This window comes from Agarivorans sp. OAG1, from assembly GCF_037076485.1.
GTDB classification, from domain to species: domain Bacteria; phylum Pseudomonadota; class Gammaproteobacteria; order Enterobacterales; family Celerinatantimonadaceae; genus Agarivorans; species Agarivorans albus.
Genome location: NZ_AP028990.1, coordinates 4,402,385 through 4,460,055, shown reverse-complemented (window position 1 = coordinate 4,460,055; position 57,671 = coordinate 4,402,385). Strand labels below are relative to the sequence as shown.

The 57,671-nt window shown below is 45.8% G+C and carries 53 protein-coding genes and 1 riboswitch (1 of these 54 cut by a window edge); of the genes, 25 read left to right on the top strand and 28 right to left on the bottom strand.

The annotated features are described in order from the left end of the window. The 3 genes in view from urtC to urtE are tightly spaced (at most 11 nt apart) and all read left to right on the top strand, a layout consistent with a single transcriptional unit that may run on beyond the window. On the top strand, nucleotides 1-627 hold the 3' portion of the coding sequence (gene urtC, locus OAG1_RS20235; RefSeq protein WP_338622512.1) for an urea ABC transporter permease subunit UrtC. 579 nt of this gene lie to the left of the window's left edge; the window shows 627 of its 1,206 coding nt (coding positions 580-1,206); the start codon falls outside the window, past its left edge; it ends in the stop codon at nucleotides 625-627. After that, nucleotides 620-1,378: an urea ABC transporter ATP-binding protein UrtD gene (gene urtD / locus OAG1_RS20230; RefSeq protein ID WP_016403126.1), complete on the top strand. Its 759-nt coding sequence runs from the start codon at nucleotides 620-622 to the stop codon at nucleotides 1,376-1,378. The genes urtC and urtD overlap by 8 nt, the downstream gene beginning before the upstream one ends. An 11-nt stretch (nucleotides 1,379-1,389) precedes the next feature. Then, nucleotides 1,390-2,085 carry an urea ABC transporter ATP-binding subunit UrtE gene (gene urtE, locus OAG1_RS20225; RefSeq protein WP_338622511.1) on the top strand — a complete coding sequence of 232 codons (696 nt, stop codon included), beginning with the start codon at nucleotides 1,390-1,392 and terminating at the stop codon, nucleotides 2,083-2,085. 69 nt (nucleotides 2,086-2,154) lie between these two features. On the opposite strand, the gene OAG1_RS20220 is transcribed toward urtE, so the two are convergent. After that, nucleotides 2,155-3,225: a linear amide C-N hydrolase gene (locus OAG1_RS20220; RefSeq protein WP_338622510.1), complete on the bottom strand. Its 1,071-nt coding sequence runs from the start codon at nucleotides 3,223-3,225 to the stop codon at nucleotides 2,155-2,157. 198 nt (nucleotides 3,226-3,423) lie between these two features. Here OAG1_RS20220 and OAG1_RS20215 point away from each other — a divergent pair, with 198 nt between their 5' ends. Continuing rightward, nucleotides 3,424-4,311, top strand: a complete 888-nt coding sequence (locus tag OAG1_RS20215) for a LysR family transcriptional regulator (protein WP_338622509.1) — start codon at nucleotides 3,424-3,426, stop codon at nucleotides 4,309-4,311. A gap of 128 nt (nucleotides 4,312-4,439) precedes the next feature. Here the strand turns inward: OAG1_RS20215 and OAG1_RS20210 are convergent, their stop codons facing one another. The 5 genes from OAG1_RS20210 to OAG1_RS20190 form a co-directional block, all read right to left on the bottom strand. Continuing rightward, nucleotides 4,440-4,673, bottom strand: a complete 234-nt coding sequence (locus OAG1_RS20210) for a hypothetical protein (protein WP_338622508.1) — start codon at nucleotides 4,671-4,673, stop codon at nucleotides 4,440-4,442. A 146-nt stretch (nucleotides 4,674-4,819) separates the two neighbouring features. Then, nucleotides 4,820-5,632 (bottom strand): ion transporter, encoded by an 813-nt coding sequence (locus OAG1_RS20205; RefSeq protein ID WP_152782989.1) that lies wholly within the window; start codon nucleotides 5,630-5,632, stop codon nucleotides 4,820-4,822. A 192-nt stretch (nucleotides 5,633-5,824) separates the two neighbouring features. After that, nucleotides 5,825-7,795, bottom strand: a complete 1,971-nt coding sequence (locus tag OAG1_RS20200; protein ID WP_338622507.1) for a hypothetical protein — start codon at nucleotides 7,793-7,795, stop codon at nucleotides 5,825-5,827. A gap of 26 nt (nucleotides 7,796-7,821) precedes the next feature. Continuing rightward, nucleotides 7,822-8,589, bottom strand: coding sequence for a hypothetical protein (locus OAG1_RS20195; protein ID WP_338622506.1), 768 nt, complete (start codon nucleotides 8,587-8,589; stop codon nucleotides 7,822-7,824). 223 nt (nucleotides 8,590-8,812) lie between these two features. Further along, on the bottom strand, nucleotides 8,813-9,961 hold the full coding sequence (locus OAG1_RS20190; protein ID WP_338622505.1) for a hypothetical protein: 1,149 nt from the start codon (nucleotides 9,959-9,961) through the stop codon (nucleotides 8,813-8,815). A 323-nt stretch (nucleotides 9,962-10,284) separates the two neighbouring features. Between OAG1_RS20190 and OAG1_RS20185 the strand changes: the two genes are divergently transcribed. Continuing rightward, nucleotides 10,285-10,914, top strand: coding sequence for a hemolysin III family protein (locus tag OAG1_RS20185; RefSeq protein ID WP_016403136.1), 630 nt, complete (start codon nucleotides 10,285-10,287; stop codon nucleotides 10,912-10,914). Nucleotides 10,915-10,937: 23 nt separating this feature from the next. On the opposite strand, the gene OAG1_RS20180 is transcribed toward OAG1_RS20185, so the two are convergent. The 4 genes from OAG1_RS20180 to OAG1_RS20165 all read right to left on the bottom strand — a co-directional run bounded on the left by OAG1_RS20180 (nucleotide 10,938) and on the right by OAG1_RS20165 (nucleotide 16,453). Then, nucleotides 10,938-11,348, bottom strand: coding sequence for a hypothetical protein (locus OAG1_RS20180; RefSeq protein ID WP_338622504.1), 411 nt, complete (start codon nucleotides 11,346-11,348; stop codon nucleotides 10,938-10,940). Nucleotides 11,349-11,421: 73 nt separating this feature from the next. Continuing rightward, on the bottom strand, nucleotides 11,422-12,861 hold the full coding sequence (locus OAG1_RS20175; RefSeq protein WP_338622503.1) for an MBL fold metallo-hydrolase: 1,440 nt from the start codon (nucleotides 12,859-12,861) through the stop codon (nucleotides 11,422-11,424). Nucleotides 12,862-13,048: 187 nt separating this feature from the next. Further along, nucleotides 13,049-14,296: a methyl-accepting chemotaxis protein gene (locus OAG1_RS20170; protein WP_051147653.1), complete on the bottom strand. Its 1,248-nt coding sequence runs from the start codon at nucleotides 14,294-14,296 to the stop codon at nucleotides 13,049-13,051. 192 nt (nucleotides 14,297-14,488) lie between these two features. Next, a complete protein-coding gene (locus tag OAG1_RS20165; RefSeq protein ID WP_338622502.1) occupies nucleotides 14,489-16,453 on the bottom strand; it encodes a bifunctional 2',3'-cyclic-nucleotide 2'-phosphodiesterase/3'-nucleotidase in 1,965 nt (654 codons plus the stop codon). 147 nt (nucleotides 16,454-16,600) lie between these two features. Between OAG1_RS20165 and OAG1_RS20160 the strand changes: the two genes are divergently transcribed. Then, on the top strand, nucleotides 16,601-17,794 hold the full coding sequence (locus OAG1_RS20160) for a potassium/proton antiporter (RefSeq protein WP_338622501.1): 1,194 nt from the start codon (nucleotides 16,601-16,603) through the stop codon (nucleotides 17,792-17,794). Between the two features lie 27 nt (nucleotides 17,795-17,821). On the opposite strand, the gene OAG1_RS20155 is transcribed toward OAG1_RS20160, so the two are convergent. After that, nucleotides 17,822-18,760 (bottom strand): LysR family transcriptional regulator, encoded by a 939-nt coding sequence (locus OAG1_RS20155; protein ID WP_152783006.1) that lies wholly within the window; start codon nucleotides 18,758-18,760, stop codon nucleotides 17,822-17,824. Between the two features lie 94 nt (nucleotides 18,761-18,854). Between OAG1_RS20155 and OAG1_RS20150 the strand changes: the two genes are divergently transcribed. The 4 genes from OAG1_RS20150 to OAG1_RS20135 all read left to right on the top strand — a co-directional run bounded on the left by OAG1_RS20150 (nucleotide 18,855) and on the right by OAG1_RS20135 (nucleotide 24,246). Continuing rightward, nucleotides 18,855-20,024: a multidrug effflux MFS transporter gene (locus OAG1_RS20150; RefSeq protein ID WP_338622500.1), complete on the top strand. Its 1,170-nt coding sequence runs from the start codon at nucleotides 18,855-18,857 to the stop codon at nucleotides 20,022-20,024. 132 nt (nucleotides 20,025-20,156) lie between these two features. Then, nucleotides 20,157-21,212: an ABC transporter substrate-binding protein gene (locus OAG1_RS20145; protein ID WP_338622499.1), complete on the top strand. Its 1,056-nt coding sequence runs from the start codon at nucleotides 20,157-20,159 to the stop codon at nucleotides 21,210-21,212. 6 nt (nucleotides 21,213-21,218) lie between these two features. Continuing rightward, entirely contained in the window at nucleotides 21,219-23,042 is a 1,824-nt protein-coding gene (locus OAG1_RS20140; RefSeq protein ID WP_338622498.1) for a sensor domain-containing diguanylate cyclase, read from the top strand. A gap of 694 nt (nucleotides 23,043-23,736) precedes the next feature. Continuing rightward, entirely contained in the window at nucleotides 23,737-24,246 is a 510-nt protein-coding gene (locus OAG1_RS20135; RefSeq protein WP_338622497.1) for a hypothetical protein, read from the top strand. 29 nt (nucleotides 24,247-24,275) lie between these two features. Here the strand turns inward: OAG1_RS20135 and OAG1_RS20130 are convergent, their stop codons facing one another. The 6 genes from OAG1_RS20130 to OAG1_RS20105 are packed head-to-tail and all read right to left on the bottom strand — an operon-like array spanning nucleotide 24,276 to nucleotide 29,296. Further along, nucleotides 24,276-24,668, bottom strand: a complete 393-nt coding sequence (locus tag OAG1_RS20130; protein WP_338622496.1) for a hypothetical protein — start codon at nucleotides 24,666-24,668, stop codon at nucleotides 24,276-24,278. Continuing rightward, nucleotides 24,661-25,095 carry a YHS domain-containing (seleno)protein gene (locus OAG1_RS20125; protein WP_016403150.1) on the bottom strand — a complete coding sequence of 145 codons (435 nt, stop codon included), beginning with the start codon at nucleotides 25,093-25,095 and terminating at the stop codon, nucleotides 24,661-24,663. The genes OAG1_RS20130 and OAG1_RS20125 overlap by 8 nt, the downstream gene beginning before the upstream one ends. Further along, on the bottom strand, nucleotides 25,092-25,880 hold the full coding sequence (locus OAG1_RS20120) for an NRDE family protein (RefSeq protein ID WP_338622494.1): 789 nt from the start codon (nucleotides 25,878-25,880) through the stop codon (nucleotides 25,092-25,094). Before OAG1_RS20120 ends, OAG1_RS20125 begins: the two co-directional genes overlap by 4 nt. Beyond that, on the bottom strand, nucleotides 25,881-26,393 hold the full coding sequence (locus tag OAG1_RS20115) for a DinB family protein (protein WP_016403152.1): 513 nt from the start codon (nucleotides 26,391-26,393) through the stop codon (nucleotides 25,881-25,883). Next, nucleotides 26,377-28,158: a GNAT family N-acyltransferase gene (locus OAG1_RS20110; protein WP_338622493.1), complete on the bottom strand. Its 1,782-nt coding sequence runs from the start codon at nucleotides 28,156-28,158 to the stop codon at nucleotides 26,377-26,379. The genes OAG1_RS20115 and OAG1_RS20110 overlap by 17 nt, the downstream gene beginning before the upstream one ends. A gap of 10 nt (nucleotides 28,159-28,168) precedes the next feature. Further along, on the bottom strand, nucleotides 28,169-29,296 hold the full coding sequence (locus OAG1_RS20105; RefSeq protein WP_338622492.1) for a D-alanine--D-alanine ligase: 1,128 nt from the start codon (nucleotides 29,294-29,296) through the stop codon (nucleotides 28,169-28,171). 184 nt (nucleotides 29,297-29,480) lie between these two features. Between OAG1_RS20105 and OAG1_RS20100 the strand changes: the two genes are divergently transcribed. From OAG1_RS20100 to OAG1_RS20080, 5 genes are all read left to right on the top strand, one after another. Beyond that, on the top strand, nucleotides 29,481-30,908 hold the full coding sequence (locus OAG1_RS20100; RefSeq protein ID WP_338622491.1) for an ATP-binding cassette domain-containing protein: 1,428 nt from the start codon (nucleotides 29,481-29,483) through the stop codon (nucleotides 30,906-30,908). Nucleotides 30,909-30,956: 48 nt separating this feature from the next. Next, nucleotides 30,957-31,328 (top strand): DUF805 domain-containing protein, encoded by a 372-nt coding sequence (locus tag OAG1_RS20095; protein ID WP_338622490.1) that lies wholly within the window; start codon nucleotides 30,957-30,959, stop codon nucleotides 31,326-31,328. A 27-nt stretch (nucleotides 31,329-31,355) separates the two neighbouring features. Continuing rightward, the gene (locus OAG1_RS20090) at nucleotides 31,356-32,159 is read left to right on the top strand and encodes a CLCA_X family protein (protein WP_338622489.1); all 804 of its coding nucleotides are present in this window, start codon (nucleotides 31,356-31,358) and stop codon (nucleotides 32,157-32,159) included. 155 nt (nucleotides 32,160-32,314) lie between these two features. Further along, nucleotides 32,315-33,355 (top strand): extracellular solute-binding protein, encoded by a 1,041-nt coding sequence (locus OAG1_RS20085; RefSeq protein WP_338622488.1) that lies wholly within the window; start codon nucleotides 32,315-32,317, stop codon nucleotides 33,353-33,355. Then, nucleotides 33,352-35,082, top strand: coding sequence for a diguanylate cyclase (locus OAG1_RS20080; RefSeq protein ID WP_338622487.1), 1,731 nt, complete (start codon nucleotides 33,352-33,354; stop codon nucleotides 35,080-35,082). Before OAG1_RS20085 ends, OAG1_RS20080 begins: the two co-directional genes overlap by 4 nt. Here OAG1_RS20080 and OAG1_RS20075 read toward each other — a convergent pair. The 9 genes from OAG1_RS20075 to OAG1_RS20035 form a co-directional block, all read right to left on the bottom strand. Continuing rightward, nucleotides 35,079-35,540, bottom strand: a complete 462-nt coding sequence (locus OAG1_RS20075; RefSeq protein ID WP_338622486.1) for a hypothetical protein — start codon at nucleotides 35,538-35,540, stop codon at nucleotides 35,079-35,081. The genes OAG1_RS20080 and OAG1_RS20075 overlap by 4 nt on opposite strands. A 106-nt stretch (nucleotides 35,541-35,646) precedes the next feature. Next, nucleotides 35,647-36,825: a sugar ABC transporter permease gene (locus tag OAG1_RS20070; protein WP_016403161.1), complete on the bottom strand. Its 1,179-nt coding sequence runs from the start codon at nucleotides 36,823-36,825 to the stop codon at nucleotides 35,647-35,649. A 5-nt stretch (nucleotides 36,826-36,830) separates the two neighbouring features. Continuing rightward, nucleotides 36,831-38,354, bottom strand: coding sequence for a xylose ABC transporter ATP-binding protein (locus tag OAG1_RS20065; RefSeq protein WP_152783031.1), 1,524 nt, complete (start codon nucleotides 38,352-38,354; stop codon nucleotides 36,831-36,833). A gap of 72 nt (nucleotides 38,355-38,426) precedes the next feature. Beyond that, nucleotides 38,427-39,419 (bottom strand): D-xylose ABC transporter substrate-binding protein, encoded by a 993-nt coding sequence (gene xylF, locus OAG1_RS20060; protein ID WP_016402013.1) that lies wholly within the window; start codon nucleotides 39,417-39,419, stop codon nucleotides 38,427-38,429. Nucleotides 39,420-39,834: 415 nt separating this feature from the next. Beyond that, the gene (gene menC, locus OAG1_RS20055; protein ID WP_338622485.1) at nucleotides 39,835-40,755 is read right to left on the bottom strand and encodes an o-succinylbenzoate synthase; all 921 of its coding nucleotides are present in this window, start codon (nucleotides 40,753-40,755) and stop codon (nucleotides 39,835-39,837) included. A gap of 239 nt (nucleotides 40,756-40,994) precedes the next feature. Continuing rightward, nucleotides 40,995-41,840 (bottom strand): 1,4-dihydroxy-2-naphthoyl-CoA synthase, encoded by an 846-nt coding sequence (menB, locus tag OAG1_RS20050; protein WP_016402011.1) that lies wholly within the window; start codon nucleotides 41,838-41,840, stop codon nucleotides 40,995-40,997. Further along, nucleotides 41,827-42,627, bottom strand: a complete 801-nt coding sequence (gene menH / locus OAG1_RS20045; protein WP_338622484.1) for a 2-succinyl-6-hydroxy-2,4-cyclohexadiene-1-carboxylate synthase — start codon at nucleotides 42,625-42,627, stop codon at nucleotides 41,827-41,829. The genes menB and menH overlap by 14 nt, the downstream gene beginning before the upstream one ends. Beyond that, nucleotides 42,617-44,347 carry a 2-succinyl-5-enolpyruvyl-6-hydroxy-3-cyclohexene-1-carboxylic-acid synthase gene (gene menD, locus OAG1_RS20040; protein WP_338622483.1) on the bottom strand — a complete coding sequence of 577 codons (1,731 nt, stop codon included), beginning with the start codon at nucleotides 44,345-44,347 and terminating at the stop codon, nucleotides 42,617-42,619. Before menD ends, menH begins: the two co-directional genes overlap by 11 nt. Beyond that, entirely contained in the window at nucleotides 44,340-45,662 is a 1,323-nt protein-coding gene (locus OAG1_RS20035) for an isochorismate synthase (protein ID WP_016402008.1), read from the bottom strand. The genes menD and OAG1_RS20035 overlap by 8 nt, the downstream gene beginning before the upstream one ends. Nucleotides 45,663-45,794: 132 nt before the next feature. On the opposite strand from OAG1_RS20035, the gene OAG1_RS20030 reads away from it, so the two are divergent. The 9 genes from OAG1_RS20030 (at nucleotide 45,795) to thiH (ending at nucleotide 55,341) form a co-directional block, all read left to right on the top strand. After that, complete coding sequence (locus OAG1_RS20030) at nucleotides 45,795-46,691, top strand: 1,4-dihydroxy-2-naphthoate polyprenyltransferase (RefSeq protein ID WP_338622482.1); 897 nt, start codon at nucleotides 45,795-45,797, stop codon at nucleotides 46,689-46,691. A 186-nt stretch (nucleotides 46,692-46,877) separates the two neighbouring features. Next, nucleotides 46,878-48,065, top strand: a complete 1,188-nt coding sequence (locus tag OAG1_RS20025) for an outer membrane beta-barrel protein (protein ID WP_338622481.1) — start codon at nucleotides 46,878-46,880, stop codon at nucleotides 48,063-48,065. 14 nt (nucleotides 48,066-48,079) lie between these two features. Continuing rightward, nucleotides 48,080-48,622: a polysaccharide biosynthesis/export family protein gene (locus OAG1_RS20020; RefSeq protein ID WP_152783045.1), complete on the top strand. Its 543-nt coding sequence runs from the start codon at nucleotides 48,080-48,082 to the stop codon at nucleotides 48,620-48,622. Between the two features lie 127 nt (nucleotides 48,623-48,749). Beyond that, a riboswitch (TPP riboswitch) is annotated at nucleotides 48,750-48,864 on the top strand. Between the two features lie 107 nt (nucleotides 48,865-48,971). After that, on the top strand, nucleotides 48,972-50,909 hold the full coding sequence (gene thiC, locus OAG1_RS20015) for a phosphomethylpyrimidine synthase ThiC (RefSeq protein WP_152783047.1): 1,938 nt from the start codon (nucleotides 48,972-48,974) through the stop codon (nucleotides 50,907-50,909). Continuing rightward, a complete protein-coding gene (thiE, locus tag OAG1_RS20010; protein ID WP_338622480.1) occupies nucleotides 50,899-52,425 on the top strand; it encodes a thiamine phosphate synthase in 1,527 nt (508 codons plus the stop codon). Before thiC ends, thiE begins: the two co-directional genes overlap by 11 nt. Nucleotides 52,426-52,451: 26 nt before the next feature. Next, the gene (gene moeB, locus OAG1_RS20005; protein ID WP_338622479.1) at nucleotides 52,452-53,237 is read left to right on the top strand and encodes a molybdopterin-synthase adenylyltransferase MoeB; all 786 of its coding nucleotides are present in this window, start codon (nucleotides 52,452-52,454) and stop codon (nucleotides 53,235-53,237) included. Then, a complete protein-coding gene (gene thiS / locus OAG1_RS20000) occupies nucleotides 53,234-53,437 on the top strand; it encodes a sulfur carrier protein ThiS (RefSeq protein WP_016402001.1) in 204 nt (67 codons plus the stop codon). The genes moeB and thiS overlap by 4 nt, the downstream gene beginning before the upstream one ends. Before the next feature lie 11 nt (nucleotides 53,438-53,448). Further along, nucleotides 53,449-54,216, top strand: coding sequence for a thiazole synthase (locus OAG1_RS19995; protein ID WP_338622478.1), 768 nt, complete (start codon nucleotides 53,449-53,451; stop codon nucleotides 54,214-54,216). Nucleotides 54,217-54,228: 12 nt separating this feature from the next. Beyond that, on the top strand, nucleotides 54,229-55,341 hold the full coding sequence (thiH, locus tag OAG1_RS19990; protein ID WP_338622477.1) for a 2-iminoacetate synthase ThiH: 1,113 nt from the start codon (nucleotides 54,229-54,231) through the stop codon (nucleotides 55,339-55,341). Here the strand turns inward: thiH and OAG1_RS19985 are convergent. Beyond that, nucleotides 55,338-56,078, bottom strand: coding sequence for a transporter substrate-binding domain-containing protein (locus tag OAG1_RS19985; RefSeq protein WP_338622476.1), 741 nt, complete (start codon nucleotides 56,076-56,078; stop codon nucleotides 55,338-55,340). The two genes, thiH and OAG1_RS19985, sit on opposite strands and share 4 nt — an antisense overlap. A gap of 120 nt (nucleotides 56,079-56,198) precedes the next feature. Here OAG1_RS19985 and OAG1_RS19980 point away from each other — a divergent pair, with 120 nt between their 5' ends. After that, nucleotides 56,199-56,735: a RimK/LysX family protein gene (locus OAG1_RS19980; RefSeq protein WP_016401997.1), complete on the top strand. Its 537-nt coding sequence runs from the start codon at nucleotides 56,199-56,201 to the stop codon at nucleotides 56,733-56,735. 6 nt (nucleotides 56,736-56,741) lie between these two features. On the opposite strand, the gene OAG1_RS19975 is transcribed toward OAG1_RS19980, so the two are convergent. Beyond that, nucleotides 56,742-57,587 (bottom strand): DNA ligase, encoded by an 846-nt coding sequence (locus OAG1_RS19975; RefSeq protein WP_338622475.1) that lies wholly within the window; start codon nucleotides 57,585-57,587, stop codon nucleotides 56,742-56,744. Between the last annotated feature and the right edge of the window lie 84 nt (nucleotides 57,588-57,671).

The window sequence follows — 57,671 nt, the reverse complement described above, 5'->3', positions numbered from 1 at the left end:
GATTTTAAAGACATTCTAGGCTTTAGCTTGCAAGCAGACTCGACCCGTGCGGTGTTGTTTGCCTTAAGTGCACTGGCCTTGGCAGGCGCTTATGTATTGTGTCGCTGGATTGTGAACTCAAAACTTGGCCGCGTATTAATTGCCGTGCGCGACAGCGAAAGCCGTACCCGTTTTATCGGTTACCGCGTAGAGCGCTTTAAGCTGTTTGTGTTTGTGGTTTCGGCCATGTTGGCTGGCGTAGCTGGTGCTTTGTATGTGCCGCAAGTGGGCATTATTAACCCTGGCGAATTTGCGCCGCTTAACTCCATCGAAAGTATTGTTTGGGTAGCCGTTGGTGGCCGAGGCACTCTGTTTGGTGCGGTATTTGGTGCGCTGCTGGTTAACTTTGGTAAATCTTGGTTTACCGGTGCATTCCCAGAGCTTTGGTTGTTCTTCTTAGGCGCTTTGTTTGTGGTAACGACTTTGTGGCTACCAAAAGGCGTGGTGGGTTTGTATGGCAGTATCAAAGCTAAGTTGCAAGAAAGAGCAGCAACTAAGGTAAGCCCTGCTGCTGTTACTGAGCCAACTCCAGCAACCGAGAAAAAAGCCGATAAAGCCGATCCAGCGGAGGGTGCAGTAAATGCGTAGTGTACATATTCCTCAAGACACCATCTTGTATGTAGATGGTGTAACCAAAAGCTTCGATGGTTTTAAAGCCCTAAATAGTTTGTCGTTAATTTTAGAGCCTGGGCAAATGCGTGCGATTATTGGCCCCAATGGTGCCGGTAAAACCACCATGATGGACGTAATTACTGGCAAGCTTCGCCCCGATGAAGGCACGGTATTTTTTAATAACGATATCGATTTAACTCAGCACGACGAAGCCGAAATTGCCAACATTGGCATTGGCCGTAAGTTTCAAAAACCCTCGGTAATCGAAAACCTAACGGTATTCGAAAACCTCGAATTAGCCTTGGCCGGACGCCGTGGTGTGTTTGAATCTTTGATGCATAAATTGTCCTCTAGCGACAACAAGCAAATTGGCGACACCTTGGCGCTGATTCGTTTAGCAGATAAGCAAGAATGGTTAGCTGGCTCATTGTCGCATGGTCAAAAACAGTGGCTAGAGATTGGCATGTTAATTATGCAAGAGCCACAGTTATTGCTCATTGATGAACCCGCCGCCGGTATGACCGACGAAGAAACCGCCCTCACCGCCGAGCTATTTAAAGAGCTAGCTAAAAAGCACTCTTTAGTGGTGGTAGAGCACGACATGGATTTTGTAAAAGCGCTAGATTGCCCAGTAACGGTATTGCACGAAGGTTCGGTATTGGCCCAAGGCACCCTTGAGCAAGTGCAGCAAAATCAGCAAGTCATCGAAGTTTACTTAGGGCGCTAGGAGGCGACGGAATGTTAGAACTTTCTAAAGTAGATAGTCATTACGGGGCTAGCCAAGCGCTTTACAATGTAGGCCTAAGTGCCGAGCCGGGCAAAATAAGCTGTGTACTCGGGCGTAACGGTGTGGGTAAAACCACGCTGCTAAAAGCGCTAGCGGGTCAGCAAAACATTAGCGCCGGCAGCATTATGTTTAACGGTAAAGACATTAGCAAAATGTCTGCAGCGCAACGTGCTAAACAAGGCATTGCGATTGTACCGCAAGGGCGCGAGATATTTGGTCAACTAACGGTGCTGGAGAATCTTAAAACTGGGTTTTCGGTATTGCCTAAATCGGAGCGTTTTATTCCCGACGAAATCTTTCGTTTGTTCCCGGTGCTAAAGCAAATGCTGGCGCGCCGCGGCGGCGATTTATCGGGTGGTCAGCAGCAACAATTAGCGATAGCGCGTGCTTTAATCATGCGCCCTAAATTATTAATGCTAGACGAGCCTACCGAAGGGATTCAGCCCTCCATTATTAAAGACATCCAAAAGGTATTGGCACTACTGCGCGATCGCGGCGAAATGGCGATTGTATTAGTAGAGCAATATTTTGATTTTGCTGTAGCGCTTGCCGACAACTACACCGTACTAGATCGCGGCAATGTGGTATTGCAGGGCAGCAAAGACGAAGTAGATGAAGCCGATGTAAAACGTTGGATGAGTGTTTAGATCTTAACTCGCGTTAATGATATAGCCGCTCACAAGAGCGGCTTTTTTTTGAGCAAATATTTTTTCTAATTACTGACATTCACCCCACGTTATTGTTTCACCTGCGCGAGCCTGTTGGAACATGTCAGCACACATCTGTTTAGTAAACGTTTTGGTTTCAGCAAAGCTGATGTTCAGTTGCGAACCGTTACCTTCGTTGTAGTAGGTGGTGTCTCCGGTTTCTAGGTTGTAGATAAACGTTTCCCAGGTCGCATAAGACTCAGCGTTAGTTGGGTCGATTAGGTCTTGAGGCACCTTGTTACCGAAGTCAAAGAACCCTTTCATTTTGCCGCGCGTATCAACCCAGTCCGCTTTAGGGTCCAGCTTGGCATTAGCTGTTACGTGGTAACCACGCAGGTAGCGAGATGCAGAGCTGATATCGCTTGGCAGTTCTTCAGCTTTGTTTAGGTCGAACTTTTCAGCGTGCGCAAGAATGTCTTGGCGCAGTGGCATGTTAGCCATTACACGTAGATCGCTGTTGATGTCACCACGGTGAATAATCATCTTACCGCCTTCATTCAATTGGAATAACGCGATATCGCCAGACTTGTCTTGAACAGAGAAGTGGAAACCGTGCTGGTGACCGCCAATACCGGTTTTCCAAGCTGTTTGGAACTCATTAGCTTCGAATGCGTTAACCGCTTCTTCTACAGTAGCGAACTGAGTCACCAGATAGTTGACGATTTGCGACATGTGTATCGCTGGTGCGCCGTTATCTGCGGCATCTTTTACAAACTTAACCGATGGGTTTTGATAAAGAAGCGAAGCAGATAGACCTTTGTCATTGATAGCTTCACCTGAAGTACCGTGGAAAGTTTCTACTTCCACATAATCTACGGTGTGGTGCTTTACAGTCCATGATGCTGCATTTTTGTATTCAGGCACATCGTAAGCTTTAACAGCAGTGCCTGCAGGATGCGCTTTAACGATAGATTGCAGCTCTGAACCGCCCCAGTCAAATGAACGGGCGACAGTTACACCGTGAGTATCACCACCGTCCATGATAAGGCGTGAGCATGCATTTGCTGTAGTTACAACTGAAGCAAGTGATGCTGCGGCGATTGCTGCTACTGCTAGTTTATTAAGTTTGAAGTTTTTCATAATGTTCTTCCTACTATAAGTTACTCATTCGAGTGGTAGATATTAGGCATCGCTTCAAAGTGTTTTCTTTGCAGTCTTGCCAGTTGATGAGTGCATTATGTGCTCATTAGATTAGAACCTTAACTGCGCCAAGAATGGTGTTTTCCCTCTCTATTGCTATATTGGTGGTTTACTGATGTTATTTGGGGAACTAAATCGATGGCTATGACCTTTGAACAACTTAGTGCTTTTGTGGAAACGGTAGATAGGGGAAGTTTTAAGCAAGCCAGCATAAAGTTAGGTAAACACACCTCAACGGTTAGCGGGCTGATAGCGAACCTAGAAGCTGAGTTAGCTATGGAGCTATTCGTTCGTAAGCCTCGCTCCTTAGAAATAACTCCTCATGGAAAAGAGATTTATCGCTACGCTCAATCCGTTATTAGAGAGTGTGATTTGCTTGATGTTAAAGCCAATAGTTTGTTAGAGGGCTTGCCATCAACATTTACTGTTGCTGTAGACAACGATCTTATGGGGGCGGATATTGCTGATATTTGCGCAAAAATGATCGCCAAGTTCCCGGCGATTGAAATCAACATTATCGCAGTGGATCCAATGCAAGTTCGCAGTCATGTATTGAATGAACAGGCTGATATTGGTTTTGGGGTTGCTTTATTTCGAGGAAGCCACGAACTTACATTGGCTGATGGTTATTCTTTTAACGTGGTTTTTGTTGCTTCTCCAGAGCTAAACTGTAGGGAGAAGTTTGTGCCTCTGGAGGAGGTGCGAGGTATGTTGCAGGTATCAGCCTTGTTTATGAAACAGATTGCTCACGAAGATACTCACAACCTTAGCTCGCGGACTATTTACAGCAATAACCTCCGTAATACTAAAGAACTGCTAAAACATACAGCGGCATGGGCGATGCTGCCAGAGTTTATCTGTAAACAAGATATTGAAATGGCAGAGCTTGACGAAATGTATGTGTCTCCTACAGCATCAGAAAAACCCAATCGATGGTCAACGGAGATTAGTTGGTTGACGGCAAAACCACGCAATGCAGCAATGGATTATATAATCAATGAGTTAGCGCGGCTGCCTAACCGGTAAAGCTAGTTATTCTGGTTCTATAAAAATGGTTCAATAATTCCTCTAGTCCAGAATGTTGAAAGACATTTCGGGGTATTGACACGTTAATTAACGCTAACTGATTATCGTCTTATAGCTTGTTGTTTGAACTAGTCCAAATTCTTAACCTTTAGCCTTTCTTCATCATTCACCGCTTTTGCTCGCCGCTCACAGGCGCCGGATTTGCAGTTTTGCAGGCAAAGCTTCCATAGCACGCGCTTGGCTTCTGGCTGTATATCGGCCAAGTCATTGATGCAAATGGCTCCCTGAGCAAGCAGTTGTTGTAGCTTATCTACCGAGAGGCTTAACTGGATCCTTGGTGATGTTGAAGAGTGATGTTTCATGGTAATGTCCAAACACTTGTTGCGAATAGTTATCATTAACTATCATTGGGTTTGGAGCAAGGTTTTGTTTGATGTTTGTTCGCTTTTACTGCTTGGAACAAAAAAGCTTAAGGGCTTATCTGCCCTTAAGCTTTTTTGTTAAGCCACTATTTTTGCTGCTTAAGCAGCGCTTTTATTTCGCTTAGCTCTTGCTGTAGTTCTCGCAGACTCGGCTCGTTGGTACCTTCGGCGAGGCTTTTTTCTTCACGTACTTTAGCGTGTTCTTGTTCCATCACATTTACCACAATGCCAATCACCATGTTAAGAAAGGCAAACGCCGACAGGAAGATAAAGCTAAGGAAGTAAATCCAACTTAGGCTGTATACCTGCATGGTTTCGTACATTACGTCGGTCCAGTCTTCGAAGGTCATCACCCGGAACAAGGTGAGCATAGAAATGGCAATGTCGCCCCACAGTGTTGGGTTAATGGTTTCGAATAAGGTGCTGCCAATGGCGGCGTAAATGTAGAAGATGATGAACATTAACAGCATTACGTAACCCAGCTGCGGCAGGGCTTTAACCAGCGAGGTAAGCAAGATACGCAGCTCGGGAATAATAGACACCATTCGCAGTACCCTAAATACCCGAATTAGGCGACCAACTATAGCTAGTTCAGAGTTTTCGATAGGGACTAGGCTTACCAATACAATTAGGGTATCGAAGACATTCCAGAAGTTATTAAAGAAGTGCTTTTTATTGGGTTCGGCAATAAAGCGAATGCTAATTTCGACCACAAAAAACAGGGTGATGAGGTAGTCGAGTATGATGGTGGCAGTAATAACTTTAGGTGGCAGCGAGTAGGTTTTTGCGCCAATAAGTAAGGCTGAAATTAAGATCACCGAAATTACAAACAACTCAAACAGCTTGTTACGTTTAAGGCGTTCAAATTGGGTTTGCAGGTTTTGGCTATTAGTGTTCAATGTTTGTTACTGCGGTGTTATGAAATGCTGTTAGCAATTTTGCCGCAACCTTAGCCGTTAACTCAAGCTTTCAAGATGAAGATTAGCCTGTTAAGTGCTATTAATGGGTTTGTTGATAAAGCTCTTGGTATTATTGAGATACAAAAAAAGCCGCTTTAAACAAAGCGGCCTTTTAGGTTTAGCAAAATAAACTTAATTTTCTAAGCTAGTTTCTGCCTCATGGTCTTCTTTTTGCGCTAGCGCGGCTTGAGCTTTGGGCGCGTCTAGGCTTAGTTCGCTGCTGCGGTTGGCTAAGCGCTCTGGGGCCGATTCAGCTTTCATTTGCAGGTTAGAGCTATTGTATTCATCTACTACTTTACGCTGCTCGTCGTTCATAGCAGCGGTGCCTGCGCGGTTACCAATGCTGTGCATTAGTTCGTGATGAAGTTCGTCGGCTAAGTTCTCGTCACCATGCATGGTCATAATATGGCGAGGGAACATTAAGTTAGTGCTACCAATGCCAGCAAAGGTAGAGCTAATGACTCGCGTAACAAACAAACGTGGCTGAATGGTTGAAGTGAACACGCTGGTTTCTAGGCTAGTGCTGTCGTTATACCCTTTACCAAAGGTGCGCGTATCTTCTTTTACCGTGCCTTTACACTTGAAGTAAACCAAGCTTGATTCAAACTGAATTTCGCTCCAAAACGGATGGCTTAGGTTGCTCAGCAAACGGCCAAAAATGGCACAAATAGTGGCAGCAACTAATAAGGTAAGAATGGTAAAGAAGCTTTCAATGGTAGTTTGAACAAATGCTGGTCCGGTTTCATCATCCAGTAGCTCAAACACTACACCGTCGAAGAAGCTGGTATAAGTGGTTAGCGGAGTGAGTGCGTAAAACACCAATAAGCTGGCGATTAGCAGTAAAGCCTGAGCCAAACTGGTTGAAGCAATACGCATTTTTTTGCTTACTGGCTCGTCATTTTTCTCAACAGTTTTTGGCTGAGTTTCTTGAATCAGTTCACCATCAAATTCGCCATTGTTAGGATTTTGGCGAGCACTCAAAGGTTTATAAACACGGTTTGGCACCTTTTTGTAGCGACGACGCTCCATCACTTGGTGGGTAAACTCGTTGAATATATCCATTGGGCGAGCACCTACTTCGCTGGTTCGAGGCAGTTTGTCGGTGATCTCGGTCGTTGGGTTAGCTTGTTTGGCACGCAAGGCGGTTAAACCCAATACCAAGGCACAGCTAATTACAGAGAAGACAAAAATTAAGCCTAACCAGGTAGAGTTGCTATAGCTGTTGTAGGCCAGATCTAGCATTTGGGTTGCCCAAGTCATGCCTTCGCTTAGCTCTGCTTCTATCTCTAAACCACGTAGTTGAGCGGCAATAACATCTTGGTACTGGCCTAGCTCGTAAGCAAAGAGTTTGCCTAGAAGCATGTTAACCAGTACTGGCACACTTACACACACCGCCACCATTTTAACAAAGCCAAAAGCGCTTACGGTTTCGATACCACGACCTAAGCTGCGGTTAAGTGGGCGGCCAGCTTTAAACCATACTAAGGCTACGTAGCAGAGTAAGGTAAAGGCAAAAAATGGCATTAAAATAGTAGCTTTATCGCCAGCTAAACCCACCGACGTTACAAAGCTTAAAATGGCAAAAGCAAATAGCGCCACTAAGGTTTGTACTAGTGCTCCAACAATGCGCTGCGCCAAGTTTTGAATTGGGTAAGGCACAAAAGTGATTTTGGGGAATAGGGTGTGCAGCATTCTGGCTACTAAACCCACGGGTTCTTTAAAGGTGTAGTTTTTACTGCCCACCAACATCGATTCAATTTGTTGTTGGTCGTAGGCTACATCGCGTTGTTCACGCTTAGCACTGTCTTGCTCAGAGGTAGCATGGTTATAAGACAGTGAAGTAGGCGCTGAGCGTCCCACGTAAAAACGCATTACCTGCATTAAGCCACGCCCTAGTGTCCATAGGCCGTTGGCCATTAACACAAAGCCGATGATGGCGAAGGTCCACCCAGTAATTGGGTGGGTTTGTACTGCACTTGCTACGTTTAATAAAGAGAGTAAACCTAGCAGCGCTGTGATGCCGCCTCGAATGGCACGCAGCGTGCCTTCAAAGCGGAAGGGATTGCGGATCCCTAAGTCGAGTGAGCCATGTTCAAAAGACATGTTAGTTCCTTAAACGATATCTTGGTTTAAATAAGAGTTTGGTAGCCGTCGGCGTCGGTTTTAGGTTCTGCACTTGAAGAGCCAGAAATAGGGGACGGTGCCGCTTGGGTGGTATTGGCAAAGGCAGTGGTTAACTGTTGTCTTATGGTCTGGCCAAAAGCTAAGCGCATCTTATTGCGTAAGCGACCCAGAGGAATGCCAACAAATAGTTTGCTGAGAATAAAGCCGACAATAGCGCCCATAAACGCCCAGCCATAACTTACGTTGTTATAGCGTGCTGCATCTGCAAAATTGGCAATTAAGTGAGGAGTGTCGAGCAATATATAAGGCATTGATTGAAAGAATGACGCGATCCCATAGCGACTGATACCCGAACCCGCCCAGAATGCACACCAAGCAAACAGTAGTGCCAAAAAGCCAGTAATTAGCGGGCTCCATTTTTCTAATTTTGCGGCAAAGCCTTGTAGCGGAATAATGCGTTTGGCTGCCGTAAGAAGGTTTAATTGCGTGGTATAACCCAAGAAATCATTGGAGTGAAGGAAGTAGCCAAAACGAAAAGTTTTCTTGGTTTTTTTGTCTTCGCCCCACAGGGTTGAAATATGCTGAGTGGTTGGTGGAATATCAGGCTTAAAATCGACGCCCATTGTTTCCACTTTGCCATTGTTGTCTTCTAAATATATGTTGATTCCATCACTAAAGTGTTTAGAACCACCATAGGTTTTGGTTACTGAAATAATATTGAAGTCATAGTCATTTTTACCCACTCTAATGGTGGTTGGGTGAGATGTTTCCATTCTGTTCTCGCTACTGCAATTGGTCTAGTTAACTCAAAATATGGACGGTAAACGCCCACCAATGCAGATTTTGCGGGAAGAATATTACACTAACAATGCGCTTAAACTAAAGATTATTATAATATTTAAAAAAATGTCATTGCCTTGATCTATATGATTTTTTCTTGATGTTAGGGCTGTATTGTTGAGCACTGCATTAGTATTTATACAGTGAAAAATTTTGCTACTTATCTTTAGGTGGGCAAATGTGCTGACGCAACAACTCAGCCGAGTCGGCTGCATTTGCTTGGCAAACAAACAAGCCTATTTGCTCATAACCACCCATCATTTGAGTTTTAGGTAAAAACTCAAGATACAACCCACAACCCGGCCCATTGTTGATGATCATATTGTAGGCAGGCGGAATGCCCATTTGTTCCATGAGGTGCAGAATAGCTTGTATGGCTTGCTGCATCCCTTCCACCAATTGCTGCTGCTCTATGCTGTTGAGCTGATGCAAGTAGCGTTTGTCGCTGTCTTTTACGATTAGCAGCATGTCTAAAGGTCGCTTCATAAAATACGGTACGATTAGCTGCAATTCGCCATAGTCTTTTACCAATAACTCGCTGGGGTTCTCTTCTAACATGTAGCGGCTAAAGGATTTGTTGTGGCGTTTTCTAAAGCGCAAGTTATTGAAAAAGTGCTGCGGCAAAATATTGCTATAGGCAATTTGCTGGTGGCCATGTACTAAAGAAGCACCAGCTGTAGCGCCAAAGTTTTTGATAATAGACACATAGCCACTTACTACGTCTTGATTCACTTTGGTTTCAGAGCGCGCCATAAAGTCGGTGGGTTGGCATAACAGATTCTTTTCTAGGTTTGCTAAACGCTGAAAGCTAATCAGCGCATCGGAAAACGGTAGGTTATGCCAATCTTTATCGTGTAGCGAAGAAGTCCACTGCAATAGATGAAAACCATAGGATGCACGGCCTTGGTGTTCTGGGTCTTGGTGGAGGAAGTAATCGGCGTTTTCTAAAGGAATATCTTCGATAGGGTGAAAAATGGGGTAGAGGTTTTTGTTGATAAAAGTAAATCCCTCGCTGTGCTCGGTTATATCGAGAATATCGGCGCTTTTCCCTTCACAAATAGGGCAGTGCTCATCTTCTTTAACTGCAGTAGGTTGCGCTGTAGTGTGAACCCTTTTAGCGCGGGCAGAGTTATAAATCACTAAGTTACCGTTGCGTGGATCAATTTGGCAAACGCCGTCTGGAGCAAACTGCTTTAGTTGTGGATCTTGGCTAATGTTTTCTAGTAAGTGATGAAATTGAAGCTGGTCAAGATCTTCACTTAAGGCAAGCGATTTTGCTAAGGCAAGAGGTAACTGTTTGCTCATTGACGATCCTTGTTTGCTTAATCCAAAAAGAAATAAGTAAGACTTGCACGGCTATTTGATTATAGGTGATGAACTTGCGACGCGCGGATTAATGCTGCTTGCTTGAAACAAAAACTGGCTGCGCTTGGTCTTTGCATGTAAATGGAAAGTAAAACACTAAAAGTGGAAGCCTTTCTGAGGCTTAACAAAGTGAGTTTAAGCCTTAAAAGCGCTGCTTTGGTTAAAGTGAACCAGCTTGTAATAAAAGCATTACAATTTTTCAGTGTACAAGTGTACGCTGAAATAATAAGCTGGTCGGCGACTTGTTAAATTTAGGTAACAACATGCAGGCTGCAAAGCACTACAGCGCGAAAGAAGAATTACTGAATGTAGTTTCTCACCTCATTGGTTTGCTTATCTCTGTGGTGGGTTTGTTTATGTTACTGAGCAAAGCCGAAGGCCTAACTGAAGTGGTTGCTGTAAGTATTTATGGCGGGTCTTTAGTCTTGTTGTTTTTGGCCTCTTCTCTTTACCATGCGGTTAGCCATAGCGCCTGGAAGGCTGGCTTAAAACTGTTTGATCACTCTGCGATTTATCTGTTAATAGCCGGCACTTATACACCAATATTGCTGGTGTCTTTTGACGGTTGGTTATCGCTCATTTCGATGATTGTAATTTGGACGCTAGCGGCTTTTGGCGTGGGCTTTAAGTTGCTCACTGGTACCCGTTTCCCCAAAGTATCACTGAGTACTTATTTGGCGATGGGGTGGTTGTCTTTGGCGTTAGCTTATCCCATGTATCAGCATATTGCGGGCGAAGGTTTGTGGCTATTAGCTGCCGGAGGAGTATTGTTTAGCGTGGGCGCGCTGTTTTATGTGGCCAAACACAAACCTTACACCCATGCTATCTGGCATGTTTTTGTCGTTGCAGGTTGTGCTTGCCATTTTGCTACGGTGTACGGCTATATCGTTTAGCGCTTAACTTAGTCAGCTCGATATTAATAATATGCCTCGCCTACCTTTTGGCGATAAACCACATGTTGTTCGCCATCGGGATCTTGGTACACAAATTCATCTTCACTAATCGAAATGATTTGGTCACACCATTGTGTACCAACTGGCAATATTTCGGGGTGGGATGTTCGGCTAATGGTTAAACAAATCGTCGTGCCCAAATCGCCAGAAATCTCGTAACGGCCATCTATTCTAAAATCAGCAATGCTGTCGGGAAAGGTTCCCCAGCTGTTAATGGTGCCGTCGGCATTGTACTGGTCGTAACCCCAAATGGATTGGCCTTGATCTTCAGAGCTTCCCCACAAACCAATTAGCGAATCTGGATTTATTGCATCTTGGGCATGCAGTAAGCCGCTGGTTAATAAAAAAGGCAGTAACAAAATAGATAATTTCATGCTTGTACCAAGCAAATACATTTAGTTACTTTTCTATCAGTTAAGCCTTAGGTGGTCAAATACTTAGGTTATTTTACTCTCCTAGCCAAACCAGTTCTGGCAAGGCGCTTAAATCCAATTTGTCACCTTGTTTGGCCGCAAGCATTGCGGCGGGTTGAGCAAAAGAAGCTTGAATAGCTGCCAGTAGATCTTGTTGTACTTGCTGTTCTCCATGCACCAATATTAGTGGAGGAACGTTATCGAATTGTTGGTACCAGTGGATCAATTCGGCTTGGTCGGCATGAGCGGAAAGCCCCCCAACCGTGTGTAGCTTGGCGGCAACTTTAACCGGTTTGCCGCGAATAGTGAGATAGTCGGCCCCATCTACTAGCATGCGACCTGGTGTGCTAATGGCTTGGTAACCACAAATAATAACATCGCATTCAGGACGCCATAGGTTGTGCTCTAGGTGGCAGCGAATACGCCCGCCATTACACATGCCGCTACCAGCAATAATAATTAAGCCTTGGTTTATTTCGTTAAGCTCCATGGATTGTTCGGTGCTTTGAATAAACTCTACATTTGATAGCAGTGGATGCTCTCCCGGATGCTGCCGAGTAAAACGCTTAAAATCGTCATCCATCACCGGGTAATTGTTGATATATACCTTGGTGGCTTCGATAGCCATGGGGCTATCTAAACAAATTCTCCAGCGCGAAAGGTCCCATTGCTTGGCGTAGAGGTGAAATAAATAGAGTAGTTCTTGGGCTCGACCTACGGAAAATGCCGGTAATAAAATGTTCCCTTGGCTGCCACTAATGGCTGCTGCAAATATTTGCTCCAGTTCATCGATGGTTTGCTGCCAGCTGCGGTGCAAGCGATTGCCGTAGGTGCTTTCCATCAATACTAAATCGGCGGTTTTGATAATTTCAGGATCATCCAAAATAGGCATGCCTTCGCGGCCTAAATCTCCACTAAAGACAATTTTTTTGCGGGTGCCTATTTCACTTATCCATAACTCAACAATGGCCGAGCCAAGAATATGTCCAGCATCGGAGAGCTGCAGGGTGAGTTGAGGAAGTACCTCGATGCTTTCGCCATAGTTGAGCGGTTTAAATTGCTGGATAGTTTGCTCTACGTCTTGTTCATCAAACAAGGCTTGCAGTGGCTCAAGGCCCTTTTTTAAACGTTTTTTGTTAAGCCGTTCGGTGTCACGCTGCTGCAGCATAGCGGCGTCTTTTAGCATAATGGCGCAAAGTTCTGCCGAGGCTTTATGAGTATAAATAGGGCCCTTAAAGCCAGATTTTACTAACTGCGGTATTCTGCCGGAATGGTCAATGTGAGCGTGGCTAAGAATAACCGCGTCAATCTGTGAAGGCTCAAATCGGAACGCTTGGTAGTTGCGCATTGCATCGGCTTTGCTGCCTTGAATCAGCCCGCAATCTAATAGCACTTGTTTATCGTTTACCGTAAGCAAGTGGCAGGAGCCGGTAACTTCTTCCGCTGCACCAAGAAACTGTAAGGTCATGGTCATGATATCAGTCCCTCTTCAAACAAGGCCTAGGTAAAGTGTAGTTCAGCTGCAGATGTGAATTTGTGGCTTAGTTAACGGAGTTCTTAAGGCTTTTAAATAAATGGAATAAGCGTGAGTTGGAGTGGTTTAGGTTTTGAAAGAAATAAAAAAGGCTGCCATGGCAGCCTTTGACGAGATGAAGCGCAGATTAGGCTTTAAGTGTTGATAGCTGAGTATCAAGTGCCTGCGCTACTTGTGACAATTCAGCGCTAATACTTTCGATATCGTGAGCCAAACTATTCTGTACGCCTGCGGCTTCGCCAATGCCATTAATATTGCGGTTAATATCTTCGCTCACATGGCTTTGTTGATGTGCGGCAGTAGCAACTTGGGCTGCGTTATCGTTAATTACCGAAATGCTTTCTACCACTTTATGCAGCTGCTCGTAGCTGGCTTCGGTGTCTACCGCGGTGGTATTCACTTTTTCTCGGCTGGTGCTAATTAAGTCTACCGTGGCATTTACATCACTTTGTAGTGCTTGAATCAGTTGGTTAATTTCTTCGGTAGAGCTTTGAGTTCTGCCAGCTAGGTTTCTTACTTCGTCTGCTACTACCGCAAAGCCTCGGCCTTGTTCACCCGCACGCGCTGCTTCAATTGCTGCGTTTAATGCCAGTAAGTTGGTTTGCTCGGCAATACCACGAATGGTCTCCAAGATACTGTTAATGTCTTGGCTACGACCCGCTACCTGAGTGATTCGTTCGCTAATGCCTTCCATACTGCCAGAGATGTCGCGAATTTGTTCAACAGAGCTTTGGAACTCTTGCTGAGTTTGGCTTAACTGTTTCTCAGCTTCTTGAGCGTTAGTTGCGGTGCCATTGGCCAGTTCTGCTACGTCGCTAGCAGTCGATGACATTTCATTTACTGCGGCTGCCACGCTGTCGGTGTCGTTGCGTTGTAAGCGGCTTGCTTCTCCCGCTGATTCGGCATTTTTAGCCAGAGTTTGTGAGCCATTGGTAAGTTGATTTGATTGCTGTTGTAGCTGATTTACCATTACCCGTAGTTTTTCGGTAAAGGCGTTAAATTGGGTTGCCATTGCTACCAGCTCTTGGTGCTTTTGCACATCTAGCTTCATGGTTAAATCGCCATCATTTCCGGCAAGGTAACCGATCCGACGGGTGATTTGGCTTAAAGGCTCTAAGAAACCTTGCACCAGTTGCGACACAATAAACAGCGCAATGATAACCACAACGGCAGACACTAAGATCATGGTGCCGCGAGCTTCTGCTGCTGTTTCTGCAAACAGAGCTTGTAGTTCAGTTGCATTTAGCTGAGTGGCAGCAGCGGCTTGTTCGGCGCTAAGTGAAGCGCTACCAAACATCAACATGCTAGTAAGCACGCATATAAATAATAGTGTGATGCTAATAAGTAGTTTTAATTTAAACGACAGTGTTGCCATTATTGTCCTCCATGAACCCGTCTGTCGCTACAATCTCATACTTTTGAATCTGGCGCTCAACTTTCCTCACATATTATTGAACAACAAGTAAAATTTTTACTTTCATCGCATTTTGCTTAGCCCTGATGGGGTTAAAAGTAACAGTTCCGCTGCTGGTTAGGCAGCAGCGGAGTAAAACGGCAGAATCTATATTTAAGGCTGGCTTTGAAGATCTATTTGATAAAGGGCAAAGCCAACATCATCGGCAGAAAGCTTCTGCATCGGATAAATGGCTTTTTCGGCGATAAACGCGGCAGCTTTGTCGCTGGGTGAGGTTTCAAAGAAAATGTTTAACTTGGCTTTAGTTTTTGATTCAAGAGGGCTAAAGCGCCAGTTGTTGTCGGCGCTAGGGCTAATTTGCCCTTTTTCCTTGCTTACTCGCTTAATGTAGTTGGCTAATACACTGCGGTTTTCGTCCGGTGCTTGAATCACCACTTTGTCTTCGCCGGTGCCGGCAAAGCCGCCGCTATAGGCGCGATAGTTGTTTGTTGCCATTAAAAACTCTTGGCTTGGGTCAATCGCTTTTCCGGCGTAGTGAAGTTGTTTGATACGTTCAGACTCTGGGTTGAGTGGTTTGCAGTCTGCGTCAAAACGGGCGGCTTGGCTTACGTCAATTTGGTAAGTAACACCGTCGATTACATCGAAATTATAGGTTCTAAACTCGTCCCAGTTGATTAACGCTTGCGGGGTGGCTTGGTTTGGGTCTATTTGGTTGAACTGCCCAGCCGAGCATTCTAGCCAGTCTTTAACTTCAGCACCGGTAACTTTTAACACCACCAGAGTATTGGGGTACAAATATAAATCGGCGGCATTTCTAAAGGTGAGTTCGCCGGCTTCTACTTCGGTATAGTTGCTAGGGTCGTTTTTACGCCCACCCGCTTTAAAGGGCGCAGCGGCCGATAGCACCGGTAAATCGGCTAAATCGGGGTCACCTTGAATCAAGGTTTTTACGTAGTCGGTTTGCGCTAAGTTAACAATTTGAATGGTGGGGTCGTCCTGAACTAAGGCTAAAAAGCTATACATTACGTCGCTAGATTTCCCCAAAGGCTGATTGACAAAGTCACGGGTGGCTTGGTGATCTTCGGCGACAGCGGCCACCATGGCTGAATCAGCCTTTGCCAGAGATTTTTTATTGGCGCTGTCAAAGATAGCTCGGTTGGTGGATTGGCTTTTAGTCACCTGCCAGCCTGCTTGGGTATGCTGTAGCTCTAAGTCGATAATGCCAACATGGCTGCCCCAACGCCCCGGCATTACTGCAGCTACCCCATTAATGGTGCCGCTTTGGTTATCTACACCTGGCAAGTTATCAAAGCCTTTACCAGGGAACACTGTATGCGCATGACCAAAGGCAATGGCATCAATGCCAGCGACTTCAGATAAATAGTAAACCGAGTTTTCAGCCATGACTTTGTAAGGATCGGTAGATAGGCCTGAATGGGGAATGGCAACAATAATATCGGCGCCTTCGGCCTTCATTTTTGGCACCCAAAGTTCGGCACTTTGTTTGATGTCTTGTGCGCTTACCTTGCCTTCTAAATTGGCTTTATCCCAAATCATAATTTGTGGGGGAACAAAACCAATGTAGCCAATTTTGAGGTTTTGGCTTTGACCGGCTGTATCTTTAAAGCTGTAGTCTTTTATTAGGTAAGGGCTAAAGTAGTTTTGCTGGTTGTCGCTGCGGATTACGTTAGCATTGATGTAGGGAAAGGTAGCGCCCGCTAATGCTTTGTCTAAAAAGTCTAAGCCATAATTAAACTCATGATTACCTATATTGCCGACATCGTAATCGAGGCTGTTCATTGCTTGATAAACTGGATGAACTTGTTGGCCAGTTAACCCTCTGTCAGCAATATAGTCGCCCATTGGGCTGCCTTGTATAAGGTCGCCATTATCTACCAGCACGCTATTGTCCACTTCTGCTTGGGCTTGTTTTACGAGGGTAGCGGTACGCACTAAACCTATTTTGGCGGAGGGTTTATCCTTGTAATAGTCAAAGTCCATTATGTTGGCGTGAATGTCAGTGGTTTCGATGATTCTGAGCTTAATTGTGGAATCGTGAGCATGGCTATAGGCTGCTATACATAGGCTGGCGCACAGTAGTATTTTTAAGCTATTCATGGTGGCTCCGCTTGGAAACAGTAAACAATAAAGTAAACCATAGCAGAGCGGTGCAAGGTGGCACTCTCAATAGCAAAATAAAGACGCTTTTCAACAATAATTCATGGTCTTAGCTATGATAAAATAGGCAAAAAATTCGGAGACGCTATGCCCTATCAGTGGATTTTACTTGGCCTTGCTAGTCTTATAGCTATTGGCATCTTATTACATCACCCTTCACGCACCTTAGGTATTCCTTCGCTGCTGATTTTTATGGGGGTGGGTTTATCCATTGGTAATGGCGAATTTAATTTTGTTTACGATAATTTGGCGGTTACTTCGCTGGTGGGGTCTTTTGCCTTAAACATCATTGTATTTGTGGGCGGTATTAATACGCCTTTGCAAAGTATTAAGGTTGCTTATAAAGAAGGTGGGGTATTGTCTTCGCTGGGGGTGGTGTTCACCTCGTTTATTTTTGCCGCTATTTTTTACCTAATATTTGATTACGACTTTGTTTATTGCTTACTGTTTGCTGCGGTAGTGTCGTCTACCGATGCCGCTGCGGTGTTCTCAATTTTAGAATCGAAAAAGCTCAAACTAAAAGAAAGTACCGATACGGTGTTGGAGTTTGAGTCAGCCACTAATGACCCGGTGGCGCTAATTATGGTGGTGATACTTACCGCTTTGTCTTTGTCACCTGACAGCGGCGTATCGGCTATGGAGATTAGCCAAACTTTGGCGATTCAAATCATTGGTGGATTGGCGATAGGCTTTATTGTGGGCAAGGTATGTGTGCTGGCGCTAAGTAAAATTAGCTTGCAAGAATATGGCTTAATTCCAGTGTTTGTATTGGCCTGTTTTATCTTAGCCACTTATGGCAGTGAGTTAGCTGGCGGTAACGTGCTAATAGCTTGTTACGTGAGCGGTGTGGTAATTGGTAATGGCTTGAAGCGTGGTAAAGAGGTGAATAAACACTTTTTTAATAGCTTATCGTGGTTAGCCCAAGCAGTGATGTTTATTATTCTGGGGCTGCAAATATTCCCGCAACAATTACTAGATGTATTGTGGGTGGCTATTGTCCCAAGCGCTATTTTGATGTTGGTGGCCCGCCCTCTTGCAGTGCAACTTTGTTATCTGCCATTTCGCCAAGCTACTTGGAAGAAGCGTTTGTTCATTTCATCCATTGGCTTAAAAGGGGCTACCCCCATTGTATTTGCATTGATCCCTGCAGCAGCAGGTGTAGAAGGCGCTTTAGAGATGATGCACATGGTGTTTTTTGTGGTGCTTTATTCGGTGTTTATTCAAGGTGCAGCTATCGAGCCGCTGGCGAAAAAACTTCAACTCAATCAAGGTGAATCATAGGCAAACCTAAGCGAATATTCACTGGCACTAGGGCTTGGTGTTATGACAATGCTCGATAATCAGCTCTCGCAGCCAGCTGTGTGCGGGGTCGTTTTCTAGGTGTTGTGGCCAAGCGAGTAAGTAGCTAAAGGGGGCCATGTAAATCGGCAGAGGCAGCAACTCTAGTTGGTGAGTTTTTATCACTTGCTGGGCAAAGCTGCGGGTGCAGGTAAACACCAAGTCGCTAGATTGACAGAGCAAGGCCGCGGCAAAGAAATCGGCGGTAAGGGTGCTGTTTTCAATATGCAGCCCTTGTTCTGCAAGCACCGAGTGCAATAACCAACGATCGCCAACTTCACACTCGCAGGTTAGGTGAGCTTGCTGCATGTAGCAGTCTAAATCCCATTGCTGGCTTAACACTGGGTGGTCTTTTCTCACTAAACAAACATGGTCGTCTCTAAATAACTCAAAGCTACGAATTTGAGCGGGCACTTGCTTAACTTGAAAGTGACTAGGCGCGCGTTCGTCGTTATCGCGAGCCACAATAGCTAAATCAAATTCCCCTTTTTGCAGGCCTTCGATACTGCCTGGTTCTAGGCGGTGAGTATCCAGCTTTAGGCCGGGCGCTTGTTGCATCAGTTTGCCAAAAAAACGCGGTAATAAGGTGGCAAAACAGGTTTCATTAAGGCAGCAGCGAAAGTTACGTTGGCTAATCGCTGGCTCAAAGCCTTCTGCTTCAATCATTTCATTAGCGCTTTGCAGCCACTGCCGCAACTTAGGTTCTAAGCTGCGTACTCTTGGCGTTGGGCTCAAGCCATTGGCATGGCGGATAAATAAAGGGTCGTTTAGCTGCTGACGCAATTTGGCCAATTGCTTACTCACTGCCGATTGGGTGAGGAATAGCTTATCTGCTGCTTTGGATACACTGCGTTCTTCAAGCAAGGTGAGTAAAACTCGCAGTAGATTAAGATCGTATTGCTGAGACATGATATTCCTGTGAGGACTACGAGTGAATCTAAACTATCATTATGATTCATAAAGTGCAGGACTTACAATGCCCACCTTGTTTTTGGAGCATGCTATGTCGAAGCCTTTACCCCTATTCATGTTAATGGTGCTGTTCTCACCCTTAGCGATTGATATCTTTTTACCCGCTATTCCACAAATGGCGCAAGCCTTTGATGTGCCTGTGGCGTGGATTGCTCAAACTATTCCGGTGTTTTTGTTTTCCTTTGGTATTGGCCAGTTGTTAGTGGGCCCATTGGCCGACCGCTATGGCCGTAGGCCAGTGGCTTTGGTAGGTGCGCTGTTATATTTGGCAAGCTCTGCCTTGGCGGCGATAGCCAGTAGTTATGAGCTATTAATGCTAGCGCGCTTAGCTCAAGGCATTGCGGCCAGCTGTTTGTCGGTGGCCGCGTTTGCCGGGGTGCGTGATGTATTTGGTGCCGAGCGTTCAAAGAATATATTTAGCTATTTAAACGGTGTGATTTGCATTGTTCCCGCATTAGCGCCCTTGTTAGGTGGCGTGCTCACCCATTGGTGGTCATGGGCAGCAAACTTTTGGTTTATGGTGGCATTTGCGCTGGTGGTATTTTTGGCGCTGCTATTTGGTTTAAAAGAAACTAAACCTCAAGCTAACGTGTTTACTGGGCGCTTGTATTCTTTTAGCCGTTACTATTCGGTTATTACTGTAGCCAGCTTTCGTTTTTATTCCTTGTTGGTAATGTTGGGGATGGCGATGATTATTGGCTATGTTTCGCAGTCTGCTGGCCGCTTAATGGTGGATATGCAGCTATCTAGTGCTGATTATGCCTTATGGTTTGGCTGCAACGCTGCCATTAACATTGTGGCTGCATTTTTGGCTCCTCAAGTAATTAAGCAGATCGGGCAAACAGCAGGCTTATGGCTTGGCGCAAGTTTAATGGCAGGCGCGGCCATTGCCTTAGTACTAGGCCAGCAAGTATTGCATCCGCTGGCGTTTATGGCTCCGGTATTTGTTTCTAGCATTGGTTTTTGTCTGTTAATTGCAGTGGGAACTGGCAGCGCTTTAGCGCCTTTTGGTGACAAAGCGGGCACGGCTTCTGCTTTATTGGGCTTTGTACAAATGACCGGTTCTGCAAGTTTAGTGGGCATCTTAGGTGTAAGTGGTTTAGCCAATACCGAGCAACTTGCCTTGTTAATGGCGCTGCCATTTGCGGCCATGACGCTAGCCATTTGCAAAGGTGGCTTACGGTTTGAATCCAGTAATTAGCTAGTTGAATTAGCTGTAGTATTTATGAAAAAAGCGCCTAGTTGGCGCTTTTTTAGTTTTATTTTCACTTAAGCGGCTTTTTTAGCTAACTAGACGCGCTAAATCTGGCGGGTGGTTTATAGTTTTAAGTAAGTGAAATTAAGTCGCGTTGGTAGTTATCACGTGAAGATCCTACTACTTCTGTTGTTTATTTGCCCTTTAGCTTGGGGAAAAGCGTCGGTGGTTTTTATAAACCCCGGTAAAGCTGAAGAAAGCTTTTGGCAAGATGTAGATATGTTTGCTAATGCTGCCGCTAAGCGTTTAGCGCTTGATTACCGTACTTTTCACGGAGAGCGTAATCATTACTCAATGATTAAGCACATCGAATGGATGATCAACAATCAGCAGCTGCCCGATTACCTCATGCTGGTGAACGAGAAGCAAGCCTTGCCTCGTATGCTTAGCCTGCTAGAAGGGCAATCGGTTTATGTATTGGTGTTGCTTAATGATGTGAGTGCTGAACAGCAACAGCTTCGTAATAATAATCCTCATTGGCAAAATTACTTGCTGTCTTGCATCGTGCCTAATAATTTGTGGGCGGGTTATCAAACGGCCCAATCCATGTACTTAAATGCCGAACAAGTGACTGGTGAAGCGGTAATTATCTCGGGAGATAAAACCACTCCTGCTTCAGTAGAGCGCACAGCTGGCGCTGTCGATTTTTTTCAACACCAAGCCGGTATTGACTTAAAGCAGGTTATTTATGGCCATTGGGATGAACAGCGTAGCTACCAACAAACTAAAGTTTTGCTGAAACGCTACCCCGATTTGAAATACCTGTGGACAGCTAACGATCACATGGCTTTTGGCAGTATTAAAGCGATTAAAGAATTAGGAAAGCAACCAGGTAGGGATGTGATTGTTGGCACCGTAAATACCTCTCAACAAGCCTTGTTGTTGCGTGAACAAGGTGAAATTAGCGCCTTGGCGGGTGGCCACTTTACCGCGGCGGGTTGGGGACTAAGTTTGATTCATCGACATATTCAAGGGCAAACACTGCCAAGTAAAGTGAATGCTCCCTTGTTTGTAATGTTGCAGCCAGGGACTGAGGCCTTTGAAAAAGTAAAACAGAAGAAATGGGATGCAGTAATGTTTGAGAACATGCTGCTAGAAGCCGGCAATCCGCTTAGTTTTCAGTTTGCTCAGTAGGTTGTTATGAAAGGGGCTTTTAAACTTCGCACTCCCATTGCCAAACGCTTGGTCATATTAATTGTAAGCGCCAGTACCCTGTTTGCTTTGTTATCTGTGGCTGTGCAACTGGCTTTCAATTTTTCTGGCGCAGTTAAAAATGCTGAGCAATGGGTTGATGAATATAACCAAGCAAACTTGAGCGCGATTGAGCGAGCAGTATGGGAAATTGATTACCAGCTGCTGGATGATTTGCTGCAAGGTTTTGTGCAGCAGCAATATGTGTCGTCGGTAAATTTCTCAACCGATGAAGGCATGGCTTCGGGTGTTGGTGAAGCTGACTTAAGCCAGAAATTTTATGTTTATTCACTCGACCACCAAGGCACTGCGCTGGGCAAACTTACGGTTGGCCTAGACTTATCCTTGATCAAGCAAGATATAAAAGCCCAAGCCTTAGTTATATTGCTAACTAATGGCTTAAAAACCTTTTTAATGAGTTTGATTATTTTACTGCTTGTAGGGCGGATTGTGACTGGCGACTTACGGCGTTTAGCCGAGGCCGCCGACCAGATATTTACCGAAGAACAACAGATTGTTCAGTTACCCAGTAAGCTACTAAAACGTAATGATGAAATTGGATTAGTGGCCAGCTCGATGCAACAGCTACAACAACGTTTGCAACGCGGCTTAGATGCCCGTTTAGAAGCCGAGCAACAGTTGCACCAGCACCGGCAGGTGTTAGAAGAAACCGTGGAACAACGCACCTCGGTGCTTAATTGGCAAACTGAAGCCAATCAATTGCTATCCGAGATCTCCCTGTCTTTTTTAAATCAAACATCTAGCAATTCAAAGGCATTGCTACAGCGAGCTACCTCAGCCATAGGCAGTTTGTTCCCGATAGAGCGGGTGGTGGTATTGGAGTTTGAGCGCCAGCAAGCGATTTATCGCGATGTATGGAGTGTGCCAGGGCATTTAGCGCCTATAGAGCCGGTGGACTTAAGCCAACTTAGTGAGCTAAAGCGGCGTTTGGTGAGTGTAGCGCCAATAGTAGTGAGTGATGTGGAAAAGCTTAAACGGCATGCTCCCGCCGAATATCAGCTACTCAAGCAATACGGGATAAAGTCCTTTGTAGGTATTCCCTTAAGTGATGGCAATAAGGCCTTTGGTTTACTTAATTGTGTGAGCTTGAGTTATTGCGCGATTTGGGACGATTACCAAGTAGTATTGTTAAGTCAATTTGCCGCTGCCATTAGTGGTCTGTTAATTAACGAAAAAAACGATCAGGCGATGAACCGTCTGCAAAATGAGTTACTTCAGGTAAATGAGCGCTTGCAGGTATTAGCCGAAACCGACGAGTTAACCGGTTTAGTTAACCGTAGGCCGTTTAAGCGAGAATTAAACCGTGCTGTAACCAGTGCCAGAAGGCACAAAACCCAGTTGGCAGTGCTAATGGCCGACATCGATTATTTTAAAGCTTACAACGACCACTACGGACATGTGCAAGGTGACGAAGCTTTAAAGCTGGTGGCTAAAGCCCTAACAGAAGTGGTAAAGCGAAGTGAAGATTGTGTAGCGCGTGTCGGCGGTGAAGAGTTTGCCATTTTAGTCTCTGATGCTAATCAACAAGATCTGCCCAAAATGGCTGAGCAAGTGGTTAAAGAAGTTGCCAACTTACAAATTGAGCATGCGGATTCGCAAGTAAGCGCGGTATTAACAATTAGTGTAGGTGGCATTTTGATTGAACCTGATGATGTTATTGACCCTACCAAGCTGTTAGAACTTGCCGATAGCTGTTTGTATAAGGCAAAACATCAGGGGCGTAATCAAGCAGTGTTAGATCTGGATGTTTAAGTACTGCGTTAGTTCAAAAATATAAGCTTTTCTGGCAGTTACCGAGCTCTGGTTTGTTCCTAATCAAAGTTACAGAGGATCTTAATTTCTCCCAACAAAGCGGTGAAGTGGGTCGCATTTATTGGTGGTTGTTTTCTCCACAATGGTGATTGTACTGACCGCTTGCAGGGAGAAATACCATGAACCAAGGCATACTCAACGTTCTGGCTTTAAGCATTGTTCTCACTAGGGCCTGTTGATCTTTGGTGCTAAAATTTTGTTCGAGATAAGCGGGCTTTAATCGCGGCGAGCACTTATAAGCCTAGTGGGCTAAGCAAAAAGTGCTTAACAAAGAGTAAAGTTCGCTTATCCGAACCCTTCGGGCAGTATTTCTTAGCCATTTATTCAGCGTTAGCGAGTGATTATTAAGCCCACTTAACCGCACACTCACTGCCTTGCCTAAATGGCTAATAAATTGCTGCAAAAACCATCAGCAAAGATCAACAGACCCTGAGTATTTAGGTATTGTTGTATTAGCTGGCATGGCGCTATGCTCTACCGCGCTTGCTGCAGAGTTGCTGCTGGTATTCGCAGCTGAGGTCACAGAATAGCCAGATAATTTGCGCCAGCTTCATTCTTAATTGTTCATTTGTCAGTAAGTCGGTAATTATGTTTTATAATATAAACATGGCTAACAAGGATTGAGGACTTGAACATGAGCCATACAAGAATGCTTAAACTGGCGATAAGTGCCTATGTTGCTTGTGCTTTATTGGCATTTTTGGCGACCGCCTTTAGTGGCGGCTTTTCTGATAATCATATCATCCAGCGAGTGTGGATCTTTCCTTTACGGTTTGAGTTTGCCTTAGTGCTGCTGTTTCTTAGCTTGCTGGCTAGTTATTCCTTGCTGCACGACAGTTTACATGGCCGCTTGTTACTTACCGGGATTGCAGTCGTGCATATCCTAAATATGATCTTTGCAACCAGCTTGGTGGAGTCTTCGATAGCGGCTTTGTTTAGCGCGGCCAGTATGATGAGCCTAGGTTTACTGGTCTATGTTGCTTGGACCAATCCACAAAACACTAAAGTGAAGCGCTTGCAGCAATATCAAATACAACGACGTCGCGCCAAAGAAGAGCAAGATAAGATTGATTATGCTTATTTAAGCGCTGTGCAGCCTACCAATGAGCAGCATGCTGAGCACTTAGGCAAAGAGAGCCATTAGCCCTGAAACTACAAGAGAAAGTTGTTTGGTTAAGCAGGCTCTTGTAGTTGTTGGCAATAGCTCCAAAGGTAGAGGCTACCAATAGCGAGGCCAGGCAGAATGGCTTCTAATAAATCGGGTGTTTGCTGCCAAGTATGTAACAAGACAGGAATCGCCAGCATCACTAACCAAGATACCGACATCGCCGACCAACGCACTCCTTGGCTATAGCCCCAATAAGTCAGCATTGATTTAGCAATAAAGCTAATTAACCAGGTTGATACAAAAGCATAACTGCCCTGAACCAAGCCTGCTTTTAAAGCAACTTGGTTACCGTGTTCGCTATTCACAAAGGCAGCCCAAACGCCATAAACCAAGGCTGCCAGTAAGGCGATTTGCCAAGGGCTAAGCCGGTTAACTAGCTTGCGGTAGTTATTAATCATTAAGCACTGCTGGCCAGTTTTTGTCGGCACTAACAATGAAATCATCGCGATTAGCCGTCCATTTTTGCTGCACGCTGGCGTTATAGTTTAAGTAAAGCTTGCCATCAAGCACGGTGAACTGCTCTGGTTCAATGCTGGCTGTTTTGCCTTTGGCTACCGCATAGGCGCAGTATCCACCATATTGTGGCGCAAACTTTTCTGGCTCGGCTTTAAACATAGCTAGGTTTTCTGCACTGCTAAACCGCCACGTAGCGCCTTGCCATTCATATTCAAAACTCTCTTTGCCTTCTACTGGTTTGTTTTCAGTAAAATAAGCCACGCTATCGTAACCTTTGATGGCTAGGTTATTAAACCAAGAGGTGTAGATAGGATCTGCAGCAAAGCTGTATCCGGAGACAAACAGTAAGGCGAGTATTAGCTTTTTCATAGGGTTACCTCGTCGATTAAATCAGAACGGATGATGGAAAGTTGGCGTTGTTGTTTCTCTAGTAAGCCGGCGTCTAAGGGCTGAGTAGCGTGGCTAAGTTGCTGTCGCCACGCTTGTAGGCTAGCTTCTGGGTAGTAATCAAATTCGCTATCTTGGGCACTTAGGCGCACTTGGCAAATGCTTTTGCTGTGGGCTTCATCTCTGTCCATAAGCACTGAGTGGCTGCGGTTCTCTTGGCATTGCTGCAGGTGAATATCGCTAAGTACTTGTTCGGCAGAGCTAGGTTTATGCTCTAGCCATTGTTGGAAACGGCGTTTTCGGCTAGCCAATACTTGTTGGGTATTTAAGGCCGATGAACTGAGCTGAATGGCCTTGTCGCTAAGATGATGATGGCTAAGCTGTTTGCCACTCCAAGAAAAGTGCTGGCAATCATTGGCTGATATCATTAATAAATCAAAAGGGTTGAAGTGCTGATAATCTTGCTTGGCTAAATGTTGCTCAAGGTGTTGGCTGCTGCCTAACGCCAAGGCTTGGGGAATAATTTGTCCACGAGTGGGCGCACCTGCATGCTGTGGATCTTGGTAACGATTTAATAGCGCTAATACAACCCCATGATTGTTAAAGCCAAACCAGGTACCACCAGCTTGCCCATCAACGGGGTAAACCAACACCGTATCACCATTACGTTGTTGCTTTATGCCTGCTTCATGGCGATGACGGGCTTCATCGCGGTTCATGGTAATTACGGTTTGCTGGCCAAGGCGCAATACACTAACAGTACACATTTAGTTGCCTTGTTGGCGTAGGTAGCTCGCAGTGCTAGGTGCGATGCCCATGTTATTGTCTACCGATAAGCCCAGCTCTTTTGCCACTAATTTGGCATAAGCAACATGGTGCACGGTATGGTTAATTAGATAGCATAATTCGCGGCTTAAACTGCTATCAAACTGCATGCTCTGTTGCTGCTTTAACGAAATCTCTGACTCCACCTTAATCGGGCGTTCATCAATGCTGGATTGTGGGTGAAGGAACCAGTTACACAGCTGATTAATCAGTTGTAAGGCTAGGCTTGGATCGTTTTCTATATCGCTATCTCGGTGGCGTGAATTGTAATCAATACTGCCTTTATCCAAACCATGTTGTAGGGCTAAGAAGTGATCTAGAATGTGTCGTACATGGCGACCAATGCCAGATTCACTGTGAACAGAGGGCTGGTTGTAGAGTGCTCCATCACTCGCTTCTACTAATTGTTGCACTTGCTGAAGTGCTTCTACGGTAGCGTCACGCAGCTGCTTCATTGTTTCTCCATTTATTTAAAAAGCGTTCACTACCAGTTTGACCGAGGTAACGACGTAAATATTTCTCAGGGGTTTTTCTTAAATCAACAATAATTAGCCCATCTAGCGACTGATTGAAGCTGTTGTTCACCGAAAAACAGACAAAGCGGCCATTAAGCGCTAGGTAATGACGCAGCAAAATGGGGATCGATTTACCTGGCTCGCATTGACCCACCAGTTTATTAAGAATGGCAATGTTGCTAAGCGACGCGAGTACCTTGCTCGACCATACTTTGCCTTTCACCTTCAAGGGCACAATAGGCTTAACATCGTTTAGGTAGCGCTGTTCAGCACGAAAAGCCGAAATCATCGAATCTGAGATAAACGCTTGAGCCAGCTCGGAATGCTCTTGGGAAATACTCACACAACCAAATAAGGTGTGATACTGCGGGTTTTCTGCCACGTAGTGACCAATGCCTTGCCACAGTAAATCGAGCGCTCGAGGATGGCGCTGGTATTTAGGCACCACAAAGGAGCGGCCCATTTCTAAACAGTCGCCCATGCGTTTTAAATAGGCTTGGTCGAAATCGTAAAGTGAGCGGCTATACAGAGCATTGATGCCGTGTTGCTCAACAATTTCGTTGGCATGACCAAGGCGGTAACCTCCTACCAAGCAATGGGCGTCGTTATCCCAAACAAATAAGTGCAAATAGTGAGGGTCGAACTGGTCGCTGTCTAAGTGTTTGCCAGTACCCTCTCCGGCAGCTCTGAAGGTGACTTCCCGTGCCAAGGCTATCTCATCCATAATCGGCCCTAAGCGTGGGTAGGGGGCGCAATACACACTAAAGTTACGGTGGCTGACTAATATGCAGTCTTCTAAAGTATCTAACTGCTTACGTAGTTCTTGGCGGCCATTAGGCAAACATTCAACTAAGTGCAGCGGCGGGTGCTTGGGCGCAGCTTTAGCTTTTTTATTGTTAGGTAAACTCAGTAAGTCAGTCGCTACCCGCAAGTAATCGGTAACGGCTTGTTCATCACTTAAGTCTTGATAATCTTTAGGTGCAATAATTTCGCCAATTTGCATGGTAAATTCACGACCACGTTTGTTTATTAGCTCTCTTGGCAGAAGGGCAGTACGTAGGCGGCGATGCAATAAACCGGCGAGATAAAACAATTTGGAATTACGCCCAGTAACAAAACAAGGTAATACGTGAGCCTTATAACGTTTGGCTAAACGTCCAACCAAATTGTTCCATTGGCGATCTTCTATTTGACCCGTTTCAGTATTGATGGCTGACACCATGCCCGCGGGGTAAATCATTAATGCTCCACCCTTAGATAAGTGCTGGCAAGACATGCGAATGCCGCGAGCATTTTTCTTGGCGGCTTGCTCAGAGAGCACGTCTACGCCAATAAACAGATCTTGAAACTCTTCTATATTGGCTAACAGTTCATTTGTGAGCACTTTTAAGTCGGGGCGAACTTGTAGCAATAGTTCGCTCATTGCTACGCCTTCTAAGCCGCCTAAAGGATGGTTAGCCACAATCAGTAGCGGGCCTTCTTGCGGCACATTTTTAAGTGCTTCTGGATTGTTGGCTAGTAACGAGAAATCTAAGCGGTGCATGGTATGGCGCAAAAACTTTTGTGCTGTTTGGCTGTCATTTACAAAGTTAGGGGCAGCATCATAGTGTTTGGCCAAAGTGCTTAAGCCCAAGATCTTTTCTATCACTCTCGCGAACCACTGTGGACGCATATTCAGCCTAAATGGATTATTTTTTTCCTGCATGGATTACTCCTTAATCCGTTTCTGGATAACAAGCAGTGAGTTCACGCTCATGTTTCCAGCGTACTAGCAGCTCTTTAAATTTAGGTGGTCGATAACCACGTTTGCGATTGGCAGCACCTAGCTCAAATAAGGTTTTGTATTGAAATAATAACGAGCGCATTGCTTCGCGAAAGGGAGTTTTACGATCCCAAATATGCAGCGATTCAGAGCTAGCGCTATTAATTTCGACAATCTCCAGATTGGTTCCTTGTTGTAAGTGGGTGATGTCGGCGAATTTAATGTCCATTCGTCCGTAATAGAACTCGGGCAAATCGGCCATCATTTGGTTAATCGCTTGGTTTAATTCTGGAGTGATTAAATCATTGGCATCGCGAAAAATAGCGCCGCGACAATGACTGGCCGAAAACACCAATTTATAGGGTTGGCCTTCATCGATTATGCTGTCTAGTTTGTCGTGATGACGACTTAAATACAGGTGTTGCAGTTCGCTAGCGCGAGGGGCAGCTTGAATCAGCTGCTTTAAGGTGGATTGGCCATCACCCACTACATAAGGCGTGTACTTTAATGCTAAAGAAATAATCTCACCTTGTGGCTGGTCGGGGTGGCGTACAAAGAACACGCCTGCCTCGGCTTCGTAACTGGCCAGTTTTTGAATCAACATGGCTGCATTGAGTGGATAGTTTTCTAGGCAATCTTGCAGCTCTTGGCGGTTATGCAGCAACTTTACTCCCGCACCACGGCAGCCAATATCGGGCTTGCCTACAACTGGAAACTCGAGGCCACGCTGTTGCATTTGCTCTAATAAGTCTTCGACTTGACGCGCCAATGGTGCGCCGGTGCGATTGACCTTCATCCAGGCAAGGACTGCATCGTCGCATGACCCGGTAGCTTGAGCCAGCAGTTCGCTTTTGCCTACACCGACCATGCCGGCTAAAGGGAGTTTGGGGTTTGCCAATAGCGGTAAAGTGAATGAGCGATGGCGAATGCCTAAGGCTATCCATTGAAATACCACTGGAATATACACTGCCCAAGTTGGCCAAAATTCAAAGAAAGAAGTGGTTTTTCCGTTCATATCTAGGGCCGGCATACCGGGGGATACGTAAGGCGAAGAGGGCTTGGTATTTGTTTGTTCAGTCACAGTGACGGCACTTCCTTTTGCTTTTTATCTGTACTAACAGACCTGTGTATTGCGATAAATAATTCAATCTCCGTTAGATTTAGTCTAGTTCAGCAAATTGATTAACCCAATACAGTGTATTAATGCTCCAGTCTAAGCGAGAATAGTTACCAATAAATGTAAGACTTTCGGATGGTTGCGCTGAATGATTATTGAAGATTTACACTTACTGGCTGGTCAGCATCAGCTAGCGATAAAACGCTGGGAGTTAAAAGCTGGCGAGCACTGGGCGATCTTTGGCCATAGTGGTAGCGGTAAATCTTTGTTGGGCGCTTGGTTGGTGGGAGACTTAGCAGCCGAGCGGGCCACCTTAAGCCAACAACCACAGCGCATAGCTTTAGTCTCTTTAGAGCAGCAACAGGCTTTGCTTGAGCGCGAACTCGCTGACGATGACAGTGAGTTCACCGATCAAATCGATAGCGGGCACACAGTACTTGAGTTGCTTGAAGCTGACTGTTCCGAGCCGCGTTTACTTGAGCGAGTGAGCCAGCAGTGCGATTTAACACATTTACTTAAGCGCGGCTTTCGTTTGTTATCAACTGGCGAAACGCGTCGCTTGATGCTGGCTTTAGCGCTGATTAAGCAACCACAATTGTTGATTTTAGACGAACCCTTTGCCGGCTTAGATCTCCGCCACCAACAGCAATTACTCGCCCTGCTTGAACAACTAGCCAAAGAGTGTCAGCTATTGATCATTAGCTCACGTGATGACGAGTTGCCGGCGTCAATTAGTCACGTAGCGGTGCTTGATGAACAAGGCCTAAGTCAGCAACTCACCATTGAGCAGTGGTTACAGCATCCCGAGCGCCAGCAAATGGAACAGCAAGCTGAGCAACAATCCTTGGCTATTGTGCAGGCTCTGCGTGAGTTTCAACAAACTGAGCCAGCTTCGCAACTGTTCTCTATCACCCAAGGTTCGGTGAGTTATGCCGGTGAAACATTGTTTAGTGGCTTAAATTGGCAAATACACTACGGCGAGCACTGGCAAGTTCGTGGCCCCAATGGTTGTGGAAAAAGCACCTTGTTGAATCTGATTTTTGGTGACCACCCACAGTGTTACAGTAATCAAATAGAGGTTATGGGATTTCGCCGTGGCAGTGGTGAGAGTATTTGGCAAGTTAAGCAGCATATTGGCATGGTCTCGGCGGCCTTACATTTACAATATCGGGTCAACTGTAGTGCCCTTGAAGTGGTGCTGTCGGGTCTGTACGACTCTATTGGTGTTTATCAACAAGCCAGTGAACTTGAGCTTGAACAAGCACGTTTATGGCTACAACTATTTGGTCTGGCTAACTTAGAAAAGCACTACTTTAAAAGTTTGTCTTATGGGCAACAGCGTTTGTTGATTATTGCTCGCGCCTTGGTGAAAGGGCCGCAACTGTTATTGCTGGACGAGCCCTGCCAAGGCTTAGATTTTTTACAGCGTAATACGGTGTTAAAAGCCTTAGAGTTAGTGGCTAAACACAATCTTAGTCAGCTAGTGTATGTTACTCACCATCAAGATGATGCCTTGCCTAGCATTAAACACTTTATCGATTTTGCCGATGGCGCGGTGCATCTAAGTACGCTTTGAGCGCGGCACTATGCTGCAAATGAATCTCAAGTTCACAGGAGTAATAAGATGAGTTGGTATATAGCGGTTCTTAAAAAATATCTGGTGTTTAATGGGCGCGCTCGACGCAAAGAATATTGGATGTTTGTGCTTATCAACAGCATCATCGGAGTGATATTAAGTTTTATTGACCAAGTTACCGGGACCGTTAATCTTGAATCTGGCTTAGGGGTATTGGGCAGCATTTACGCCTTGGCGGTGCTGTTGCCTTCCATTGCGGTAGCGGTGCGCAGGTTGCATGATACCGGGCGCAGTGGTTGGTGGCTGTTTATATTATTCCTGCCAATTATTGGCGTATTAGTGCTGTTATTTTTCTTTTTGTCTGACAGCGAAAGTGCAGCCAATGCTTATGGGGAAAACCCTAAAGCTCAAGCTGTTTAGCTTTAACTATGTGGTGTTGGCCAATAAATGCATGCAAATGAAAGCACAGGTGTAGGGCTAAATCGCCAATTCTATCGGCGTGGTCCAGATTATCGCCATGGTGATAGTGTGGACTTCGCTGACATAAAGAGCACTTTTGGCTTTGCTGGTTTAGCGATTGGCGCTTGGGTTAATAAACAAGAGAAACAACGCGCCGCAGAGCTAATCTTTGATGCCTTAGCCGATCTGGCGTTTTTGCTTAATCTACCTCCAGTTGCCTTAGGTTTAAGAGGGAGCTTAAGTTTGGCTTTTGGTACAGGTGGGCAAACTAATGTGCAGGCTCACTATGCGCCGGCAAGTCAAACCCTCGCGCTTGCTAAAAATGCTGGTGCCGGGGCATTAGCTCATGAGTGGTGGCACGCATTTGATCACTATATGGCTGGAAAGTTGTTTTGCCAGCCGGCCGGGCGCAACGAGTTTGCATCTACGCGTTGGTTAGCCGATGAGAAACAATATCCCCATCCCTTAAATCAGCTGCTTGACCAGGTGTTTGCTGCGGTGTTTTTAAGTGAGCAAGGGCAAAATCTACATCCCTATGTAAGCCGGTCAGTCGCTTTAGATAAACAGCTGGGGCAACGCTATTTTAGCTTACCTACAGAAATGATGGCGCGAGCGTTTGAAGCATGGATTCAAAGTCGTAACGATATTAAAAACAGCTATTTAGTTAGTGGAACCAAACAAACTGAGTTAGCCAAACAGGGAGCCTATCCCGATGATCAGCATTTGTCGCAAATTGGTAGCCGTGTTTTGCTGTACTTTGAAACATTAGGTCGAGCACTCGAGTCCAAATAGCAGGATCTAATGACCACCGCTTGATTTGTTTCATCTATGTGTGATGGTGCATAAGTTTTCTATTCACAAATAAAACAAGGATCGTATACTTATTGGTCTTGTTAATAAGTTATCTGGATGGTTAACAAGGAACCTAGGGCATTAGGGAACAAGGAATGTTGCGACTTCTATTTATCGTTTTATTGGTTTTTACTGGGTTTAACAGCGCTTCTGCTGCTGAGCCGGTGGATTTACGTGTTTTGGCTTGGCCGGGTTATGCCGATGCAGATATGGTGGCGGCATTTGAAAAGCGTTATAAGGTTAAAGTTAAAGTTAGCTACATAACCAATGATGATGAAATGTGGCTGAGAATGGGCCATAAACAAGGCGCTAACTACGATCTATTTGCGGTTAACACTGCCGAGTTACAGCGCTACATTGATGCCAAATTGGCTACCCCGTTAAATCCACAAGCCATTGGCAACATGGCCAAACAACTGCCTCGTTTTACATCCTTACAGGATATCCCCGGGGTTACCCGTGATGAGCAGGTATACGCAATCCCCTATACCTATTCTGAAATGGGCTTAATCTACAATAAAAACTATTTTGAACAGCCGCCTATTAGCTGGAATGTATTGTGGGATCCTCAGTTTCAGGGGAAGATTCTTGCGTACAATGGCAGTGCCCATAACTACACATTAGCGGGCATGGTTCTAGGTGTAGAGAATCCTTTTCAGCAAACAAACCAGCAGCTTAAACTAAGCACCGAGCAGCTGTTGGCTTTAAGACGTAATGTATTAACCTTTTATAGCTCTCCGGAAGAAGCCTCAGAGTTTTATAATCAAGAGTCGGTAGCGTTAGTGTTTGCTAACTATGGAGCTCAGCAGCTCAAACAGTTGCAAGATGCCGGCGCAGACATTGGATATGTTATCCCGCAAGAGGGTGCCTTGGCTTGGTTAGATTGCTGGGCAATGTCGAGTGGTGTAAAAAACCAAGACTTAGCCCATAAGTGGATTGATTTCACCTTAGAGCCTTGGGTTAGCCAGTTGTTAACCGAGCGCCAAGGCTTAGCGAATACCATTGTGCAAGACACTCGCTCGCTACCTGAAGACAAGATCATTTGGCTCGAAGAAGTGGAAGACCATCAACGCCGCAGTGAATTTTGGGAAAATATTCTTAGCGGCAAAACCTTGCAGATGATGAGCCTGCCATGATCAACTCCATTTCTCTTCGTTTTGGTCTTTGGTTTGCCGGCTTTGGCATTTTGGCGTCGGTGGTTACCGCCGCGGTTAGTTATCATGAAAGCCGCGGGTTGTTAGCCGAAAGTGCCGAGCGAGAGTTAGCCACAACCACTCAAATTCTTACCCGAGAATTTAGCAGTAGCATTGATGAAATTACCAAAGATGTATTGTTTTTAAGTTCTATTCCGCAAACGGCCGGTTACTTCGAGGCTGACAATAAGCTGGTACTTTCCGAGCAGCTAAAAGATATTTTTAAGCAAAAGTTAAGTTTAAATCCTTCTTATTTCCAAGTGCGCTTTATTGGTGCTGACAATTTTGGCCGAGAGTTGATTCGAGTCGATAGACTAAGTGATGGCTTGATAGCTATTCCCGCCGCAAGCTTGGAAGAAAAAGCGCATTATCCTTATGTTTTTCGCACCTTACGTTTAAATGCTGGCGAGAGCTATTTGTCAGATGTGGATATTCACAATGAAAAAGGTGTCGAGCTGGGCCAGCATCAACCTACCTTAAAAATTGCTTCGCCAGTATATGTTGAGGGTAAAGCCCGTGGTTTGGTGGTGGTGAATGTGGGTTTGGAAAGTCTGTTTAGCCAAATGCAGGCCGATTTGCCCGAAGGTGTGGCGATTTATTTAGCCAACCAAAAAGGTGACTATTTAGTTAATCCTAATCCTGATAAACAGTTTGGTTTTCATTTTGGCCATCGCTATCTAATGCAACGTGACTTCCCTCAGATGGAAGTACTGTTTAATGATCTGCAGCCAAGAACCTTTGTGCTAGACCCCTCCGCGGTCTACAAATATGAGCGAGCGGTGTCTTTCACTCCCTTGTTTTATGGACCTAAATCTAGCCCAAAAATGGCGGTGCTTGGTTTAGCCAGTCCACTGCCTAGTCTCAGCCATATTATGGACTCGTTAGCCGGGTCGATGATTAAGGTTTGTTTAGCGCTGAGTTTAGTTGGGCTACTTACTTCCCTGTTATTTGCTAAGGTTTTGTCCCAGCCTATTCGCAATATGATGATAGCGGTAAACTCTTTTTCTAAAGGTAAATTGCCTGCTGCCCAGCTTTTACCTAGCGAGCGTAAAGATGAGATTGGTTTATTGGCCAATACCTTTAAAGCCATGTCGCGGCAAATTAATAAGCAAATTGTTGAGCTTAAAGACAATGAGATTAACCTGCGCCATATGGCTAGCCACGATAGCTTAACGGGTTTGCCTAACCGCAGTTTGTTTTTGGAGCAGCTACGAGGCTCGATTCACCGCGCTCAAACCGAACAAAATAGCCTAGCTGTGGTGTTTATCGATTTGGATAACTTTAAGCAGGTTAACGACAATTTGGGCCATGAAGCTGGCGATCTCTTGTTAAAGCAGGTTGCAACAGTATTGCGAGACTCAATCCGTTCTGGCGATTCGGTGGCACGCTTTGCCGGTGATGAATTTATGCTGGCTCTAGAGTCAATTTCCGAGCCCGAAGAAGCCAATGATGTAGTGAATACTGTGCTGCGTCGTTTAGCCCAGGAAGTAAGCTTAGGGGTGCATATTCAGCCAGTTTACGCCAGCGTAGGGATTAGCATGTATCCTGCGGATGGCAATGATCCAGAACTATTGGTACGAAATGCCGATGCGGCGATGTATCAAGCTAAGTCTAAAGGGCGCAACCAATTTAGCTACTACGCCTTAGATGTACCTTCGGCAATAGGCTAAGCCACCTTATCAAAATGACGCTGAATCATACTGGGTTTATTGTTTGTTAGCTCGAAGCTTTTGGCTGCCTTAAAGCCTTGTTGGCTTAGCCATTGAGTCGCGCTAGATACTTCAAGAAATACCTGTTTAGTATAGTGTTGTTCAGCAGGTAGCATCCGCTGGAGTTGGTATTGTTTGAGTGGTGAAAAACTAAATACTTGCGCCACGTGGCTCATTCCCGTTTGAATGCACCATTGCTGCAGTTCACTGATTGCTAGCTCTGCTTCCGGCACGGCTAATTCCCATTGTTCTAACAATACTAAATGTGCCCATGGCGCCGCTAGTGATTGTCCAATACGTTTAAAGTCCTCAGCAAAGTGTTCACTAACCGCTTGATTCCACGCTCCTTGAGCGCTGGCTATTAGCAAGTTGTCGAGTAGGTACAGCTGATAGTCGCCGTGAAGTGGTTCGGTGCTCATAGAGATTTTGGCTAGTTAATAATGTTTAAGTTTAGCCAAGATTGTTAGCTAAGCCAGCCTTATGCTTTGTAGGCTAGGGCTGGCTTTTATTAGGTAAATTATCAGTTTAAGCGCGCTTCTTACTGGCTACATCCATCCAAACCGCCAATAGCAAGATGCTACCTTTGATGATGGATTGCCAATATGTTGGTACATCCATCATGCTCATGCCGTTGTCTAAACTGGCCATAATAAACGCGCCCATTACTGCGCCAAATACTGTGCCTACGCCGCCAGCCAAACTGGTGCCTCCAATCACACATGCCGCAATGGCGTCTAACTCGGCAATGTTACCAGCAGATGGAGAACCCGCGCCTAAACGTGAAGCCAAAATTAAGCCCGCCACGCCTACCAATAAGCCATTAATGGCAAATACTGATAGCTTGGTGCGCTCAACATTGATACCAGATAAACGGCTGGCTTCAAGATTGCCACCAATGGCGTAAATACGGCGACCAAAGGCGGTTTTCTTGGCCATAAAGGCAGCGGCAAACATCAGCACAACCAGCAACAATACGGGAGTGGGAACACCGCGGTAGTCGTTTAATAGTAATACTGTGCCTAGGGCAAAGATGGCAATCAGGCCAAACTTGAATATATCGCCAGTGACGGGGTTATTGCTTAGTTTGTGCTCTGAGCGAGTTTTACGCAGTTTGCCTTGCCAAGCAAAGAAGACAGCTAACGCACCTACAGTGGTGATTAGTGAGAACATGTCTGGTAAGTAGCTTTGGCCAATAATGCCCATATCTGGGGTTGTTGGAGCAACCGTGCTACCGCCAGTAATGCCGATTAAAATCCCCCTAAAGGCCAGTAAGCCGGCTAGCGTAACAATAAACGATGGTACTTTGCGGTAGGCTACCCACCAACCATTCCACAGGCCAAGTAAAAAACCAGCACTTAAAGTAAGCACAATGGTGAGCGGCAAAGGCAATTGCCACCACACATCCATAATGGCTGCGGCGCCGCCTAATAGGCCCATCATCGAGCCAACCGATAAATCAATCTCTGCCGAGATGATCACAAACACCATGCCAATAGCAAGTATGCCGGTAATGGCGGTTTGGCGTAGTAAGTTAGAAATATTACGTGGGGTAAGATAACTGCCCTCGGTGGCGAAGTAGAAAAACAGCATAATTACCGCGATAGCTGCAAACATCACCAATACTTGTAACTTCATTTTCTTTAAATTGTTCATCAAGCCCACCTTCGTATTGGTGTCACTGATAGTTGTTTCTTGACTAGACATGTTTGTTACTCCTCGGCCAACGCGCAGTCCATCACCATTTCTTGGCTCAGGTTTTGATTGTCTAGAAGGCCTTTCAATTTACCTTCATGCATCACTAATACTCGGTCACTAATGCCTAATACTTCCGGCAATTCGGAGGACACCATAATGATGCTGATCCCTTGTTTAACCAATTGATACATCAACTTATAAATTTCATATTTTGCCCCTACATCGATGCCTCTTGTGGGTTCATCAAGGATCAAAATACGCGGTTGTAATAATAAAAATTTGGCTAAAATAGCTTTTTGTTGGTTGCCTCCGCTGAGGCTTTTTATGGCCAACTCTGGGGATGCTGTTTTTACCTTAAGGCGTTGAATGGATTGTTCTATGGCTGCTTGTTCAGCAGATTCATTGACGGTTTGGCCTAAGCCACTAAACATGTTTAAACCGGCTAGGGTAATGTTTTGACCCACTCCCATAATTGGCACAATGCCATGGCGTTTACGATCTTCTGGCACCATGGCAATGCCGTGATTCAAAGCATCGCGATTGTGGCGAATTTTTATCGGTTTTCCATCTAGCTCCACAGGGCATTGATAAATGCCTTCGTAAGAACCAAATAAACATTGCATAAGTTCGGTACGGCCCGAACCCACCAAGCCAGCTACGCCCAAAATCTCACCCTTACGCAGACTAAAACTTACTTGGTCAACTTGTTTAAGATTGGACGACTTGCTCAATTGGGCATTAACCGGCCCAACTTTGAGGATCGCATCGCCAATAGGGTGTTCTTCACGGGGAAATAGCTGTTTAAGCTCACGGCCTACCATCATGCTAATAATGTCGTCGGTAGACATGTGTTTAGCATCTTGAGTTCCAATGTGTTCACCATCGCGAATGATGCAGATTCGGTCAGAAATTTCTTTCACTTCGGTGAGCTTGTGGGAGATGTAAACACAGCTCACACCTTCACTGCGTAGCTGTTTAACAATGTCTAACAGTACCCGTGTTTCGGATTCAGTTAGTGGCGCGCTTGGTTCATCTAGCACTAATACTTCGGCTTTTTTAGATAAGGCCTTGGCAATTTCTACCAGTTGTTGTTGGCCAACCCCTAATTCCCGAATAAGTGTGTCGGGCGAAACATCAAGTTTTACCCGTTTAAGCAAGTCTTCGGTTTGCTTAAACATCGCACTGTGGTCCAGTACGCCGTAACTGGTGATTTCGGCACCAAGAAAAATGTTTTCTAGAATAGAAAGCTCTTTAACTAGCGTTAGCTCTTGGTGAATGATGGCAATGCCTTTTGCCTCGCTATCGCGAATATTGCGCGAAACAAGCGGCTCGCCTTTATAAATGATTTGTCCTTCGTAACTACCATGGGGGTGAACGCCGGTTAGCACCTTCATTAAGGTGGACTTCCCAGAGCCGTTCTCGCCGCAAAGCGAGACAACTTCGCCACGTTCTAAATTGAAATTAACCCCATTAAGCGCAATCACTCCGGAGAATTTTTTAACGATGTCAGACATCATCAATAAGCTGCTTTGGCTCATCTTAACTCCTAATAAAAAGGGCGAGGCGTTGGCCCCACCCTTTTTTACTGCGTAGTGAATAGTGCTTGTTGGTTATTGATATACGTCTGCTTTGCTATGGAAGCCGTCGGCAATTACTGTTTGATCAATATTCGACTTATCTACAGGAATTGGCGTAAGTAGGTAAGAAGGTACATCTTTAGTACCGTTGTTTAAGCTAGAGTTCGACTCTGGCATTTGGCCGTTGCCCATTTGCACTGCCAGCTCTGCTGCTGTAGTGGCGAGCAGTTTAATTGGCTTGTAAATGGTCATGGTTTGGGTTCCAGCTACCACGCGGCGGCTAGCGGCTAAATCGGCGTCTTGACCAGAAATATGCACCTTACCAGCTAGACCTTGAGCGTCTAATGCTTGAATCGCACCACCTGCAGTAGAGTCGTTAGAGGCAACAACTACGTCGATGTTGTTATCGTTAGCAGTTAAGGCATTTTCCATGATTTTTAGGGCATTCTCGGCTAACCAACCATCAACCCATTGGTCACCCACCACTTTAATATCACCTTTGTCGATGAGTGGTTGCAGTATGTTCATCTGCCCTTGGCGGAATAACTTAGCGTTGTTATCAACCGGTGAGCCGCCCATTAGGAAGAAGTTTCCGTCGGCTTTACGCTCAATCAGTGCTTGAGCTTGTAGCTCGCCCACTTTTTCATTGTCGAAAGACAAGTAGAAATCGATATCGGCATTGTTAATCAAGCGATCGTAGGCTAATACCCGAATACCTTCAGATTTAGCTTCCGCAATCACGTTAGACAATACTTTGCCGTTGTAGGGAATAATGACTAATACGTCTACGCCACGAGAAATCATGTTCTCAATCTGAGAGATCTGGGCGGTTTCATTACTGTTGGACGATTGAACATATACTTTGGCACCAAGTTCCTCGGCTTTCTCAACAAAAAAGTCTCGGTCTTTTTGCCAGCGCTCTAAGCGAAGATCATCGATGGCCATACCAATTTTAACGGTTTTGGCAAATACTGGGGCGGAAACGGCTAACGCGACTGCGCACAATAGAGTGGTCAGTTTTTTCATGTTTTGGCTCCTTGCTTTATAGCTTGTTTTATATTTTTTAGCTAATTGTAGGGTGTAGAGGTAATCCCAAAAACTCATTCCTCGTGAACCAGATTAGGCTTATAAGATACACTCACCAATGATGCTTTTTCATACAGCTATAATGTTTATTCACATTAAGTGTCACTCTGTGATGGGTTTCAAGAAAACGTTTTCTCAAAGGTGCAGCTTTTTAAGAATTACTAAAAGTTGGCACTATAGTTGAGTCACACTTTTACTTATATTTTATTAATTTGATAATAAAATTAATAAGAGAGCGGAGGAAGAAGGTTTAAAATTTTTATAATAAGCTGCTGAAAATAAAGATATTGTCATTTTTCACAAAGGGATTTAAGTGAAAGCTTTAGTTTCACTTAAAACGCAGGTGAAGCTCACATTAGCTGTGATGTTGAAACTCGCCGATTAACTCAATTTGAGTCGCTTGCTCACTAAATGCCTTTAGCGTATCTAAACCCGGTGCTTGCTCTGGAGTATATTGTTTGGCCATGGCGTTGATCCACTGTAAACCAAATTCGCTTTCGTAAGCTGAGCTAAGCACACAACTTACTTGGTTCGCTTGTGCTTGGTCGATAATGCTGGAACAAGTTCGCCAAGGGCCTAATAAACTGGGTTTAATGACTAAGCAGCGCAAACCTTCGAAGTAATGATAGCGGTAGCTACTGTCTTGTAAGGTTTCATCTAAGCCAATGCCTACGCCTGTGCGCTGGGCTAACAGCTCACACTGTTGGCTATTCATTAGCGGTTCTTCAATATAGTCGATGCGGCTGAGATCGATATTCTCTAAAACAAAAATCGCTTGGTTCCATATCCAGCCGCGGTTTGCATCTAAACGTAGCTGTAAATCAGGATAGCTGTGCTGTAGTTGCTGAATCAGTTCGAGATCTTGTTTGGGGGATTGACGAGCCACTTTTAACTTGGCTAGATTACCGGATTGAGAGTCCAGTATTTGTTGGCAGTGAGCGAAGTCGCCATTAAGTAGTGGGTAGCCAGAAACAATGGGAGTAGTTGGTGGTAACCCTGCCATCGCGCAGTCAATACCAAAGGCAACACTTGGATACAACTTACGCTGAACATGCCCTTGTAAGTAGTCGGTAATTTGCTGCTCTGCTTGCGCTAATGTTTCTTCGCTAAATCCGGGTAGTGGGGCTATTTCTCCGCGTCCCAAGCGGCCATCACGAAAGCGAATTTCGAGGTAAAGACCTTGGCGCTGGTTATGTTTTAAAGAGCCAAGCTGTATGGGTTCAACAAATGCTTGGGTATAGCGACTTAAGGTAGCACTTTGCCAGTTACAGAGCATGCTGAGACCTCTCAAATACTAGAAGTGATGAAGCACTCATCACTCTGCAAATTTATCACTTTGTACGGAACGGCCGCAATAGCAAATATGCGATTTATTATTATGCTTTAGTGGGTGTTTTTAAGCTGGTTGAGTGGTGCAAGTGTGCTATTTGAGTGGTGCGAGTGGACTAGGTTAAATTAAGAGTGGGACAGAAAACTCGCTAAAGCATACGAGGATTCTGCCCTTCACCATTGCCGTTATGGATTACGTTTAAATTTACTAAACTCAGGCGGGCGTTTTTCGTTAAAGGCGTTACGACCTTCTTGGCCTTCTTCTGTCATGTAGAACAGCATGGTGGCGTTGCCAGCGAGTTCTTGTAAGCCTGCTTGGCCATCACAATCAGCATTGAGCGCGGCTTTTAAACAGCGCAGGGCCATAGGGCTGTTTTGCAACATCTCACGACACCACTGCACGGTTTCTTTTTCTAGCTCTGCATAGGGCACTACGGTGTTCACTAAGCCCATATCAAGCGCTTCTTTTGCATCATACATACGGCATAAAAACCAAATCTCGCGCGCTTTCTTCTGGCCAACTATGCGTGCCATGTAACTGGCTCCCCAGCCACCATCAAAAGAGCCTACTTTAGGACCAGTTTGGCCAAATTTGGCGTTGTCGGCGGCAATGGTTAAGTCACACATCATGTGTAATACATGGCCACCACCTACAGCGTAACCGGCTACCATGGCTACCACGGGTTTAGGGCAGGTACGAATTTGGCGTTGAAAATCTAATACATTTAGGTGATGGGTCCCTTGGTCATCTTTATAGCCGCCGTAATCACCACGTACCGATTGATCGCCGCCAGAACAAAAAGCCAACTCACCTTCGCCAGTAAGAATAATCACACCCACTTCTGGGTCGATGCGGGCGTCGTTTAAGGCATGCATCATTTCTTGAACCGTTAAAGGACGAAATGCGTTGCGAACTTGCGGGCGGTTAATGGTGATCTTGGCGATGCCGCAGGCGGACTTATGGTAGCGAATATCTTCGTATCCATTGTCGGCATCCTGCCAAGTTACTGCTGAGCTATCAATTTGGGTCATTCTCTTCTCTATCATTATTTAGGACACTGGACAGTTGTTCGAGAAACAGTGTCGGTTGTTCAAAATGGCAATTGTGCCCCGCGCCTTCAATGATGTGACATTTAAGGCGCGGGTAATCTTGTTGTAGCTGTTTGGCTAGTGCTTGGTATTTATTGTCTAGGCTTCCACCAATAAAATCTAGCGGCATTTTTAACTGACCAAGTTGCCGACTAAGATCTTGTTGCAAACCTAAGCTGGTTGCACGCAACGTTGCGGCAATGCCTTGTCGGTCTTGATGTTGGCGGCGTTGGATAAGCTGCTGCCGCTGCTGGCTAGTTAGGTTGGCAAATACCGCTTGTTGGTACCATTCGTTAATTAGCGTATCTAGAGGCTCTGTTAACCAGCGGTCTGCCCAGCGGTTGTCATGTACTAAACGTTGCTGGCGTGCATCTTCATCACTTAAGCCAGTATTAGCTGATTCGATAACCAATCGTTCAATACCTTTGGGGGCGAGTAAAGCATGTTGCAGCGCTAAGCGGCCACCTAAGCTGTAGCCCACTAAATGGTAATGGGCGATTTTAAGGCGCTTTAAGCATGTGGTGAGCTGGTGGCTAAAATCTTTAAAGGCATTGCGTGGTTTAAGCCTCTGCTGGGCGCTCATGCCGTGGCCGGCAATGTCTACGGTTACACAATAGTAGTGCTGGCTAAGCTCCGCAATTTGCGTTTGCCAGTCGCTACCGCTACCTAGAAATCCATGCAAAAAAACTAAACAGGGATGTTGGTTTTGTCCATAAACACTAAAGTGCATCGTGACTGGCTACCTGACTAATTAAAGATTGATAGCGCGCACTGGCATCGCCTGGAGTAAAGCAGACTTCAATCAAGCTGGCTCCGGTTTGCTGCTGTGCACGCTCAAAAGCATGGCCGAATTGTTCGAAATTTACCACCTGTTGATAAGCTAAATTGAAGGTGGCTGCGGCGGCGGCAAAGTCGACCTGATGAGGCAACTGGTAATACTGTTTGCTTAGCTGTTGATCTTGGGAGCCTGTTGATAGTGCTGGTAGCAGATTAAATATCTCGCCGCCGTTATTGTTAAACAGCACTATCACTAAATTTTGCTGGCTATTAGCGGCAAGGCTTAAGGAGTTTAAGTCATGCAATAACGAGGTATCGCCAATCACCAAAGTACACGTTTGTTGCAGACCTTCGGCAATTCCCACACTGGTGGCTAATAAACCATCAATGCCCGACGCTCCTCGGTTGGCAAAGTAATGCTCTGCTTGGCAAGGCTGGCCAAGTAGTTCAAACAAACGCACGACCATGCTATTGCCCATAAACACCGCTGATTGCGGTTTTTGCTGTGCCGAAATCTGTGCGCATATTGCCAGCTCAGAGTAATCGAGTAAGGCAGCATTAACCTCCTCGCTAATGGCTTGTTGAGCTTGGGTCCATCGCTCTAAATACTGCTGGCTAGTAGTGCTTGTCTTAACTGGATGAGCGTGTAGCCAAGCTTGGGCGCTGCATTGCCAGCGCTGCTGGATATTTTGGCCAGGGTTTACCCGCTGCGCTGATTGATCAATTAAATAGTACTTCGCTGAGCTCTTGGCCAGCCATTGGTTGAGGCGTTTCGACACCAGCTTGCCACCAAACTGAATTATAAGGTCGGCTTGTACATGTTCGGCAAATCGCGAGTTGGCGAGTAATAGCTCAGCGTGTTGAATCAGCCCTGCACTTTCTTGAGCGGTTTGCCAATGGCTTTGGCAATCGACTACCACTGGCCAGCCTGCTTGCTGCGCCCAAGTGATAATGGCTTGGCTTTGTTCGGCTGTTTGCTGACCTATTATTACCAAACCTTTGGACTTTTCGAGTAGCTCTGGCCACTGCTGACTAACGACCGGCTGGGAGGTATTAGGATGTTGTTGGTAATAGGGCGATCCGCTGTTTATCCAAGCTTCAAGTTGCTTATAAAGCGCAGTTAAATCTTGCTTAGCTTGTTCAGGATAAAAGGGTTCACGGTAAGGACAATTTAAATGCACAGGGCCAGGCGTTTGTTGCTGCAGCGCTAAGGCATGACCCAGCTCGCTAAGCATACTGGCTAGTGAAGCATCAACACTGGGTTCGGCTAGTTGGCCGCTATATACCGGGTAGTTGGCAAACATCCCCTGCTGTTCGATGGCTTGATTAGCACCAACAGCCACAAGCTCCTGTGGTCGGTCGGCGCTAAGCACTAACAACGGAATGCTCGACTGCTTTGCCTCAACCACCGCCGGGTAAAGATTAGCAACCGCACTGCCCGAGGTGGTGATAATGGCTACAGTTTGCTGGCGAGCCTTACTTAAGCCTAAAGCAAAAAAGCCTAAACCGCGTTCGTCAAAGTGGCAATGGCTAGTGGCTTTAGGGTGCTTAGCCACCGCTAAAGTTAATGGCGTAGAGCGAGAGCCGGGGGCGATACAAAAGTGCTCAATGCCGTGGCGAATGCAATCTTCAATTAAGCACTCAGCCCAGGCAATGTTAATGTTTTTAATCAAGGAGTAGGTCCTTATCTACCAGCTGCAATACCGTGGCGATTTTGTGGTTAAGTTCTTGCCATTCTTGCTCGGCTTGTGAGCCAGCCACGATCCCTGCACCGGCAAACGTACTTAAATGTTGTGGGGTAACTAAGGCGCTACGAATGGCCACCGAAAACTCGCTTTGTGCGCCGCTTAACCAGCCAACAGCACCAGCATACCAGCCACGGGCATAGCCTTCGTTTTTAAGAATATATTGCACTGCAGAAGAACGTGGCAAGCCGCCTACTGCAGGGGTGGGGTGTAAGGCCTGCAATAACGAGCGGTCATCTAAGGCAGGGCTAATACGGGCTTGAATGCGGCGTTTTAAGTGCTGCACTCTATCTAGCTTTAGCAATTCTAGATTATCTAAGGTGCGCACATGCAGGCTTAGCTCTTTTAAGCGGCGGGTTAAATCATCCACTACCAGTTGGTTTTCTAGCTTATTTTTGGCGTCTTCTAATAGCTGTTCGCCCAGTTGAGTATCTAGCTCGCTAGTTTCTCCACGCGGCGCAGTGCCGGCCAATGCTTCACTGACTAATTGGCTGCCTTCACGAGAATATAAACGCTCAGGACTGCAGCCTAAAAAGCTAGTTACCCCATCAAACTGAAATAAAAAGCTGTAGCAGTTACGTTCTTTTTGTTGCCATTGTTGTAGCAAAGAAAAAGCGTTTATTTCGGCGTTTAGTTGCAAATTGGTTTGCCGAGACAACACCACTTTGGCGGTGTGTTGTTGAAAATCTTCGCTGGTGACTTGCTTAACCAAGTGCTGCCATTGTTCGCGACTGGGTTGGTCTTGGCGAGACAAGGCTTTAAGTGGTGTGTGCTGCAGGGCTTGTACTGGTTTTAAGGCGGCAAAGGCCTTTTCGATGCGCTGATACTCTAGCTCTGGTTGATGTTCAAAATTAGCATTGATGAACAAACGGGTATATTCGCCGTCACAACGAATTTCAAAGCGCGGCAGAATAAAGCGACGATGCGGAAAGCTTGACCACAGAGCACTTTGGCGAGCAAAGGCAATGCCGCCATAAAAGCGCAGTTGGTTATTGCGTGGGTCTAATTGGTCACACACCGATTGCAGCTGTTCTAAGTCGAGCACCGATTTAGCCGCACCCACAAAGGCAACTTGTTGCTGGCGTTTGTTTTTCCAGTAACCGCGGGTGGTGTGTTGTTGCTGGTTAAGCCAGGCGAGAAGATCGAGCTTTGGCAGTTTTATACAAACCTGCTGAAAACCCTGCTGCGGCAAGAGCCTAAGCTGGTTTATGGCATTTTGAAACTGGCTAGCAGTGAGTCTCACCTTAACTATTCCTGCTCTATTACACCGTTTCAATGTAGCTGTTTTTGTTACAAGTTTATAGTCAGATTTGGCTCAGCCTTGATGCTGAGCAATAATAGGCGCTAAGTTCTTATCTTAATGTTGAATATTACTTTGAAATCATGGCTTCATGCGGCGCGTTTACGCACCTTGCCTTTAGCGAGCGCGTCGATCATTTTAGGTTCTGCACTGGCGTATTCTGAGGGAACCTTTGCTTGGCCAGTGTTGCTGCTGGCTTTGCTAACGGCCCTATTGCTGCAAATTCTTTCCAATTTAGCCAATGATTATGGCGATGCGGTAAGTGGTGTTGATGATGATACTCGAGTGGGCCCCGCTCGTGCGATTCAAGCTGGATTGTTGACTAAGCAGCAAATGTTTCGGGCGATTACGCTGGTTGCCCTGTTGGCAGTGTTAAGCGGTATTGCACTACTGGCGGTAAGTTTGGGCAGTAATCCGAAGGCTTGGTTAGGGTTTATCGCCTTGGGTGGGCTGTCGATTGTTGCGGCTATGGCCTACACCATGGGCTCTCGACCTTACGGTTATCGTGGTTTTGGTGATATTAGCGTGTTTTTGTTCTTTGGTTTGCTGGGCGTGATGGGCTCTTACTATTTACATACTCAGAGCCTGAGTTGGCCAGTCATGATGATAGCTTCAGCCAATGGTTTGCTAGCGACAGCAGTGCTCAACATTAATAATTTGCGAGACTTTTCGCCTGATAAAGCTGCTGGAAAGCTCACCTTGGCGGTGCGCTTAGGCGAGCGTAATGCCCGTCGTTACCACTTGGTATTGGTGGCGCTGGCTTTATTACTATTTGCCAGCTTTATTGTTTGGCAAAGTAGCGCTAATTTTGCTTGGCTGTGTTTGTTGCCTGCTTTAGTCTTGATGAAGGTAACCAAAACCGTGATGCTGGCGCGCCAGCATCAGTTATTGGACAAGCAATTGCAGCTCACCGCCAAGCTAAGTTTTTTCATCGCCTTATTGTTTAGCCTTGGCTTACAGTTTCAATACTAGGTGCTGCCGACTTTTCGCGGATTAGTTTTGTCCGCGAAAATCAGCTAGAAAGTTCAACAGCCGCTAAAGCCTTATCGCCAAATGACACACAATATTCACATTTAATCTACGCAAGGTGGATAAAAAGCGTTGAGCCTAGTCCTTGGCCTTTGCTAAGGTAGCTACAGACGTTTTGGAGGATTATCGATGCGCAAGATAGGGATCATCTTGCTGCCAGCCCTAGCAATTGCAGGCCCTAGTTTGGCCAACATGCAGCCTGCCAAGTGGTATAGTGCAGACGGAGTAGGTGTTGTACCTAGTATTGAAGTATTAGGTTTATACGACAGCAACCTTACCAACAGTAATACTGATCAAATTTCTTCTTGGGGAACCATTGTCTCTCCAGCCATTGCTGCTATTTCTGAGCAAGAGAAAAGCACTTATTATGCGGCATATCGCTTAGTGTGGGGCGAGTACTTCGACAGCTCTGAAGACAACTTTTTAGATCACCACCTACGGGTAAATGGCGAATGGGAGTTTAGCGCTCGCCAACGTGCTAAATTGCGTTACGATTTTCGTCGTGACCACGACCAACGTGGTGAAGGTATTTCCTCTGGTGTTGGTGGCGTGATTGACGAGCCCGTGCAATATAACCTGCATTGGCTGCATGGTTTATATGGCTTTGGTGCCAGAAGCGCTACCGCGCAGATCGAGTTAGAAGCCAATGCTCGCCAGCTGGATTACCAAAACTTTCGCGAAGTTACTCAGTATCGCGATCGCAATGCTTTTGACGGCAGTGCTCGCTTCTTTTATCGAGTGTCCTCGGCCACCCGTTTATTGGCTGAACTGAAAGCCGGAAAAAGTGACTATAAAACCATCGAACCAAATACGCCAAGTCGCGATTTTAACGACTTACTTGGCTTTGTTGGTGGAGACTGGGCGATTACTGGAAAAACGAAAGGTCGGGCTAAAATCGGTTGGCAACAGCGTGACTTTAAAGAAGGTGAACGTGAAAAGTTTAGCGATTTAAGTTGGTCGCTCGCAGCCGATTGGTCGCCTCGCACCTACTCTACTTTTAGTGTGGAAGGTGGTCGTCAAGCTAAAGCCCCAGAGCAAGGCGGTGATGTTATCGACAATACCAACATCACCCTAGACTGGGAGCATTACTGGCAAGAACGTCTAGCTACAACCTTTACGGTTGGTTACGACAACAACGATTATGTGGGTGTAGAACGGCAAGATAAAATTTATGAAGGGCGGGTAGGCGTGAGCTATCAATTCCGTCGCTGGCTAGAAATTTCACTTTGGCAGCTATGGAGAGATAAAGATTCTACGCTTCAGGCCGTTACCTATGATAAGCAAGTTACCAGTCTTAAGTTGAGACTGAGTTTATGATCAAGGATTAAGTTATGCGAAAACACATTGCGCGCCTTAAAAAAGGACTAGTTTTACTAGTCGGCGTGCTGTGTTTTTCTTCGCATGCTGAAACGGTGAGCAACTACCGTTTAGCGGCAGGCGATAGCTTTAGAGTGAGTGTATACGGTGAGCCAGAGCTTAGCTTGGAGACCCGTTTGTCTGATGACGGGTTTATTCGTTACCCGTTTTTAGGTGAAATAAGAGTGCGTGGCCTTACCCTCACCGAGCTGCAGTTACAGATCCAAAATGGCCTAAAAGGTGACTATTTAGTTGACCCAATGGTGCAAGTAACCATGGTTGAATACCGGCCCTTTTTTATTAATGGTGAAGTGGCTCGCCCAGGGGCATACCCTTATCAACCCGGCTTAACGGTAAATCGTGCTATCACTCTTGCTGGTGGTTTTACCGAGCGTGCCGGTAAAAGCAAAATTACTATACAAGCAGAAGGGGCGACTCCCGATGAGCGCGAGCGAGTAAGCCTTGAAGACCGGGTTTCTGCTGGTGATGTTCTTAATATTCCGCAAAGTTTCTTCTAATCCCTTTGTTGGCTTACGCCAAATGCCTATCTAAATCTGTTAGCCTAGTTTTAAGCAAAATAGCGAATATCATCATTGGCTTTCTTAATATCACTATTGTGGTTTGGCTTTTTCGGCCCTATACTCGGCTCTCTTGTCGGAGTGCCGAAAGGCTGAGACCACGGTTAGCTAAGCTACGTTGTGTGGGATCCGTATAACTTGATCAGGATAATGCCTGCGCAGGGAACAAGATAAGTAACCAATTCCTTCTGTTACCACTAGTGTACAAATACACTCTTGGTCTAATATTTGGTTACTTTTCCTACATCCGACAAGCCTCATTACTTAAATTTTTATTTAGAGGCCAGTCATGTCAAGACGCGAAACTCGAGCTGCAGCAGAACAATACATTAATAACCTGCAAGGCCAACCTTTTCCAAATTCAGAAAAAATCTATATTCAGGGAAGTCGTGACGATATCCAAGTAGCCATGCGCCAAATTAACCTGTCTGACAGTTTAGTTGGCGGCACCAAAGAAGAACCTACCTTTGAGCCTAACGAGCCGGTACGTGTTTACGATACTTCGGGTATCTACACCGACGAAAACGCAGAGTTAGATGTTCATAAAGGTTTGCCACAATTGCGTAAAGCTTGGATTGAAGAGCGTGGTGATACTGAAGAGTTAGCTGGTTTAAGCTCTAACTTCTCGCAGCAACGCTTGGCAGATGAAGGCCTTGATCATATTCGTTTCGAAAACCTACCAACGCCACGTAAAGCTAAATTAGGCAAAACCGTCACCCAGTTGCACTACGCTCGTCAAGGCATCGTTACCCCAGAGATGGAGTACATTGCTATTCGTGAAAACATGGGCCGCGACAAAATCCGTGAAGAGTTGTTAGCCGAGCAACAAAAAGGCCACTCCTTTGGTGCCTCATTGCCAGAGCACATCACTGGTGAGTTTGTTCGTGATGAAGTGGCACGAGGCCGCGCGATTATTCCGTCTAACATTAACCACGCCGAAGCCGAGCCAATGATTATTGGTCGTAACTTCTTGGTTAAAGTGAATGCCAACATTGGTAACTCAGCGGTAACTTCTTCGATTGAAGAAGAAGTTGAAAAGCTAGTATGGGCAAGCCGTTGGGGCGCCGATACGGTAATGGATTTATCTACTGGCCGTTATATTCACGAAACCCGCGAATGGGTGATTCGTAACTCTCCTGTGCCAATTGGTACTGTGCCTATTTACCAAGCCTTAGAAAAAGTGAACGGCGTTGCCGAAGACCTTACTTGGGAAGTGTTCCGCGACACGCTGATTGAGCAAGCCGAACAAGGGGTGGATTACTTCACGATTCACGCAGGTGTATTGCTGCGTTACGTACCAATGACCGCGAAGCGAGTTACTGGCATTGTATCGCGTGGCGGTTCAATTATGGCTAAGTGGTGTTTAGCCCACCATAAAGAAAGCTTCTTGTATGAGCGTTTTCGTGAGATTTGTGAAATTTGTGCCGCCTACGATGTATCACTGTCGCTAGGTGATGGCATGCGTCCTGGCTCGATTGCCGACGCCAACGATGAAGCACAATTTGCCGAACTAGAAACCTTAGGTGAGCTAACGAAAGTGGCTTGGGAATACGATGTTCAAGTGATTATCGAAGGCCCTGGCCATGTGCCAATGCAAATGATTAAAGAGAACATGGAGAAGCAATTAGAAGAGTGTCATGAAGCACCGTTCTATACGCTTGGTCCATTAATCACCGACATCTCTCCTGGCTACGATCACTTTTCATCGGGTATTGGTGCTGCAATGATCGGTTGGTTTGGTTGTGCCATGTTGTGTTACGTAACCCCTAAAGAACACTTAGGTTTACCTAATAAAGAAGACGTGAAGCAAGGCATGATTGCGTATAAAATCGCTGCTCATGCGGCTGATTTAGCTAAAGGTCATACTGGTGCGCAAATTCGGGATAATGCGATGAGTAAAGCGCGTTTCGAGTTCCGCTGGGAAGACCAATTCAACCTAGCCTTAGACCCAGACACTGCGCGTGCCTATCACGATGAAGCTTTACCACAAGAGTCGGCTAAAGTGGCTCACTTTTGTTCAATGTGTGGGCCTAAGTTCTGCTCAATGAAAATCTCTCAAGAAGTGCGTGATTATGCCAACGAGCTGGAAATTAAAATGATTGACGAGCCATTGGCCGATTTAGGTTTTGTGGCCGACGGTATGGCAGAAAAATCTGCTGAATTTAGAAACAAAGGTGCCGAGATTTACCACTCGCCACTGCGCGCCGAGACCAGCGATGAAGTTTAAGCTGGAAACTGCTGAAGGTTTGCGCCCGCAAATTTGGACTATCGCAGGTAGCGATAGTTGCGCGGGTGCAGGCTTGCAAGCTGACTTGCTAACTGCCCATGATCTTGAGGTGGAGTGCGCCACCGCAGTAACAGCGATAACTGCGCAAAACATTAAGGGAGTGACGGCCATTCAGCCGTCTTCACCTGAATTGTTAGCGGCGCAGCTAGATGCGCTTGCGGCCACCAACCCCGCCAAAGTGATTAAGATTGGCATGTTGGGCAGTGCAGAATTAGTGCGTGTTGTGGCAGATAAAATTGCCACTTATAAGGCGACTTGGGCCGAGCCTCCGTTGGTGGTGTGTGACCCAGTGTTAGTAGCCAGTTCAGGGGCAAGCCTAGCATTGGACGACCTAATGCAAGCCTTACCGGCACTATTAGCACAAACCGATGTGCTAACACCTAATGCTTCAGAGCTAGCGACTTTAAGTGGCGTGGCGCTAAATAGTGTGGCCGAGCTAAAACAAGCTTGCGCAGTTTTGCTTAAGCAGGGCGTTAAAGCGGTGTGGGCCAAAGGTGGACACTTAGCGTTAACCCCCAAGGTAGCTTTGGATTATTTCACCGACGGCCAGCGTGAAATTGTATTGTCGAGTGCCATGATTGATGCACCGCATACCCATGGTACCGGCTGTACTTTAGCCTCTGCCTTAGCTTCTGCATTAGCGCATGATTTTTTCATGGAAGACGCTTTGGTGATTGCTAAAGCCTATGTTTATCAAGGCTTAAAACAGGTTACTGGACGTGGCAATCTAGCCCATCTTGGGTGGCCTACAGAGCGGGTAAATTTCCCACGAGTTGAGTCGGCACAAACCGAGTTGGGTAAGCAATTTTGCTTAAGTGAGTCTTGGCCAGAGGCCGTGCCTTTTGCGCGCTGTGACACTAATAAGCTGGGTGTTTATCCTGTTGTAGATAGTGTTGAGTGGATTGAACGCTTGCTTACTATGGGCATTAAAACCATTCAGCTGCGGATTAAAGACAAAGCCGATGCCGAGGTTGAAGCTGATGTTAAACGTGCCATTGATTTGGGGCACCAACATCAAGCGCGTTTGTTTATTAATGACTACTGGCAACTGGCGGTTAAGCATGGTGCTTATGGTGTGCATTTAGGCCAAGAAGATTTAGAAGTGGCCGACTTGCAACAAATTGCTGCCGCAGGTTTGCGTTTGGGCATTAGTACCCATGGTTATTTTGAATTGCTACGTGCTAGCCAGCTGCAACCAAGTTATATTGCACTTGGACACATTTTCCCTACTACAACCAAGGATATGCCATCTAAGCCGCAAGGTTTAGCTAAACTCAGCCGTTATGCTCAGTTGATGCAAGATTACCCCTTGGTAGCCATTGGAGGCATCGACTTGCCTCGAGCGAAACAAGTTTGGCAATGTGGTGTGGGCAGTGTGGCAGTGGTACGGGCAATTACCGAAGCAGCCGATCCGGTTGCGGCAGTTGCTGAGCTAGAAGCCATTGTCAGCCAATAAATAGCCAGTCAGCATTAGGAAGCACTATGAGCCAAACCAGCAAGCAATCAACCTTAAGCGATCAAGAAGTTCTTCGTTATAGCCGTCATCTGTTACTTAAGGATGTTGGTGAAGCGGGGCAGCTCAAGTTAAAGAGTGCGCAGGTATTGCTGGTTGGCATGGGCGGATTGGGCGCGCCTGCAGCCTTGTATTTGGCTGCGGCTGGTGTTGGCAAATTAGTGTTGGCAGATTTTGATGAAGTAGACAGCTCTAATTTACAGCGCCAAGTCTTGTACCGAGAAGACGATATTAAACAGCCTAAAGTCGTGGCGGCTAAGCAGCATTTGCAAGCTCTAAACTCAAACATTCAGGTGCGAACCGTTAACCGTAAAATGGATGAGATGTTGCTGGCCATGGAAGTGGCTCAAGCCGATGTAGTGCTTGATTGCAGTGACAACATCGCTACCCGTTATGCGGTAAACCAAGCTTGTGTTAAGGCCAAAGTGCCACTAGTTAGCGGAGCTGCGGTTGCCTTTGATGGACAGTTAATGGTGTTTGATTTTCGCCAGGCTGAACAAGGCTGCTATCACTGCCTATTTCCTAATGCCAGTGAACAGCAACTCAACTGCAGTAATGCCGGTATTCTTGGCCCAGTTGTAGGCACCATTGGTAGCTTGCAAGCTTTAGAAACGATTAAGTTGATAGCGGGCATTCCTTCTGCTCAACGCGGTCGTTTTTCCAGTTTTGATGCGCATAGCCTTGAATGGTTTCACCTTAAAGTGAACGCCGATGCAAACTGTCTGGTATGTGGAAAAGATAAACAAACATCATGATAAATATTGAATTTAATGGTCAAGCACAGTCGCTTGATGCTGAGCTCAACATTGAGCAACTATTGGCATTGCACCAGCAAGCACCCGAAGGCATTGCGGTGGTGCTTAATGGCAACATTGTGACTCGCAGCGAGTGGGCAAGCACTAAGCTGGCAGACCAAGCCAAAGTAAGAGTATTTCGCGCCATTGCTGGCGGATAAGAGGAAGCCTTGTGTTAAAGATTGCAGATAAAAATTTTACCAGCCGTTTGTTTACCGGCACTGGCAAATTTGCGACCCCACAGTTAATGAGCCAAAGTATTCAAGCCAGCGGTAGCCAGCTAGTTACTATGGCAATGAAACGTGTCGATGCGCAAGACCAGCAAGACGATATTCTGGCTCCGCTTATTCAAGCAGGGGTGAATCTATTGCCTAATACCTCGGGGGCACGTAACGCAGAAGAAGCGATATTTGCCGCCCAGTTAGCCCGAGAAGCTCTAGGCACTAATTGGCTCAAATTAGAAATTCATCCAGATCCTAAGTACTTAATGCCCGATCCTATCGAAACCTTAGCCGCAGCAGAGAAGCTAGTGGAGCAAGGTTTTGTGGTATTGCCTTATGTTCATGCAGACCCTGTATTATGCAAACGACTTGAAGATGTTGGTTGTGCTGCGGTGATGCCCTTAGGCGCGCCTATTGGTACCAACAAAGGGCTGCGTAGCCGCGATTTCTTAGAGATTATTATTGAGCAAGCCAATGTGCCGGTAGTGGTTGATGCAGGGATTGGAGCGCCTTCAGATGCTGCACTGGCTATGGAGTTAGGCGCAGATGCAGTGTTGGTTAATACTGCTATGGCTGTGGCTAAAGATCCGGTAGCAATGGCTAAAGCCTTTGCTCAAGCGGTTGAAGCTGGGCGCAGTGCTTACTTGGCAGGTTTGGGCGCGGAGTTGCGTCACGCCGAGGCATCGAGTCCCCTCACTGCATTTTTAGATACTTTGTAATTAGAGAAGCCCATGAGTTTTGCTGAGCAATTAGCCCGTTACGACAATACCGCTGTTCATATGGCAATAAACAGTAAAACCGCTGCTGATGTAGAGCGAGCGCTGGCCAAAGATAAGCTGGACCTTGATGATTTTCAGGCGCTTATTTCACCGGCTGCTGAAGCTTATATTGAGCTTATGGCGCAGCGCAGCATGCGCTTGACCCAGCAGCGTTTTGGTAAAACTCAGCAATTCTATATCCCTTTATATCTCAGCAATATGTGCAGCAATGTCTGTGACTATTGTGGCTTTTCTATGGGCAACAAAATTCGTCGCATCACCTTAGATATGGCGCAGTTAGACGCTGAGCTTGAAGCCATTAAGCAGCTTGGCTTTGACCACATTCTATTAGTTACCGGTGAGTCGGAACGTAAAGTGGGTATGGACTACTTTCGCGAAGTTCTGCCAAGAATTAAGGCGCGTTTTTCTCATGTTTCTATGGAAGTTCAACCTCTTGAGCAAGACGAGTATGAGGAGTTGATTAGCCTTGGCTTAGACGCGGTGATGGTTTATCAAGAAACCTATAATCGCCACCGCTATGCCGAGGTTCACCCTAAAGGTAAAAAACGCGATTTCGATTTTCGCCTTTCAACTCCAGAGCGTTTAGGAGAAGCCGGTATTCGCAAAATGGGCATTGGCGCACTAATTGGTTTGGATGAATGGCGCAGTGACTGTTTTTATGTGGCTGCTCATTTGCAATATTTAGAGCGCAAATATTGGCGGAGTAAGTTTTCAATTTCTTTTCCACGTTTGCGCCCTTGTGAAGGCGGCTTTCAGCCAAAATCGGTGATGACCGACAAACAATTAGTACAACTTATTTGTGCTTATCGTTTGTTTAACCCAGATGTAGAGCTGTCGCTATCTACCCGAGAGTCTGAGCACTTCCGTAATCATGCTATTCCACTTGGCATTACCAGCATGAGTGCATTTTCGAGCACTCAACCAGGAGGTTATGCTGACGATAGCACCAAAGCGCTTGAACAGTTTGAAATTAGCGACGAACGCCGCCCAGAAGTAGTCGCCGATGCAGTAAAGCAAGCTGGCTACCAAGTGGTGTGGAAAGACTGGGATCGGGTGCTAGGCTAGTGCAAGTATTTAGCTTCTAGCTGTTCTAGTGCCCCTTGCTCTAGTAGTAGCTTAAGTTGCTGATTAAAGTGCTCTACTAACTCAAGGTCTACTTGTTGTTTACTAAACGCTAGATACACCGGTACTTGTCCCAAGGCAGGTTTAATCAGCTTGATACTATCTGCTTGGCCCTCCTGCATGGCAACTAACTTAGCTTGGCGACTGTCGGTGGCAATCATGTCTAGTCGTCCGCGCAATAAGGATTTCACCAAGCCTTCTACGCTGTTGTGTTTCTCTACGTCGAATACTTGCTGACTTAGCGCATCATCAAAACTTGGTGAAATGCGGGCATTGCGAACTTTTCCTATACGATAGTCATCTAGCTCGGCATAGTCACCAGAGAACTGATTTCCTTGCCAAGAGCTATGTGCAATTAAATGCTGGTCTAGCAGTAAAAACGCCGTATCAGGATAATAAAAATACGCTTCACGGTCGGGAGTTCGCATAGTGGGAATCAAGCCCTGGCTTTGGTGGCTTTTTACTTTAGCAAACGCGCGGGCCCAGTTACTTATTTCAAAGTTGGCTTCAACATCTAATTTTTCAAAGCTTTGTTGAATCAATTCTACAATGATCCCTTCGGCCTTACCTTGAGCATTGAGCATTATATAAGGTGGAAAAACAAAGCTTTGTATATCGATGGTTTTTGCTTGGCACAGGCCAGAGCTGATGATTAGTAAGAAAACTGCGAGTCGTCTCATTTGAGTCCTCATCCTTGAGCTTGCCGCAAAGTATAAAGAATCATGCTAAGGTATGCGACTTTAAACAGCCGTAATTAACCCATTAGTGTGCTGTTTTCGTGACAATATAAGAGGTGGAATGTGTTAAAGAAATTACTAGTAGCCGTAACGCTAGTACTTGCTGTAGTAAGTAGCGCAATGGCCGAGAAGCAAACAGTAGGCGCCGCCGAGCACGTAAAAGTAGTAGAAGCCAACTTAAGGTTTTTAACTCGAATTGATACCGGAGCGGCTAGCACTTCTTTGCATGCGGAAGACATGCGAGTTATCGACGGTGAAAACATTGACCCTGCTGACTACAGCGAGGCCGAACAGAAGTCGGTAGTGCGACCACTCATGCGCAAGAACATTGGTAAATATTTGCAGTTTACTACCGAGAACGAACACGGTGAAAAGCACCAAGGTAAGGCCTTAATTACCGATGTTGCAGCGGTGCGTAATTCTCAAGGTCTAGAAATTCGCTACAAAGTTGCCTTGGCGATTGCCTGGCAAGGGCAGGCAAAAACCGTAGATGTTAACTTACGCGATCGCAGCAAAATGCATTACAAATTGCTGATTGGCCGTAACTGGCTAGAAGGTGATTACTTGGTCGATGTAGAGCTCAACAAAAACCTGAAATAGCCACAATTATAAGGTTTGGTGAACCCTAACAAAGCGCGCAAAGCGGGGTTTACCATGTTCTGTGAGACCGTTATAACGATACTCAACCAAGCTGCCAATAGGTGGTGGATCGGCGCGTAATTGATCGCTTAAACCACTGCCTATTTTAAACTGCCGACCCTGTTGGTCTTGAACTACCAAGGCTCCAAGCATACCTCGGTATTTGCCTTTACCATCACTATACGCAATGACTTTAGCCTCGGCATCTTGGTAGCTTTTGTACTTAATGAGCGCATTGCTGCGTGTTGGAAGGTACATTGATTTGGGGTCGCGTAGCATTAATCCTTCACCACCCTCAGCACTGATTTTAGCCAACTGTTGTTCTAGTTTTGGTCGCCCTGGGTAGGCACGATAAACTGGCACGCGCATAAAGTCGCTTGCGCTGCTAAGGGTTTGCAAATGGCGGTAGCGCTGCTGATAAGGGCCAGGATAGTTGGGTAAATCAAACACCACAAATTGAACTTGTTGCCATTTGTTTAGATTCACATCTTGTTTTTTGATTAGGCTGACTAAATCACTAAATTGGCCTCTGCCTAACCAAAGCTCACCATCTACCGCAACCTCTGGTAGTTGCTTGCTTAAGGCGTTGGGAAGGTTAATCACGTGGCCGGCTCGACTAAATAATTGCTTGCCGTCCCAATACGCTCTTACGCCATCGTATTTTTCACATACCCAGTAATCTTGGAGATCTAAGCCCTGTTGGTAATCACTAGCTAATACCAATGCTGGCGGTTGTGGTGTTTTTGCTAATAGCGGATACGAGCTAAAAAAAAGCATACATAGGCTAAGCTTGGTGCTAAACGAACGATCCATGTTCTACCTGTAATGAGTTAATTGTTATTAATGGTAGTGCAATTTAAGGTAGGTCGCTAGGGCTAGTTGTTATTTAGTCGAGCT

Coding starts and splice junctions, on each gene's coding strand:
- urtD (WP_016403126.1), top strand. CDS start 620: ATGCGTAGTGTACATATTCCTCAAGACACCATCTTGTATGTAGATGGT.
- urtE (WP_338622511.1), top strand. CDS start 1,390: ATGTTAGAACTTTCTAAAGTAGATAGTCATTACGGGGCTAGCCAAGCG.
- OAG1_RS20220 (WP_338622510.1), bottom strand. CDS start 3,225: ATGAAAAACTTCAAACTTAATAAACTAGCAGTAGCAGCAATCGCCGCA.
- OAG1_RS20215 (WP_338622509.1), top strand. CDS start 3,424: ATGGCTATGACCTTTGAACAACTTAGTGCTTTTGTGGAAACGGTAGAT.
- OAG1_RS20210 (WP_338622508.1), bottom strand. CDS start 4,673: ATGAAACATCACTCTTCAACATCACCAAGGATCCAGTTAAGCCTCTCG.
- OAG1_RS20200 (WP_338622507.1), bottom strand. CDS start 7,795: ATGTCTTTTGAACATGGCTCACTCGACTTAGGGATCCGCAATCCCTTC.
- OAG1_RS20195 (WP_338622506.1), bottom strand. CDS start 8,589: ATGGAAACATCTCACCCAACCACCATTAGAGTGGGTAAAAATGACTAT.
- OAG1_RS20190 (WP_338622505.1), bottom strand. CDS start 9,961: ATGAGCAAACAGTTACCTCTTGCCTTAGCAAAATCGCTTGCCTTAAGT.
- OAG1_RS20185 (WP_016403136.1), top strand. CDS start 10,285: ATGCAGGCTGCAAAGCACTACAGCGCGAAAGAAGAATTACTGAATGTA.
- OAG1_RS20180 (WP_338622504.1), bottom strand. CDS start 11,348: ATGAAATTATCTATTTTGTTACTGCCTTTTTTATTAACCAGCGGCTTA.
- OAG1_RS20175 (WP_338622503.1), bottom strand. CDS start 12,861: ATGACCATGACCTTACAGTTTCTTGGTGCAGCGGAAGAAGTTACCGGC.
- OAG1_RS20170 (WP_051147653.1), bottom strand. CDS start 14,296: ATGGCAACACTGTCGTTTAAATTAAAACTACTTATTAGCATCACACTA.
- OAG1_RS20165 (WP_338622502.1), bottom strand. CDS start 16,453: ATGAATAGCTTAAAAATACTACTGTGCGCCAGCCTATGTATAGCAGCC.
- OAG1_RS20160 (WP_338622501.1), top strand. CDS start 16,601: ATGCCCTATCAGTGGATTTTACTTGGCCTTGCTAGTCTTATAGCTATT.
- OAG1_RS20155 (WP_152783006.1), bottom strand. CDS start 18,760: ATGTCTCAGCAATACGATCTTAATCTACTGCGAGTTTTACTCACCTTG.
- OAG1_RS20150 (WP_338622500.1), top strand. CDS start 18,855: ATGTCGAAGCCTTTACCCCTATTCATGTTAATGGTGCTGTTCTCACCC.
- OAG1_RS20140 (WP_338622498.1), top strand. CDS start 21,219: ATGAAAGGGGCTTTTAAACTTCGCACTCCCATTGCCAAACGCTTGGTC.
- OAG1_RS20135 (WP_338622497.1), top strand. CDS start 23,737: ATGAGCCATACAAGAATGCTTAAACTGGCGATAAGTGCCTATGTTGCT.
- OAG1_RS20130 (WP_338622496.1), bottom strand. CDS start 24,668: ATGATTAATAACTACCGCAAGCTAGTTAACCGGCTTAGCCCTTGGCAA.
- OAG1_RS20125 (WP_016403150.1), bottom strand. CDS start 25,095: ATGAAAAAGCTAATACTCGCCTTACTGTTTGTCTCCGGATACAGCTTT.
- OAG1_RS20120 (WP_338622494.1), bottom strand. CDS start 25,880: ATGTGTACTGTTAGTGTATTGCGCCTTGGCCAGCAAACCGTAATTACC.
- OAG1_RS20115 (WP_016403152.1), bottom strand. CDS start 26,393: ATGAAGCAGCTGCGTGACGCTACCGTAGAAGCACTTCAGCAAGTGCAA.
- OAG1_RS20110 (WP_338622493.1), bottom strand. CDS start 28,158: ATGCAGGAAAAAAATAATCCATTTAGGCTGAATATGCGTCCACAGTGG.
- OAG1_RS20100 (WP_338622491.1), top strand. CDS start 29,481: ATGATTATTGAAGATTTACACTTACTGGCTGGTCAGCATCAGCTAGCG.
- OAG1_RS20095 (WP_338622490.1), top strand. CDS start 30,957: ATGAGTTGGTATATAGCGGTTCTTAAAAAATATCTGGTGTTTAATGGG.
- OAG1_RS20090 (WP_338622489.1), top strand. CDS start 31,356: ATGCATGCAAATGAAAGCACAGGTGTAGGGCTAAATCGCCAATTCTAT.
- OAG1_RS20085 (WP_338622488.1), top strand. CDS start 32,315: ATGTTGCGACTTCTATTTATCGTTTTATTGGTTTTTACTGGGTTTAAC.
- OAG1_RS20080 (WP_338622487.1), top strand. CDS start 33,352: ATGATCAACTCCATTTCTCTTCGTTTTGGTCTTTGGTTTGCCGGCTTT.
- OAG1_RS20075 (WP_338622486.1), bottom strand. CDS start 35,540: ATGAGCACCGAACCACTTCACGGCGACTATCAGCTGTACCTACTCGAC.
- OAG1_RS20070 (WP_016403161.1), bottom strand. CDS start 36,825: ATGTCTAGTCAAGAAACAACTATCAGTGACACCAATACGAAGGTGGGC.
- OAG1_RS20065 (WP_152783031.1), bottom strand. CDS start 38,354: ATGAGCCAAAGCAGCTTATTGATGATGTCTGACATCGTTAAAAAATTC.
- xylF (WP_016402013.1), bottom strand. CDS start 39,419: ATGAAAAAACTGACCACTCTATTGTGCGCAGTCGCGTTAGCCGTTTCC.
- menC (WP_338622485.1), bottom strand. CDS start 40,755: ATGCTCTGTAACTGGCAAAGTGCTACCTTAAGTCGCTATACCCAAGCA.
- menB (WP_016402011.1), bottom strand. CDS start 41,840: ATGACCCAAATTGATAGCTCAGCAGTAACTTGGCAGGATGCCGACAAT.
- menH (WP_338622484.1), bottom strand. CDS start 42,627: ATGCACTTTAGTGTTTATGGACAAAACCAACATCCCTGTTTAGTTTTT.
- OAG1_RS20025 (WP_338622481.1), top strand. CDS start 46,878: ATGCGCAAGATAGGGATCATCTTGCTGCCAGCCCTAGCAATTGCAGGC.
- OAG1_RS20020 (WP_152783045.1), top strand. CDS start 48,080: ATGCGAAAACACATTGCGCGCCTTAAAAAAGGACTAGTTTTACTAGTC.
- thiC (WP_152783047.1), top strand. CDS start 48,972: ATGTCAAGACGCGAAACTCGAGCTGCAGCAGAACAATACATTAATAAC.
- thiE (WP_338622480.1), top strand. CDS start 50,899: ATGAAGTTTAAGCTGGAAACTGCTGAAGGTTTGCGCCCGCAAATTTGG.
- moeB (WP_338622479.1), top strand. CDS start 52,452: ATGAGCCAAACCAGCAAGCAATCAACCTTAAGCGATCAAGAAGTTCTT.
- thiS (WP_016402001.1), top strand. CDS start 53,234: ATGATAAATATTGAATTTAATGGTCAAGCACAGTCGCTTGATGCTGAG.
- thiH (WP_338622477.1), top strand. CDS start 54,229: ATGAGTTTTGCTGAGCAATTAGCCCGTTACGACAATACCGCTGTTCAT.
- OAG1_RS19985 (WP_338622476.1), bottom strand. CDS start 56,078: ATGAGACGACTCGCAGTTTTCTTACTAATCATCAGCTCTGGCCTGTGC.
- OAG1_RS19975 (WP_338622475.1), bottom strand. CDS start 57,587: ATGGATCGTTCGTTTAGCACCAAGCTTAGCCTATGTATGCTTTTTTTT.